Source organism: Microbacterium terregens, from assembly GCF_039534975.1.
Lineage (GTDB): Bacteria > Actinomycetota > Actinomycetes > Actinomycetales > Microbacteriaceae > Microbacterium > Microbacterium terregens.
The window spans coordinates 3186233-3242213 of sequence record NZ_BAAAWH010000001.1 but is presented as its reverse complement, the minus strand read 5'-3'; the positions used below and the strand labels follow the sequence as shown (position 1 = coordinate 3242213).

The window sequence follows — 55981 nt, the reverse complement described above, 5'->3', positions numbered from 1 at the left end:
GCCGAACGGGTGCTCGGAGTCTGCTGCTCGGCGGGCGCGGCGCCCGCCGAGCAGCAGGAGCAGCTGGTTGCCGGAGTCGGCGACCGAGTGGATCGCCTCGGCGAGCATCGACGCGGATCCGGAGATCAGCCAGGCGGCGAACTTCGCGATCGCGATGCCCATGTTCGCCAGGAACGCCGCAATGATCGCCTTGCTGCCACCGGATGCACTCATGCAGTCGAGTGTAGGGTCGACGACGCGCGGATCAAGGTGGCAGACGTGGGGTGCCTCAGTCCTCGGACTTCAGGATGATCGTCTCCGTGGGCGGCGCCGGATCGACCGGGGTTCCGACGTAGCCGATGACCGACAGCAGTGCGTGTCGGAACTCTGCCGGCGACTCCAGGTTGGCCGTGTGGCCGACGCCCTCCAAGCTGACCTCCGTGACGTCTCCGCCGGCCGCCGCGTAGGCGTCGAGGACGTCGCGGGTCTGCGAGACGATCTCCTGCGGCGGGGCGATCTCCTCGCCCGGCCAGCCGGGGACGATGCCCAGCTTGCCGAGCTGGTTCAGGTCGTAGAAGGAAGTGTCCGAGACGATCACGTCCAGTGCGCCGTGCACCCACGCGATCGGCGGCTTCGGGTCGAGGTCGACGATGCCGGAGACGTTGAAGTACTTCGGCGCCATCGTGTTGAGAACACCGGTCGCGCCCGGGGCGAACCCCGGCCAGTTCTCGCTGGGGACCGCCTCGCCGGGGTAGTTTCCCGTGGCCGTCGAGGTCGTCAGCATCGACTCGATCCACACGTCCTCGTGCGGGCTGCTGTACCCGGGGGCGACGTAGCTGGCGCGGAAGACGCTGCGCGGGGATGTCGGAGCGTCGGTTGTCATGTCGTGGTCGATGAGCCGCTGGATGAAGTCCGGATTCACACCGCCGGCGCCGGTGCCGGCATCGTCCTCGGTCAGGCGGGAGCCGTCGCGCCGCGTACCGCCGAAGCCGAAGGGCGAGATGGGCGAGAGCAGCGTGAGGCTGAGGACCGGGTGATCGAGCGCATACTGCATCACCACGCCGCCGCCCATCGACCAGCCCACCAGGTGCGCGGTGGGAATGCCGAGTTCTTCGAGGGTCGCCGCGACGTCGTCGCTGAAGTCGCGTACCCCGCGAGTCGCGTCGACGGGAGCGTGCTCCGTGCCTCCGAAACCGCGCAGGTCGATGCCGAGGACGCGCAGGTCGTGCGGCAGGTCGAGCATGGTCTCCTGCCAGAACAGGGACGATGACAGGTTCCCGTGGATGAGGACCACGGTCCGCTCGGGGGGAGTGTCCGGATCGTCGCCCTCGCGCTCGAGGATGTTGACGTTCAATCCGGGCGTCTCGATGAGGCGGGCCGTGATGCCGTCGAAGAGGGTCATGTCGGGTCCTTCGCTGTCGAATCGGGGGCGCCGGCGCCCGCGATTCCTCGACTATAGTCCCGCCGCCCGGAGACATGAACGGGCTTTCAGGTCAGGCGCGGCCGTAGGATATTCGCCATGCCCACCGACGCCGTCACGCTCCCGCCCATCGCGATCCTCGGAGCGGGATCGATGGGTGGCGCGATCCTGCAGGGGCTGGTGCGCTCCGGCATCGCGACCGGTGGTGTCACGGTGACCAACCGCACCCCCGGCAAGGCCGCTGCGCTGGCTGATCTCGAGGGAGTCACCAGCGTCGCGCTCGAAGACCGGCCGAACGCCAACGCCGAGGCCGCGGCATCCGCTCGGATCGTGCTGGTGGGTGTCAAGCCGGCGATGGTGCCCGACCTGCTGCGTGAGATCGCGCCGCACCTCGCGTCCGGAACCATCGTGGTCAGTCTCGCGGCCGGCGTTCCGATCGCGACGTTCGAGTCGATCCTCGGGAGCGATGTCGCGGTCCTGCGGTCCATGCCGAACACTCCCGCGGTGGTGCGCGCGGCCGTCACCGGGCTGGCGGCCGGCGCCGGCGCGTCGACTGATGACGTCGCGGTCACGCGCGCGCTGTTCGAGACGGTCGGAACCGTGATCGAGGTGCCCGAGTCCCAGATCGACGCGCTCTCGACGATCTCGGGGTCGGGTCCGGCCTACTTCTTCCTGCTGGTCGAGGAGTTCACGAAAGCGGCCGTCGGCAAGGGCTTCGCCGAGGCGGAGGCACGCGTGATGGCCGAGCAGACCTTCATCGGCGCGGCCGCCCTTCTGCAGGCCTCCGACACGGACCCGGCGGAGCTGCGGCGGCGCGTCACAAGCCCGAAGGGCACCACCGAGCGCGCGATCGCGGTGCTGCAGAGTGCACGCCTCGACGAGGTGTTCGCCGCGGCGACGGACGCGGCGCTCGTCCGTGCCAAGGAGCTCGCCGCGGGGGAGTAGCACGCTCGGTGTCGAAGGACACCGCGGTCTCGGTACGCGGCTGCGCCGCGACTCAACGGTCGAGGGAGGCGAAGCGCTCGATGTCGCTGTTGGTGCCGGAGACGATGATCAGGTCGTGGTTGGTGACGACCGTGTTCGCCTCCGCGTAGCGGAAGGGCTTGCCGGGACTCTTCACGCCGACGACCGTCACGTTGTACTTCGTCCGGACACCGGACTCGTTCAGGCCCACGCCGCGGATGAACTTCGGCGGATACATCTTGGCGATCGCGAAGTCGTCGTCGAAGCGGATGAAGTCCAGCATCCGTCCGCTCACGAGGTGCGCGACGCGTTCGCCGGCCTCTCGCTCGGGGTAGATGACGTGGTTGGCGCCGACCCGGGCGAGGATCTTGCCGTGCGACTGGGTGACGGCCTTGGCCCAGATCTGCGGGACCTTGAGGTCGACGAGGTTCGCCGTGATGAGAACGGATGCCTCGATCGAGGAGCCGACGGCGACCACCGCGACCTGGAAGTCCTGTGCGCCCACCTGTTTGAGGGCGTCGATGTTGCGGCCGTCGGCCTGCACGGTATGCGTCACCCGCTCCGACCACTTCTGCACGAGGTCGAGGCTCTCGTCGATGGCCAGCACCTCGCGTTCGAGCCGGTCCAGCTCGCCCGCGCAAGCCGCGCCGAACCTGCCGAGTCCGATCACCAGGACAGGGGCGTCGCCCCTGATGCGCTCAACCAACGATCGGCCTTTCCACTGGCAGCGAGTAGAGCTGCGAACGGGATGTCGCAGCCACGGCCGCGGCGAGTGTCACTGTACCAATGCGGCCCATGAAGATGGTCACGGCCATGACGTAGATGGCGGGGTCGGTCAGCTCGGCCGTCAGCCCGGTCGACAGGCCGACGGTGCCGAACGCGGAGATCACGTCGAAGAGGACATCCGAGACGTCTGCCTGGCTGATCTGCGCGATCGTGATCGTCGCGAGTGCGCAGATCGTGGCACCCCAGGCGACGACCGAGAGGGCGACGCGCTGGACGTCGCTGGGGATGCGGCGCCCGAACGACTCGACGGACTGGCGGCCCTTCGCTTCGGAGATGACGGCGAGGGCGAGGACGGCCAGGGTCGTCACCTTGATGCCTCCGGCCGTCGAGGCCGAGCCGCCGCCCACGAACATGAGCATCGAACCGACCACGAGGGAGGAGCCGTGCAGTTCGCCGATCGGGACGACGGAGAACCCCCCGGAACGGGTCATCGCGGAGAGGAAGAAGGCCTGGAACGTGGTGTCCCACGCGCTGAGCGATCCGAAGGTCTTCGGGTTGTTGTACTCCAGGATGAGGAACGCGGCCGCTCCGGCGAAGAACAGCATGACGGTCGTGATGAGCGTGAGCTTGGCGTGCAGCGACCAGCGGCGCACGTGCCAGACGTGCTTCCACAGCGTGTAGATCACCGGGAACCCGATGGAGCCGAGGAAGACGCCCACCATCAGCACGGTCAGCAGAAGGTAATCGTCGGCGAACGGCTGCAGCCCCCCGACGTTCGGGGTGAAGCCGGTGTTGGTGAAGGCCATCGCCGCGTAGAACGGGGCCTCCCACAGGGCCTCGAGGGGGCCGACACCGGCGATCACGAGTGACGGATAGAGCAGAACCGCGAGCGCGCCCTCGATCACCAGGGTCGACAGCGCCACCGTGCGCAACAGCTGACCCACCTCGCCGAGGCGGACGGTCTGTCCTTCGTTGACCGGCCCCCCGTGCGAGCGGAGCGGGTTCGAGTCGCTGGCCGCGATCAGCTTGGCCCGCAGCCCGAGGCGCTTGGAGATCACCAGCCCGAGGATCGAGGCCAGCGTGAGCACGCCCATCCCGCCGATGTTGACGCCGATGAAGATGAGGAACTTGCCGAACGGCGAGAAATGCGTGGCGACGTCGACGGTCGACAGCCCGGTGACGCAGATCGTGGACACGGCGGTGAAGAGGGCGTCGGCGAGCTCGGTGCGCTTGCCGTCGGCGGCCGACGCGGGCAGTGACAGCAGGGCCGTGAAGAGCAGCACCAGCGCCGCGAACACGACGACCGCGAAGCGCGCCGGCGATGAGGTGGTGCGCGTGCGGATGTAGTCGAAGGCGCGCCGCGGCGCACTTCGCGTCACGAACGGAGACCGGTCCTCTTCCCCGGAATCACGCCGACCGCGACCGGTGACGCGCCTGCCCTGCGACATGCACGTCCTCCCTGCTGCGGCCCTCTGGCGGAACGTCCATCATGGTACTCCGGCGGGTGCGCGGCTAACCTATCCACATGGCGGACATCTTCGACGTGATCGCGGACGGCACCCGTCGCGACATCCTGCAACTCCTCCTCGATCGTTCGTCCGCCGGCGAGCGCGGGACGAGTGTGTCGCATATCGTGCAGCAGCTCGGCGTGTCCCAGCCGACGGTTTCCAAGCACCTGAAGGTCCTGCGTGAGGCCCATCTGGTGTCGGTCCGCGAAGAGGGCCAGCACCGTTACTACAGCCTGTCCTCGTCGCCGTTGGACGAGATCGATGACTGGCTGATCCCGTTCTTGGACGATGGGGCGGATGCCGAGTCAGAACTGGCCGGAGCAACCACCCTCACCGATTCCGCGGCGCACGCCGCCGAGGTGGTCGGCCGCGCCGCGGCATCCGCCAAACACGCCGTGGCGTCTGCGTTGAAGAAGCTTCCCGGACGCTGAGCGGACCTGTGCCGAGAAGCGACTTCCCGGCACAGCGGACAGCCGTCCGTGGGGCGCGAGAGCGCGTCGCACGTCATCCCGGCGCCTGATCTCGGCGTCTTCGTGTGCCGCCGGCATCCATTCCCAGTGGCCACATGGGTTTACACGTGTCGCAGCCACCCCATAGAGTGATGGCAGACCATCTCGGAAGGGGAGATCATGGCCGAGCTGCCTGATGTGCGCTTTCTGACGGTCGCCGAGGTCGCCGACATCATGCGGGTGTCGAAGATGACCGTGTACCGTCTGGTCCATGCCGGCGAACTTCCCGCGGTGCGCTTCGGTCGCAGCTATCGTGTCCCCGAGTCGGCTGTCACCGAGGCGCTGCAGCGCCCGATCGCCGACGTCGGCTGACCAGGAATCCGCCCCTCCGTGCAAGGCCGTGGGCAGCGCCTGATAGACTGACGACAGGCTTTCAGATTCTTGCCCGTTCCCGGGCGGTTGTCGCATGCCTGCGTCGGTCGTCCAGACCCCGATCTAGTGAGGTTTTCCGTGGGTTCAGTCATCAAGAAGCGCCGCAAGCGCATGGCGAAGAAGAAGCACCGCAAGCTGCTTCGCAAGACTCGCCACCAGCGCCGCAACAAGAAGTAGCGGCAACCACACCAAGCGCCTGTCCGGTGGACGGGCGCTTCGTGCATCCCGCACGCTGTCCTGCGTGGCCGGCACCGGCGCGCAGAGAGGTCCGACATGAAATCCATCACCACTGCTCAGCTCCGCGAGCGATCCGGCACACCGCTCATCGACGTGCGTGAACCCGATGAGTTCGCGACCGGTCATGTGCCGGGCGCCGTGAACCTGCCCATGTCGACGCTGGGCGAGCACCTCGACCAGCTTCCCGCCGAACCGTTCGACGTGATCTGCCAGGTCGGCGGGCGTTCGGGACGAGTCGTCGAGGCGCTCTCCGGTCGGGGCTACGACGCCACCAACGTCGACGGCGGTACCGCCGAGTGGGTCTCGTCCGGCTACCCCGTCGAGCGCTGACGACGACGCGAACGCGTCCGCCCCCTCCATCCGCTGCTTAGGATGAGACGATGACCACCGTCACCGTGATCGGCAAGCCCGGGTGCCACCTCTGCGCCGTGGCGCGCGAAATCGTCGACGTCGTGGTCTCGGAGGCTCCGGAGGACCGGATCGTCGTCGAGGAGCTGTCGATCGCGGACGATCCCGCCCTCTACGAGCTCTGGTGGGAGAAGATCCCGGTGGTGCTCATCGACGGTGAGCTGCACGCGCACTGGCGGGTGTCCGCGGACCGCCTGCGGGCCGCGCTGAACGTCCCGGACGACAGGGCCGTCCGCGCGTAGTCCCGCCTTACGGCGAGAGGCGCGTAGGACCGCGGAAGAGGTACGTGACCTCGCGGATCGAGGACTCGCCGAGCAGCAGCATCAGCACGCGCGCCAGCCCCATGCCGAAGCCTCCGTGCGGCGGCACGCCGTACCGGAAGAAGTCGAAGTAGAAGTCGAGGTGTTCCGGCTCGAGGCCCTTCTGCTTGGCCTGTTCGATGAGGATGTCGACGCGGTGCTCGCGCTGGGCGCCGGTCGTGATCTCGACGCCGTTGTAAAGCAGGTCGTAGCTCTTCGTGAGGCCGGTCTCGGCATCCCGCATGTGGTAGAAAGCGCGGATCTCGTGCGGGTAGTCCGTGATGAACACGAAGTCGTGCCCATAGGTCTCCTTGACATGCGCCGAGATCTGGCGCTCGCCCTCGGGGTCGAGGTCACCATCGGTGCGAGGGATCTCGTAGCCGCGTGCCGCAACGATCTCGCGGGCCTCGGCGAGCGGAATGCGGGGGAACGGGATGGTCGGGGTGGTCGGCGTGACGCCGAACAGCTCCTCGATCTCGGCGCCGTGCTTTTCCAGGACAGCGCCGATCGCGAAGGCGAGAAGCTCCTCCTGCATGCGGGCGACGTCCTCGTGCGAGTCGATCCACGAGATCTCGGCGTCGACGCTGGTGAACTCCGTGGCGTGCCGCGAGGTGAACGACGGGTCGGCGCGGTAGACGTCGCCGATCTCGAAGATCTTGCCGAAGCCGGCCGACTGCGCCATCTGCTTGAAGAACTGGGGGCTCTGCGCCAGGTAGGCAGTCTGCTCCCCGAAGTACTCCAGGGCGAACAGCTCCGCGTTGGACTCCGAGGCGGAGCTCATCAGCTTGGGGGAGTGGATCTCGATGAAGTCGCGCTCGATCCACCACGTGCGCATCGCGTGCTCGAGGGTGGTCTGCACGCGGAAGATGAGGTTGTTGCGACGCTGCCGCAGGTCGAGGAAGCGCCAGTCCATCCGCTTGTCCTGCGCGCTGTCGGCGGCGATGGGCGTCTCGGGGAGCGCCGCCGCGGCGATCTCGAGCCCGCTGAGTTTGATCTCGACGCCGCCGAGCTTGACGCGCTCGTCGTGCTTGAGCTCGCCCTGTGCGGTGAGGAACGTCCCGGTAGTCAGCGCCGAGATGGTGTCGGTGAGCGCGAGCGCCTCGGCGTTCTGCGGTTCAGCCGCGTCCGGGTCGAACCGGGTCGCGGGGTTCACCAACTGCACGGCGCCGGTCTCGTCGCGAAGGATGACGAACTGCACCTTCTTCTGATCACGGACGGTTTCGACCCATCCGGACACCGAAACGGGTCCATCGGATCGGGCCTGCAGCTGCTTGACGAGAACGCGTTCACTCACGAGGGGACAGTCTAGTTGAGCCCTTGCGGGTCAATGTGGCGCAGCAGCGCTGACGCGCGGGGGCTCACGGTCGCGGCGCCGTCGTCGACGGTGTCCGCAGACCCGGTCGGGCGTCTCCCGGCAGCGAGCCTCCCTAAGCTGAACGCGTGACCACGCCTCCTCCTGTTCCGCCCGCCGGACCGCCCGCCGCCGCATCCTACGGTCAGCCGCCCGCCACCGTGTCGATGGCGGCTCCCGCCCCGGCTCCGCAACGACCGGCGATCGTGTGGGACATCGTTCTCACGCTCATCCTGCTCGTGGGGGTCGGCATCCTGGCGCTGATGACCTCGTACTTCGGGCTGTTCCTGGTCATGGCCTCGGATCCGTGCGGCGGCACCATGCAGTGCAACACCGACCTCATCGGACTCGGCGTTCTGGCCGCTGTCGGCCTGCCCTGGGTGGTCCTTCTCATCGCGGCCGTGGTCGCGATCGTTCTGCTGGTCAAGCGACGGATCGCCTTCTGGGTGCCGCTGGTTGCCGCGCCGCTGGTGATCGCCTGCTGGTTCGTCGGCGCGGCGATGGCCTCCGCGGGCGTTCCCTGACGCCGACAGGGTCAAGAACGTTCAATCCGCGGAGCAGCCCGCGCACTAGCGTGCGGTCATGGACGTGGACGCTGCAACGCAGACGATGATCGACAACCTGCCCGCCAAGACCGGCCGAGGACTGGATGAATGGTTCGCGGTGGTCGATGCGTCCGGGTTCGACAAGCACGGGCAGATCCTCTCGCACCTGAAGAGCGAGTACGGCGTCTCGCACGGTTTCGCCAACCTGATCGCCGCCCGATCGCTTGCGCGTGGTCAGGCGACGACCGCCGGCGACCTGGTCGAGGCGCAGTACGCGGGCCGCAAGGCCGCGTTGCGACCGCTGTACGATCGCCTGATCTCGGAAGTGGGCGGTTTCGGCGACGATGTCGAGATCGCGCCGAAGAAGACCAGCGTGTCGTTGCGGCGCAGCAAGCAGTTCGCGCTGATCGAGGCGGCGAGCGCGACGCGACTGCAGATCGGTCTGAACCTGCGCGGCACCGAGCCGACCCGGCGGCTGCGTGCGGCCGGCGGTATGTGCACGCACCGGGTCGACGTCGGGTCGGCCGACGAGATCGACGCCGAGCTGGTCCGGTGGCTGCGCGAGGCGTACGAGGTGGCGTGACGGTGCTCAGCGTCGGGGTGCCGCCCGGGGCGCGGCCTCCCCGCCTGAGCAGGGCCACCTCAGTCCCGCGTGATCGGCACGTCCTCGAGCGGGACGAAGCTCGCGGCATCCGGTCCGAACTCGACGACGCGCCGGTAGTAGTCCGCGGGCGTCCAGCCGCTGAACCGTCGGAACGCGCGAATCACGTGCGGCTGGTCGGAGAAACCGGATGCCGCGGCCAGCGCCGCCCAGTCCGGCGATCGTGCCCTATCCGGCGCGCCCGGCTGCTCGTGCACCGTTTGCACGAACGTGTGGAAGCGCCAGATCTGTGCGTACGCCTTCGGCGTGAGACCGGTCGCAGCGCGGAATCGAGCGATGAGCGTGCGATGCGACACACCGCCGCGGGCCGCAAGGTCGGCGATCGGACCGGAGGGTTCGGCATGGATCGCCGCAACCGCGCCGGCGACCAGAGGATCGGTCACGCGGCCGGTGCGATGCGCGAGGAGGAAGCGTGCGAGCACATCGATCGCGGCAGCGGGCGTCGGCGCCGAGCGTACGTCCGAGACGAGGCGGTCCACTCCGGTCCACAGCGTCCCGGCATCCCGCACGCGACCGACCACGTCCGGGGGAGCGGCATCCGTCACCGCCGGGAGCGCTGCGGGAAGCAGTTCGGCTCCCACGTGGCGGATCCGTGGCGGCGACTCGATGACGAGGTATTCCGACTGGATGCCGGACACGAACGCGTCGGAGACGAGCGTCGCCACACCGGAGCGGTCGAAGAGCCGGTAGGGGGTCGAGAGGTTCACGATGACATGCACGGAGGGCAGCGGAAGGATCTTCTCGAACCGACGCAGCGGATGCGCCTCGAGCATCCACAGCCGCGCCACGACCTGCCCGAGCCCGGCGGGCACGGGCAGCTCCTGGTACATCCCGTGCTCCCCAGGCGCCCCGTCCTCGCGCCCGCCGTCGATGGCACGGTCACCGGGCGCGCGGTCGCCAGGCGCACCGTCGTCGATCACACCGTCACGCTAGCGCGGGCGGACGCGGAAAGCGCCCGCCTCAGCGAGCACACAACGGCGTCACCGTAGACTGGATCCGTGCCCGCAGACCGCCTTCATCTCGTGCGCCACGGAGAGGTCCACAACCCTCGCCGGGTGCTGTACGGGCGGCTTCCCGGCTTCGGCCTGAGCGCTGACGGCCGACGGATGGCCCGCCAGGCGGCCGAGTACGTCCAGGGGCTCGAGCGCGCTGTCGGCGCCCTCATCGCTTCGCCGCTGCAGCGCACGCGCGAATCCGCGGAGCCTTTCACCGAGCTGTTCGGGATGGACCCCGTGATCGACGAGCGCGTCATCGAGCCGACCAACGTGTTCGAGGGCAAGCGGATGAGCAGGGCACTGGCCAACCCGGCGAGCTGGCGCTACCTCGCCCGACCCGAGATCCCCAGCTGGGGCGAGCCCTACGCGCAGGTCGTCACGCGCATGCAGGACGCGATGAGCGAGGCGTGGCACCGCACCGATTCGGGTGACGTGGTCATTGTCAGTCACCAGCTTCCGATCTGGGTGACGCACCTCGCCGTGGCGGGATTGCCGGCGCGGCACGACCCCCGCCGACGCCGGTGCGCGCTTTCGAGCGTGACCAGCTTCGAACTCGTGGGCGACGTGTGGCGCGAGACCGACTATGCCGAGCCGGCGTCGACCGAGGGTGCCGTCGATGTGGGGGCCGTCTGATGAGATCTCCCCAAGCCATCGGTGCACGGCGTGCCGCCGTCGCGCTGCTCACGGCTGCCCTGGCGCTCTCGCTCGCCGCGTGCGCGAACGACCCGTTGGCCGAGCAGTACCGGGCCGGTGAGAACAAGGGATACATCGCGGGCGACTTCCGCGTCGTGGAGATCCCCGCCGACCAGCGCACCGAACCGGTGGTGTTCGAGGCGACCACCGAGACCGGGGCGACTGTCGAGAGCGACGACTACCTCGGCGGCGTGCTGGTCGTGAACTTCTGGTACGCCGCGTGCGGTCCGTGCCGCGCCGAGGCGGGCGACCTCGAGAAGGCGTACGGCGCCTTCGAGGGTGAGAACGTCGCGTTCCTCGGCATCAACACCATCGATTCCGCCGAGGGGGCCGCGGCGTTCGCCGAGACCTACGGTGTGACGTACCCGAGCGCCATCGCATCCGAAACGCCGGCGATCAAACTGGCCTTCGCCGAGAAGACCCCGATCCAAGCGACGCCGACGACCCTGGTCCTGGACGCCGGCGGCCGCGTCGCCGCCCGGATCATCGGCCAGCTTCCGGATGCCTCGATCCTGACCGCCCTCGTGCGCGACGCGCTCGCGGAGTCGTCGTGAACCCCGGCGCGGTCATCACGGACGGCGCGCTCTGGCTCGCCTTGCCGATCGCTCTGCTCGCCGGGCTCGTGTCGTTCCTGTCGCCCTGCGTGCTGCCCCTCGTTCCCGGGTACCTCGGATTCATCGGCGGTTCCGTCGCGCCGCGGCCGGAACCGGTCGTCGCGGGCTCTCGCGCGTCGCTGCGCACGACCGGCGCCCCAGCCGACACGACCCTGCTCGCGGAGACTCCCAGTCGCGGCCGGCTTCTGGTCGGCGTGCTGCTGTTCATCGCCGGATTCACCGTGGTCTTCATGACCGTCAACATCCTGGGCGGTACGGTCGGTCGCTTCTTCCTCGAATACGCCGACCCCATCACGCGAGTCATGGGCGTGATCGTGATCCTCCTCGGGCTCGTGTTCATCGGGCTCTTCGGGTTCGCGCAGCGCACGTTCAAGCCGCAGGTGCGCGGGAACGTCGGCCTGATCGGGGCTCCCCTGCTCGGGCTGGCTCTCGGCATCGGCTGGGCGCCCTGCATCGGACCCACCCTCGGCGCGATCCTCGCCATGTCGTGGAACTTCGGCGACCCGGTTCGGGCGGGGCTGCTCGGGCTGGCCTATTCGCTGGGTCTCGGCATCCCGTTCATCCTCCTCACCTTGGGCTTCGGGTGGGCGACGCGTTCGGTCGGGTTCCTGCGCCGCCACATCCGCACGGTCAACATCGTCGGCGGCGTGCTGCTCGTCGTCCTCGGCATCCTGATGGTCTCCGGTGTCTGGACCCTCCTCATGGCTCAGCTGCAGGGGGTGTTCCTCAGTGTCCCGCTCCCGCTCTGAGGCTGCCGGCACCCCGGAGCCCACCGAGGGGACGCTGCGACCCGCGGATCACGCCGATTCGGTCGCGGCATCCTCCGATATCGCCCAGCCCGCGCTCGGCCCGGTCGGCTGGCTGCGCTGGGGATGGCGCCAGCTCACGAGCATGCGGACGGCGCTGGTCCTGCTCCTGCTGCTGGCGATCGCCGCCGTGCCGGGGTCCATCGTGCCGCAGCGCAGCGCGGACCCCAACGGTGTGACGCAGTACTTCGCCGACAACCCCGATCTCGCGCCGATTCTGGACAACCTCCAGCTGTTCGACGTCTACTCGTCCATCTGGTTCTCGTCGATCTACATCCTGCTGTTCGTCTCGCTGATCGGATGCGTGATTCCGCGCTCGCGCCACCACTGGAAGGCGCTGCGGGCGCGTCCGCCCCGAACGCCCGCCCGCCTGGAGCGGCTCGCCGACCACCGTGCGGCGACCGTGGAGCTCGCGCCCGGAGCGGATGCCGCGGCCGCCGCCGCGACGGCGGTCGATGTCGCCGCCGCGCAGCTGCGCAGCGGGGGATACCGGGTCGAGCGCTACGACGCACGCGGGACGCTGTCGGTCTCCGCCGAGCGCGGCTACGCGCGCGAGACCGGGAACCTGGTCTTCCACACCGCCCTGATCGGCGTCCTGGTCGCGGTCGGGCTCGGGGGCGGCTACACCTACACGGGCCAGGGCGTCATCGTCGAGGGGGGCACCTTCGTCAACACGATGCTCGATTACACCTCGTTCAACCCGGGCCGCTTCGTGGACGAGGAGCAGCTCGCACCGTACTCGATGACCCTCGACGAGTTCAGTGTCACCTACCAGCCCTCGGGCACGCAGGGTGCGGGTCAGGCGGGCGACTTCATCGCGCATCTGACGACGCAGCTCGCGGGCCAGGAGCCGGTGCAGGGTGAGGTGCGCGTCAACCATCCGCTCGAGATCGAGGGCGACCGGGTCTACCTGATGGGCAACGGATACGCGCCGACGATCACGATCAGGGATGCCGCGGGCACGACCGTGTTCTCGGAGTCGGTGCCCTTCCTGCCGCAGGACACGAACATGACATCCCTCGGGGTCATCAAGGTGCCCGACGGCATGCCCGAACAACTGGGGCTCGTCGGCTTCTTCTACCCGACACAGGCGCCGTTGACCACCGGTGCGTTCACGTCCGCGTATCCCGCACTCGTCAACCCGGTCGTCACTCTCGACGTCTACGCCGGCGACCTCGGCATCGACGATGGCACGCCCCGCTCGGTGTACACCCTCGACCCGACCGGCATGACCCAGCTCACCGGGCGGGCCGTCGACGTCGGGTCGATCGAACTCGCACCCGGCCAGACGGCCGAGCTGCCGGACGGCCTGGGCACGATCACGTTCGAGAACGAGGCGCCCGCGGGCGCCGAGGGCTACGACCAGTCCGTCAAGCGATTCGTGTCGTTGTCGGTCCATCGGGATGCCGCGGCCACGTGGGTCCTCGCCTTCGCCGTGCTCGCGGTACTGGGGCTGCTCGCCGCCCTGTTCATCCCGCGCCGCCGGATCTGGGTCAAGGCCACCGCCGACGGGCACACGCTGCGGCTCGAGTACGCCGGACTCGCACGCGGCGAGGACCCGACCATCGCCGCGGCGCTGGACCAGATCGTCGTGAAGCACACCACCTCGCTGGAGCCGCTGCTGCGCGAGCAGGTGTCCGCGCCGGCGGGCGAGCCGAGCCCTGCGGCCGGGCGCGGCGGGGGTTCCGCGGGCGAGCGAGGTTCCGGCTCCGGAGCCGCTTCCAGTTTCGCTTCGGGCTCCGGCGCCGCCTCAGGTTCCGGTTCCGGCTCCGGCTCCGGTTCCGCCTCCGCAGGGGCGCAGTCCGCCCAGGGATCCGACGATCCGCCCCGCGTAGACTGAATCCATGCCTGGCACACCCCTCTCGCTCGACACGGTCTCCGTGCTGCTCGTGTGGACCGCGATCGCGATCTACGCGCTCGCGTTCATCACTTATGCCGTCGACCTGGCGCGCCGCGGCGCGAGCGCCGTCGACGCGCAGGACGAGGCGACCCGCGAGCGCGAGCTCGTGTCCGTCGGGGCATCGGCCGCGGCATCCGTCGCCGCACCCGCCGGCCGGGCAGCCGGTGCACGGATGCGCGATCAGGAACGTGCCGCGGAGCGGGCGTTCACCGCGCGTCCGAGCCAGCGCCCGCGGCTGATCTGGGCGCGCATCGGCACTGCGCTGACGGTGCTCGGCTTCCTCTTCCACGTCGCCGGAGACGTCACCCGCGGCATCGCGGCATCGCGCGTTCCGTGGTCGAACATGTACGAGTTCGCCCTGACGGGCACCATGCTCATCGTCGCGGTGTACCTCGTCTCGCTCCTGCGCTACGACCTGCGGTTCCTCGGCTCGTTCATCACCGGCATGGTGGTGCTGTTGCTGGGCGGCGCGGCGCTGGCGTTCTATGTCGAGATCTCGCCGCTGATGGACCCGCTCAAGAGCATCTGGCTGGTGATCCACGTCTTCGTGGCCTCGCTGGCGACGGCGCTGTTCGCGCTGGCCTTCGGGCTCTCGGTGCTGCAGCTGATGCAGGCGCGTCGCGAGCGCAAGATCGGCATGGCGGATGCCGCGACCGGCGACGCCGCCGTACCGAAGACGGGGCCGCGGTTCCTTCGCACGCTGCCCGGCAGCGACGCCCTCGAGTCGATCGCGTACCGGTTCGCGATCATCGGCTTCATCTTCTGGACCTTCACGCTCATCGCCGGGTCGATCTGGGCCAACGACGCCTGGGGTCGGTACTGGGGCTTCGACACGAAGGAAGTGTGGACCTTCGTCATCTGGGTGCTCTACGCCGGATACATCCACGCCCGCGCGACGCGCGGCTGGCGCGGGTCGCGGTCGGCGTGGCTGTCGATCATCGGCTTCGCCGCCGTGATGTTCAACTTCACGATCGTGAACATGTTCTTCAAGGGCCTGCACGCGTACTCCGGCCTGAGCTGAGTCGCGCGGTCGTTCATGTGGCGCGGTGAGTCGCGCGGTGCTGAGTCGCGCGGTCGTTGGTGTGGCGTGCTGAGTCGCGCGGTCGTTCGTCCCGGTTGCCGCGGTCTCGGCATCCCTCGCCCGTCGCTCTCAGAGCTCGCCTGTCGCAACACGCCCGCGCGGGTCGCAGCTTGCGACAGGGGAGCCCCCGCGGTGAAGGTCTGGGTGAGTGGCGCGGGGTTCGGCCTATCGGTTGGCCTGTCGCAATGTGCCGGTGTGGGTCGCAGGTTGTGACAGTGGAGCCCCCAGGGTCCGGGAAAGGGGAGCCCCCGGGGTAGGGCGCGGGGTGAGCGGCGCGGGGTGCGGCCCATCGGTTCGCCTGTCGCAATGTGCCGGTGCGGGTTGCAGGTTGTGACAGGGGAGCCCCAACCCCCGGAACAGGGAGCCCGCACGACAGGGAACTCCCCCAACCCCCGGGCCGGGGTCAACGGGAGCCCCGGAGGCTCGGGGCCGCTACGCGGGGGCGGGGGATGCCGCGAGCAGGTCTCGCGCGTTCGCCACGCGTCGCCGCGCCACGGCGAGGGTCGTCGCGATGAACGCGAGCAGTGACCAGATCAGAAGCCCCGCGATGCCGGCGCCGAGGCCCGCGGCATCCGTCAATGCGGCCAGCATCCCGTTGTACGCCGGGGCGGTCGGCAGCAGTGCTGCGGTATCCGCCAGTACGCCCGGCACCGTCGAGACCACTCCGGTCGCGACCGCCAGCACGCCGACGAGGGCGGCCAGCCACCGCCCTGCGCCACCGAACACGGCGACCAGAGCCTGGTTGACCGCGGCGAAGGCGATGCCGGCGATCACGCAGAGCGCGGCGAACATCGACCACTGTCCCCAGTCATACGACGCCGCCAGTTGCACGACGCCCGCGACGAGGAGTCCCTGCACGGCACCGAGCACCGCGGCCGGCGCGAGCCCGCGCAGCGCGAGCAGGCCGGACGGCGACCGCGAGGTGAGAGCGCGTCGCGATGCCGCCTGCAGGGCCACGAACGTGCCGAGGCCGCCGAACCAGAGCGCGAGTGTCGACAGCAGAGGCACCGCCGACGCGCCGAACAGCGACGAGCCGACGCCATCGGTCGTCACTGGATCCGAGACGACCGTCGCGAGGCTGGTCGCATCCGCGTCGGTGTACGAGGGAACGGCGGCGGATGCCTGATCCAGGCCATCCGCGAGGGTCGCCGTCCCGCTGGCCAGCTGGGCGACGCCATCCGCGAGCGAGGTCGCTCCCGTCCCTGCCTCGTCGATGCCTCCCGCGAGCTGCGTCGCACCCGAGCTCAGTTGCCGTGCCCCCGCAGCCGACTGGTCGGTGCCGCCCGCGAGCTGCTCGAGCCCGCCCGAGAGCGCGCCGACGTTGGACCCGATCGTGCGGAACTGCGACGCGAACTGCGCGCTGGCCGCGGTGTCGAACTGTCCCAGCGCGTACGACGTTCCACCGGCGGCCTGCGCGGCGCCGCCCGCGGTCTGCGCCGCCGCGGTCGCATCGGCCGCCGCGGTCGCAAGGCTCTCGCAGAACGCGGTGTCCGTGCTGACGGTCGCGCATTGCGCGGCAAGCGCGCCGACCGAGGCGGCGACGCCGCCCGCGAGGTTCGCTGCGCCCGAGGTGGCGCCCGCCGACTGGGCGGCCAGGTCGCTGAGCTGCTGCGGGACGATGCCGTCGGCTTCGATCGTCGCCGCGCCGGAGTTCACCCCGTCGGCGAGCTGCGTCGCGCCGGATGACGCCGAGCGGATGCCGCCGGCGATCGTGTCGAGTCCGGCCCCCAGCTCGTTCGCGCCGGATGCGAGGGCGGACGCGCCGCTGCTCAGCTGCGCCGTGCCGCCCGCGAGGGCGGTGGCGCCGGACGCCGCCTGGGTGGCTCCGTCCGCGAGCTGGGTGGCCCCGTCGGCCGCTTCGCCGAGCTGGTCGCCGAGAGTCGTGAAGCCGAGGAACACGTTCTCGAGGTACACCTGCGACAGCTGCTGGCCCATGATGGATGCCGCGGCCGAGGTCACCTGGGCAGTGATGGCGTCGTCGACGACCTTGGAGTCGGGGGGCGTGGCCACCTCGATGGTGGCCTGCTCGGGGGTGCCGCCGGGAGCGGTGGAGGTCGCGGCCGCCGAGAAGTTCTGCGGGATCGTCACCACCGCCTGGTACGTGCCGTCGGCGAGGCCCGCGGCCGCGTCCTCGGAGTTGGAGATCGACCAGTCGAGGTTGCTGGCGATCTCGTCGGAACCCTCGACCAGGCCCGCGGTCAGCTGGCGCCCGAGCGGGATGTACTGGTCATCGATCGTGACGGGCTCGTCCTCGTTCACGATCGCGGCGCTCATGCTGTCGAGCCGCTCAGCCGGGTTGTACAGGGCGGCGACGAGGATGCCGCCGATCAGCACCGGCAGCAGCAGGACGCCGACGAGCGTCAGCCAGGTGATCGGGCGGCGCGAACGCGCCCGTTCGATGTGGAGGGTCATGCGTGCACCTCTGTCGTGGGAACGGCCGTCGGCCGCGGGGGGATCGAATCGAGGGAGCTCGCCGGGTGAGCCCGCGTGGTCACCGTGACGTCGAGGACCGGCGCGTCCGGCCAGCCCGCGTCCGCGAGCAGCGCGCGAGCGGCGTCGGGGTGGGCGCACGCGACGACAAGGCTCATTCCCGGGGTGGCGGATGCGGCATCCCTCAGCGCTGCGGCGGCCTGATCGTGCACGGCAGCCGGAGTCAGGGCGTCGAGGCCGTCGATCACCAGGATGCGGGGTGCGCCGGCGAGGGCGCGGCGCAGGTCGCGCACCGGCTGCGCGGAGCCGTCCAGCAGCGCGACGGCGACGTGTGCCCGCACCCACGCCTCGCGGCCGGGCAGCAGGTGCCCGCCGACGCGGGCGCGTCCTACGAGCGGGGCGCGGCCCGCCAGGGCGAGCAGCAGCGCACGAGGTCCGCGCGCGTCCTTCGCGGTCACGATCAGGGCGCCGCCCTTCTCGACGCGAAGTCCGACGCCGTCGACGAGGTGGACATCGCCGGCACTCACGGACAGGTCGGCCGCGACGACCGCCGCCGTAGAGCCCGGTTCGGGCCAGTCGGTGAGCGCGAGTTCGCGCTGGACGGCCTCGCCCTCGATGTCGAAGTGGGGAACGACCCGGTCCAGCCACTTCGGCAGCCACCACGCGCGATCCCCGAGCAGCGCCATCACGGCAGGGGTGAGCGTCATGCGGACCAGGAACGCGTCGATGACGATGCCGACGGCCAGACCGAGTGCGATCGGCTTGAGCGAGGCATCTCCCTCGGGCACGAAGGCGACGAAGACGGCGAACATGATCAGCGCCGCCGCGGTGACGACGCGCGCGGAGGAGGTGAAGCCGGACTTCACCGCGCCGAGCGCGATCGCGCGCGATTCAGCGCGTGTCGCACCGGTGCGGCGGGCGTGCACGTAGTCCTCGCGCATGCGCGAGACCAGGAACACCTCGTAGTCCATGGCGAGGCCGAAGAGCACACCCATCAGCACGATCGGCATGAAGCTGATGATCGGACCGGTCCGCGTCACGTGCAGGAGGTCGGCGAGCCAGCCCAACTCGAACACCGCCGCGACGACGCCGAACGCGGCCGCGACGGACAGGAGGTAGCCGAGGGCGGCCTTGATCGGCACGGCGATCGAGCGGAACACGATCGTCAGGAGCACGAGCGAGAGACCGACGACGAAGATGCCGAAAGGCAGGAGGGCGGCGCCCAGCTGATCGGAGATGTCGATCGCGACCGCCGTGAACCCGGTGACCGTGACGTCGATGCCGAAATCGTCCAGCCAGCGGTCGTGCTGGTCGCGGAGCTCCCGCACGAGTTCCGCCGTGGCGGGGTCATCGGGCGCGGTCGTGGGGACCAGCTGCACGATGCCGGTGTCCGCGGTCTCGTTGGGCGTCGCGAGGGCGACCGTCTCGACGCCGGGCAGGCTCTCCACGTCGTCGGCGAGGTCGCTCATCAGACCCACCGGATCGGTGGAGGTCACGATCGTCCCGGTGAGGATGATCGGCCCGTTGAAGCCGGGTCCGAACTCCTCGGCCACCAGGTCGTAGCTCTGGCGGGCTTCGTTGTCCTGCGGCAGCATTCCGGCGTTGGGCAGGGCGAGGGCCAGGCTTGCCGCGGGGATCGCCATGATCCCGAGGGTGAGTACGACGGAGACGGTCGTCACGACCGGATGCTTCGTGATGAGTCCGACCCACCGCTCGGCGAATCCGCGCCGAGGAGTGGTCTGGGCCTTCTTCTTGCGCGGGCGCTTCGGCCAGCCCGCGACGCGGCCCTTCAGGAACCCCAGCATCGCGGGGGTGAGGGTGAGCGCCACGAGAACGGCGATCGCGACGGCGGCGGCGGCGGCGATGCCCATCGTCGTCAGGAACGGGATGCCGGCGAACGACAGTCCGATCAGCGCGATGAGCACGGTGACGCCGGCGAAGACGACGGCGGAGCCGGCCGTCCCCGTCGCCCGCGCGGCGGACTCCTCGGGGTCCATCCCGTCACGCACCTGATCCTGATGTCGGGCGACGATGAACAGGGCGTAGTCGATCCCGACGGCGAGCCCGAGCATGAGTGCCAGCAGCGGGGTGGTGGAGGAGATGCTCGCGAACGCCGTGGAGAGGAAGATCAGCGCGATCGAGAGCCCGACGCCGATGATCGCCGTCAGCAGGGGCAGGCCTGCGACGACGAACGAACGGAAGGTCACGATCAGCACGAGAAGGGCGATCAGCAGGCCGACGGCTTCGGTGATCGTCACGCCCGGCACGGAGATCGCGAACAGGTCCCCGCCGAGCTCGACGACGGAACCGGTGGGAAGCGCTTCGCGCAGTTCGGCCGCGGCATCCTGAAGGGCGGTCTTCGTGGCCGGAGGCACGTCCGTCGACTGGCCGTCGAACTGCATGCGCACGATCGCCGCGTCGCCGCCCTTGGACACCTGTCCGTTGACAATCTCGCTGAACGGGTCGGTGACGGCGAGGATACCGTCGAGGTCCTCGAGGTCGGCGATGCTGTCCGCGATCGCCGAATCGTACGGGCTCTGCCCGATCGGCGCGTCATCGGCCGTCACCACGATCATCTGGGCACTGGTGCCGCTGGCCTGGGGGAACGTGCGCGCCAGCTGTTCGATGCCGGCCTGCGACTCGGTGCCGGGGATGGAGAAGGAGTTGTCGGTGCCTTGACCGAGTGTCACCGCCCCGGCGCCCGCGATGCCGAGCAGCAGCAGCCAGGCGACCAGCACCCGCCACGAGTGCCGGTACGACCAACGGCCGAGGGCGTAGAGAAGAGTGGACACAGCGCCTCCGGGCTACCAGGTTTCAGACAGGTTGGATACAGTGCTGTATCGGATACATGAGTGTATCGTAGGTCGCGTTGTGGCCCTCAACCTGAGTGCTGCGTGTGTATTTCGAACACGGTCGAGAAGCGACCACCTGAGGAGGACTGATGACCGACGCCGTCGTCGTGACGTCACGCCGCCGCGAGGCCACCGTTCAGAAGCTCCTGGACGCGGCGGCCCAGGTGTTCGCCGAAGAGGGATTGGACGCGGCATCCGTCGAGGCGATCTGCGACCGTGCCGGCTTCACGCGCGGTGCGTTCTACTCGAACTTCGAGTCGAAGGACGAGTTGTTCCTCGAGCTCGCCGGCCGCGTGGCCCGGGCTCGTGTCGACGGCGTGCGGGAGCGCGTGGCCCAGCTCGAGCGCGGGGGACAGCTGCACGACGTCGCGACCGACGCGCTGTCGCTGGTCCAGCAGGTGCTCGACGTCTCGGGGGACGACCGCCTCGCGATCCTGCTCATGAGCGAGATCCGCATCCACGCCCTGCGCGACCCGCAGCTCGGCGCGGCCTATCTCGCGCAGGACGCGCAGATGCGCGCGAGCGTCGCTCAGATTATCAGCGACATCGCTCAGGCCAAGACGCTGAGGTTCCGCGTGCCCGCCGATGAGGTCGCCCGGCTGATGCTCACGGTGTGGGAGAGCGAGTCCGTGCGCGCAACGATGGCCGGGCTGGACTACGCGGCGGTGTGCCGTCGCACGAGCGAGGAGATCGCCCGCGTGGCGCAGCTGGTCATCGAGCCGCCTCCCGCCTGAGCGGGAGCGCCGCCTCAGGCGTGCGCACGAGCGCTCGCGCGCACGAGTTCGGAATGGCACCGCGCGATGCGCGCACGCCACCACTCCTGGCGATCCTCGGATGCCGTGTATCGGTCCATCAGTGCGGCATCGGCAGCCACCCGACCCGCGGGCAGCACTCCGTTGTGGGGCACGAGAGCGGGGGAGGCGGCATCCGCCGTCAGCAGTGCGGCCGTTCCCAGCCCGCAGTCGTAGTCCAGCTGGGGGAGGGCGGCGGCCAGCGCGACCCCCATCGCCAGCCCGACCGAGGTCTCCAGGGCGCTGGAGACGACGGCGGGCAGACCCGACTCGGCCACGATCTCGAGCGCGCGGCGGACCCCGCCGAGCGGCTGCGCCTTGACCACGATGATGTCGGCTGCCCCGGCACGGGCGACCGCGAGCGGGTCGGCGGCCTTGCGGACGCTCTCGTCCGCCGCGATCGGGATGCCGAGATACTTCACGCGACGCCGCAGCTCGGCGAGCTCGTCGATGGTGGCGCACGGCTGCTCGACGTACTCGAGGTCGAACTCGGCCAGCGCGTGGATGGCGTGTTCGGCTTCGTCCAGGTTCCAGGCGCCATTGGCGTCGACGCGGATGCGGCCCTCCGGACCCATCGCCTCGCGGACCGCGCGCACCCGGGCCACGTCGTCCGCCAGCCGTTGTCCGGCTTCGGCGACCTTGACCTTCGCGGTGCGGCATCCGTCGTAACGCGCGAGCACGTCGGCAACGGCTGCCGCCTCCACCGCCGGCACGGTGGCGTTGACGGGGATCAGGTCGCGGTGAGCAGTCGGCAGGGGCGTCCATCCGAAGTCGATGGCACCGGCGAGCCAGACCGAGGCCTCGGCGTCTTCGTACTCGAGGAAGGGGGAGAACTCCGTCCATCCCTCGGGTCCTTGCAGGAGGGCCGCCTCGCGGACCTCGATCCCGCGGAACCGCGTGACAAGGGGGAGGGCGACCACCCGCACCGAGTCCAGCAGATCGGCGAGGGAGGGGAAGGATGCTGCGGCGTCGTTGCTCACGCCTCCATCATGGTCCCTCAGGCCCGGCAGGTCGTCGACTGAACCCCAGGCGGGGGAAGCCCGTTGCGTGCACATCGTCGCTGATCCGGCCGTGCACGGCGCGGCGGCCGGCTGCATCTCGACGGTCGGTGCCCGCGGCATGGCGCGATGAGCGACGTTGTGCACGGTCGGACTCCGCGGGGCGAGGAAGCAACGCACACTGCGATGTGTGCTTGACGATAGTGTGTGAAACACAGTAACGTGTGAGCCATGAGCGAGACGGAAGCACTCGACACCCACCTGCAGGAGCTGAGGCGGGGTACAGCGGTCCTCGCCTGCCTGCGGCTGCTGAAGAGCCCGGGCTACGGCTACGGGCTGCTCGAGGAACTCAGCGCACGGGGATTCGAGACCGACGCCAACACGCTCTACCCGCTGCTGCGCCGTCTGGAGAAGCAGGGACATCTCACGAGCGAGTGGAACACCGACGAGGCCCGGCCGCGCAAGTTCTACCGCACCAGCCCCGCGGGGTCACGACTGGCCGCCGCTCTCACCGATGACTTCCATGCGATCGCCGCGGCGATCGATGCACTTCCTCAGGAGGATTGACATGACCGCTACGACTCTCACCGAACGCTATGTCGCCGCCGCGATGCGCACGGTGCCCGAGAAGCAGCGCGCCGACCTGCGCGCCGAGCTGCGCGCGTCCATCGAGGATCAGGTCGACGCCCGCGTGGGCGACGGCGAGCCGCAGGGCGCCGCCGAGATCGCCGTGCTCACCGAACTCGGCGATCCCGACAAGCTGGCCGCGGGCTACACCGATCGGTCGCTGTACCTCATCGGTCCCCGCCACTACCTCGACTGGTGGCGGCTGCTCAAGCTGCTGCTGGCGATCGTGCTCCCGGTCGCCGCGGTGGGCGTGGCGCTCGGCCAGATCCTGAGCGGCGCCGGCGTCGGCGAGGTCATCGGCAGTGTCATCGCGACGCTCATCTCGGTGGCGGTCAACCTCGCCTTCTGGACCACCCTGGTCTTCGTGATCGTCGAGCGCACGGGTGCGGACTCCGGCAAGGAGTTCACCGTGTGGACCGTAGACCAGCTGCCCGAGCCCGGGCCGCGCGGCGTCGGCTTCGGCGACATGCTCGCCACGCTCGTGTTCCTGGCCATCGCCGCGGGGGCGATCATCTGGGACCTCACGATCGGCTTCGTTCCTCCGTCGGTCACGGCAACCGACGCCCCGCTGTCCTTCCTCAACCCGGGCCTGTGGCCGTGGTGGATCGCCGGGCTCTTCGTCCTGATGGGGTTGGAGGCCGCACTCGCCGTCGTGGTCTACCTCGTCGGGCGGTGGACCCCGCCGTTCGCGATCGTGAACGCGGTGCTCGCGCTCGCCGTCGCGATCCCGGCGCTGGTGCTCCTCGCTCAGGGACAGCTGCTGAACCCGGACTACTTCCCGACTCTCGTGCCCGACGACGGCGCGACCGTCACCGCGATCGTCAGCGTGGTCACCGGTTTCATCTTCGCGGGCGTCGCGCTGTGGGACATCGTCGACGTGACGATCAAGACCGTGCGCGCTCGCCGCTGACACGGTGACGGATGCCGGGGCCGGGGTCTTCCCGGTCCCGGCATCGCTGCGCGATCCGCCCGCGCGTAGTGCCCATGGCGCGCCGCCGGTCCGTCGCCTCGTCGTGCCGACCACCATGACGGTCCGCGGCATCCGCACGGCAATAGGCTGGGTGGATGCTCACCGATACCCCCGTACGGCTGGGCGTCCAGATCCAGCCGCAGCACGTCACCTACTCCGAAATGCGTGATGCCGTTCGCAGGCTCGAAGACATGGGCGTCGACATCCTGTTCAATTGGGACCACTTCTTCCCGCTCACCGGCGACCCCGACGGCAGTCATTTCGAGTCGTGGACCATGCTCGGCGCGTGGGCCGAGCAGACCGAGCGAGTCGAGTTCGGTGCGCTCGTGAACTGCAACAGCTACCGCAACCCCGACCTGCAGGCCGACATGGCTCGCACGATCGACCACATGAGCGCAAAGGGCGGCGAGGGCCGGTTCATCCTGGGCACCGGCGCGGGGTGGTTCCAGAAGGACTACGACGAGTACGGCTACGAGTTCGGCACGCCGGGCACCCGGCTGGACGACCTCGCTGAGGGACTGGCCCGCATCCACGCTCGCTGGGATGCCCTCAAGCCGCCGCCGACCCGCAAGATCCCGGTGATGATCGGCGGCAAGGGCGAGCAGAAGACGCTTCGACTCGTGGCGCGGTACGCCGACTACTGGCACAGCTTCGTTCACCCGGAGGAATTGCCGCACAAGCTCTCCGTCATCGAGAAGTGGGCCCAGCGCGAAGGGCGCGACACCTCCACGCTCATCCTGTCCAACGAACTGGCGCGACGCACGGAGGAAGGGGCAGACCAGCTCTTCGACGGCGGCGTCCGCCTCTTCACCCTCGCCTTCCGCGGCCCGGACTACGACTACGACCTCGTGCGCTCCTGGCTGGCGTGGCGGGACGCCAAGAACGGCGGCCGCCCATGATCGTGTCCGAGCTGTTCGATCCCGCCGCGTGGGTCGACGCCCCCGGCTCCGACTCGTACACCGACGTCACCGCGCACGTATCGCCCGACGGTCGTATCGCCCGCATCGCGTTCAACCGCCCCGAGGTGCGCAACGCCTTCCGGCCGCACACGGTCGACGAGCTGCATCGGGCGCTCGACATCGCGCGACAGGATCCGCGCATCGGCGTCGTACTGCTCACCGGCAACGGCCCGAGCGCGAAGGACGGTGGCTGGGCCTTCTGCTCCGGCGGAGACCAGCGCATCCGCGGTCGTGACGGCTACCAGTACGCGGATGCCGGAGGTGAGGCCGCCGGGGCTCCACCCCAGACCCCCGGCTCGCCGGCGCACGCGCCTACCGGGGCTCCGCCCCAGACCCCCGGCTCGCTGGCGCACGCGCCTACCGGGGCTCCGCCCCAGACCCCCGGCTCGCTGGCGCACGCCACCGGCCGCCTGCACATCCTCGAGGTGCAGCGGCTGATCCGCTTCATGCCGAAGGTCGTGGTCGCGGTCGTCCCGGGCTGGGCGGCCGGCGGCGGCCACTCGCTGCACGTGGTCTGCGACCTCACGATCGCCAGCGCCGAGCACGGCCGGTTCAAGCAGACCGATGCGGACGTCGGCTCCTTCGATGCGGGCTACGGCTCGGCGTACTTCGCCCGCCAGATCGGCCAGAAGTTCGCGCGTGAAGTGTTCTTCCTCGCGGAGGAGTACTCGGCGCAGCGCGCGTACGAGATGGGCGCCGTCAACCGCGTGGTTGCGCACGCCGAACTCGAGCGCGAGGCGATCGCCATGGCGCGCACGATCCTGACGAAATCGCCCACCGCCATCCGCATGCTGAAGTTCGCCTTCAACGCGGTCGATGACGGTATGGTCGGGCAGCAGGTGTTCGCGGGCGAGGCCACGCGCCTCGCCTACGGCACCGACGAGGCCGTCGAAGGCCGCGACTCGTTCCTCGAGAAGCGCGACCCCGACTGGTCGCCGTACCCCTGGCATTTCTGAGGAAGCAATGAGGCTCGAACCCGTCCTCGGCGACGACCCGCGCGAGATCCTGCGCGCGCTGCGGGGTGCCCTCCACGGGGCCGGTCCCGCGCTCGGGCTCGGAATGCTGAGCGGCCTGCCGACGGAGGTGCGCGCCGGCACCGCCGTGGTGGTGACGACCTCGGGGTCCACGGGCATTCCCAAGAGTGTCGTGCTCAGCCGCGACGCCCTCACCGCCAGTGCGCTGGCGACCGCCGATCGTGTCGGCGACGGCGCGTGGCTGCTCGCCCTGCCGGCGAGCTACGTCGCAGGGCTCCAAGTGCTCGTCCGCTCGATCGTCGCCGACCGCGAGCCGGCGTGGCTCACCGGCGCGTTCACGCCGCAAGCGTTCACCGCTGCGGCGCTCATGATGGTCTCGACCGACCGCGGCGAACGTGTCCGCACGTACACCTCGCTCGTGCCCGCACAGCTGACCACGCTGCTGGATGCGGGTCGGAACGACGACACGGTACTGGCTGGGCTGCGTTCCTTCGAACAGATCCTGGTGGGCGGTCAGGCGATCGCGCCGGCGACGCTCGAACGGGCTCAGGATGCCGGTGTGCGAGTGGTCCGCACCTATGGCTCGACCGAAACCAGTGGGGGATGCGTGTACGACGGCCGCCCCCTGCGCGGCGTCTCGCTGCGAATCGTCGACGGCGAGGTGCAGATCGCGGGCCCGACCCTGGCCGAGGGCTACCTCGGGGAACCGACGGCGACGGATGCCGCGTTCCCCCGCGATGCGGACGGCACCCGCTGGTACCGCACCGGGGACGCGGGCATCTTCGAGGACGACCTCCTGCGCGTGCGCGGCCGGATCGACAACGTGATCGTATCGGGAGGGATCAACGTGTCCCTCGACCGGGTCGAACGCGTGGTGCAGTCGATCGCCGGACTCGAGTCGGCCGTCGTGGTCGGGGTCGCCGACGCGCGATGGGGCGAAGCCTCCGTCGTCGTGGTGCCGCGTGGTGAAGCGCTCCGGCGAAGCGAGTCGGTTCAGCTGGAGGAGGCCCGTGCCGCGGTCGCCGAGGACGTGGGCCCGCATGCGCGACCCACGCGCCTCGTGCTCGTGGACGAGATCGCCACGCTGCCGAGCGGCAAGCCGGACCGCGAAGCGATCCGCGGGGCCGTCGCCGCGCTGCACTGAGCCGCGCGCGACTGCTCAGGCGGCCGCGGACGGCGCTGCTCAGCCCGTAGGATGGCACCTCGTGACAGGCACCCCCAGTAAGAAGCGCAAGCGTCCCGGTCCTCGCAAGCAACCGCACCGCGGCAACCCGCAGCGGGTGCACGAGGCGCGCGACCCGCGGCACGTCGAGAAGGCGACCGTCGGGGACTGGATCGGTGGAGCGCGCCTGCGCACGCTGCCGCTGGCGATCACCCCGGTCCTGATCGGGACCGGAGCCGCGATCCTCGTGGACGGGCTGTTCCACTGGGTCATCGCGCTGCTGTGCCTCGTGGTGTCGGTGAGCCTGCAGATCGCCGTCAACTTCGCCAACGACTACAGCGACGGCATCCGCGGCACGGATGAGCACCGGGTCGGTCCCGCTCGCCTGACAGCATCCCGCAAGGCATCGCCGCGAGCGGTCCTCATCGCCGCGCTGATCTTCTTCGCGATCGCCGCGGTGGCCGGGCTCGCGCTGGTGATCCGCAGTCAGCAGTGGTGGCTGCTGCTGGTCGGGGCGGTATGTCTCGTCGCCGCGTGGTTCTACACCGGCGGAAAGCGCCCCTACGGGTACTACGGCCTCGGCGAGCTGTTCGTGTTCGTGTTCTTCGGGCTCGTCGCCACTGCCGGAACGACATTCGTGCAGGTGCTCACGGTGCCGCAGGAGGCGTGGTTCGGCGCGGTCGGCGCGGGCCTTCTGGCGTGCGCGGTCCTGCTCGCCAACAATCTCCGCGACATCGACCAGGACCGCGCCGCCAAGAAGCGCACGCTCACCGTGCTGATCGGCCGTCGCTGGACCCGTGCGCTGTTCACGCTCTTCGTCCTGGCGCCGTTCGTCATCGCCGGCTTCCTGGCCCTGTTCTACCCGATCGCGTGGCTCACGCTGCTCGCGCTCCTGGCAGCGCTGCCGGCGATCCTGATCGTCTGGACCTACCGTGTGCCACGGGAGCTCGTGGTGGCGCTCACGCTGGTGTCGTTGACCTCAGTCGCCTACGGTGCGTTCCTGCTGTGGGCCTTCGTCGGCTGAGGCCTGCGGAGCGCCCTCCGCGAGCGCGTCCTCGACGTCTTCGTCCGTGGTCGTGGCCTTCGCGTTCGCGCGGCGCTGCGCCAGTTCGGTCGTCACCTCGGTGAGCGGGCGTCGCAGGAACAGCAGCGACAGGCTCAGTCCGATGAGTGCGGCGAAGATCGCGGCAAGCCAGTAGAGCTCGCGGAAGATCGGGAAGATCATCAGGATGCCGAACGGCACGAGGAATGCGAGCAGCCTCAGCGCCGTATAGACGAGGGCGGAGCGGGCGTTCATCCGTCCATCCTAAGTCGACCCCGTTGAGCGCATTCCCAGGTGGGAGGAGTCTCGGTCCGGTCACAGGCGGACCGCGGAGCCCCGTGCGCGCCTAGGATGGAGGGGTGCCGAGAGTCCTGCTTATTCTGGCGCTGGTGGCCACGGCGTTCTGGGTTTACACCATCGTCGACTGCAGTGTGCAGCCTGCCACCCGGCATCGCGGTGTGAGCAAGCCGATCTGGATCCTCATCGTCGTTCTGATGCCCGTCCTGGGTGGCCTTCTCTGGCTGACCGTCGGACGCGTCCGCCGCTCCACCGTGGCGGCCCGGCGCGCTCCCGATGACGACCCCGAGTTCCTCGAGAAGATCGGCACGCTGAGCGATCAGGACGAGCGCATCCGCCGCCTCGAAGAAGAGCTCGCGCTGCTCGACGCCGAAGACGACGACCCCCGTTGGGCCACACCCGGCGGCGCGGCCACCGCCGGCAGCCCCGCGACACCGGCGACCGGAGCCCCCGCGTCGGGCGCACCCGCTCCCGACGCACCCAAGCGCGGGACGGATCGCCCCACGGACGGCGACGAAGACACACGCGGCCAGCGCGGCGCCGTCGGCTAGTGGTGGACGACCGGGGAGCCGCGTTCGGCGCGCTCGGGGACGACCCCGCTTCGGTCCCGGCCATCGACGATGACCGGCCCTTCCCCTCTCCGGCGATGGATGCCGCAGCGGCACTGCTGGGTGCGCTCGTGGATCTCGGCATCCGCCATATCGTGCTGAGCCCGGGCTCGCGCTCGCAGGCGCTCGCTCTCGTCGCGGCCGAGCTGGAGCGACGTGGCGCGGTGCGTCTGCACGTGCGCATCGATGAGCGGGTCGCCGGGTTCACCGCGCTCGGCATCGGGCGCGAGACGCGCATGCCGGCGGTGGTGATCTGCACGTCGGGAACCGCGGCGGCCAACCTGGTGCCGGCCGCCCTCGAAGCCCACCACGCCGGAGTGCCGCTGCTCCTCCTCACCGCGGACCGACCCCCGGAGCTGCGTGGCGTCGGTGCGAACCAGACGACACGGCAGCTGGGGCTGTTCTCGCCGAATGCTCGCCTCGAGGCCGATCTTCCGGTGCCGGAGGAGACCGATCCCAAAGGGGACGGCGAGCAGAGCCTCATGCTGCGCCAGGTCGCCGCGGATGCGGTCGAGGCGGCGCTGGGTGCCGGGACGCGGGCGCCTGGTCCGGTGCACCTGAACGTCCCGTTCCGCGAGCCGCTGGGCGGGGACGCGCCCCGCTGGCTGGGCGCCCCCACGGCCGAGCTGACGACGAACGCGGAGGCGGACCCGGATGCCGCTCCGGTCGTCGACGAGCCGCTTGAGGACGAAGCATCCGGCGCCCTCTATCAAGGTGGCGGGGGCATCGGCGAGGCGGATCAGCCGGCGGAGCCCGATCACCTTCCGCACGTGCTCGAGCGCGGGCCGCGCACGGTCGTGCTCGCCGGGGCTGACGCGGGGCCGGGTGCGGAAGCCCTCGCCCACGCCGGCGGCTGGCCGCTCATCGCCGAGATCGTCAGCGGGGCGCGGTATGGCCGCAACCTCGTGCACGGCTACCGCCGGCTGCTGTCCGATCCGCAGCTCGGCGGGCGCGTCGAGCGGGTCGTCGTGCTCGGACACCCCACGCTCAGCCGCGAGAGCGCCGTGCTGCTGTCGGATCCGGATGTCGCGGTGCTCGCCGTGCGCGGACCCGGCGAGCCGCTCAACCTCAACGGCGTGACGACCGCCGTCGATGCGGTCGCGGTCGCATCCGGCGAGCCGGACCGACAGTGGCTGGGCGAGTGGCTTCAGGCTTCGCGCGAAGCATCCGTCGATCTGAGTCCGCCCGCACCGGACGCCGAGGGGCTGTCCTCGGCCGTTCCGGCGGAGCGTCTCGAAGCGATCAAGGCGGAACTGGCCGCCGTGCGTGCACCGCTCGATCGGGCCGCGGTCGTCGACGCGGTCTGGCGGGCGACCTGGCCGCACGACCGGCTGGTCTTCGGCTCGTCCCGGCTCGTCCGCGTCGCCGACGATCTTCTCGGGGGCAAGAAGGTTCCGGTCCACGCCAACCGGGGCCTGGCCGGCATCGACGGAACGGTCGCCACCGCGACCGGCATCGCGATCGGCTCCCAGGCCGGCGGCCGACCCGGCGTCACGCGCGTGCTGCTCGGCGACCTGGCGCTGCTTCACGACGTCGGCGCGCTGCTGCTGCCGCCCGTCGAGGACGAGCCGCGCATCCAGGTCGTCGTGGGCAACGACGGCGGTGGCACGATCTTCGACGACCTCGAAGTAGCGGCGGTCGCCTCTGCGGAGGCGATGGATCGCGTCCTGTACACGCCCCACACCACCCGGTTCGAGCATCTCGCCCTCGCTTACGGCTGGGAGTATCAGCACGTGACGACGCGGGCAGCACTCGACCAGGCGCTCACTTCGCCGGTCGGCGGACGCCAGCTGATCGAGGTTCCCCTGTCGCGCTGAGCACGCGGTCGGCCATGATGGGCCCGTGACGCAGAACAGCGAGAAGCACTGGTCCGAAGAGATCTCCGCGCTGTTGCGCGCACGCGAGGGCTTCGCGCTCGCGGATGTCGACCCGGACTCGACCCCCGGGTACGGAGGCGACAAGGACACCGCCGCGGAGGACCTCGCGGCGGGCGCCGGCGATCTGGACGAACTGCAGGAGCGCCTCTACGCGCAGAGCCGCGGAGATGGCCCCGCGGCATCCGTTCTGCTCCTTCTGCAGGCCATGGACACCGCGGGCAAGGGCGGTGTCATCCGCCACGTGGTCGGATCGGTCGACCCGCAGGGGGTCATGCTCACGGCCTTCAAGAAGCCGACCGCCGAAGAGCTCGCGCATGACTTCCTGTGGCGCGTCGAGCGGCGCGCGCCGCAGCCGGGATTCATCGGCGTGTTCGACCGCTCGCAATACGAGGACGTCCTGATCGGCAAGGTCCGGTCGCTGGCGTCCGCAGACGAGATCGAGCGTCGCTACGGCGCGATCAACGACTTCGAAAAGCGTGTGACGGATGCCGGAACACGCATCGTCAAGGTCATGCTGCACATCTCGCCCGATGAGCAGCGCGAACGGCTGATGGAACGCCTCGACCGCCCCGACAAGCACTGGAAGTACAACCCGGGGGACATCGACGAGCGTGTCCGGTGGCCGCAGTACATGGACGCGTATCAGACGGTGTTCGAGCGCACCTCGACCGAGAACGCGCCCTGGTTCGTGGTTCCCGCGAACCGCAAATGGTACGCGCGCCTGGCGGTGCAGCATCTCCTGCTGGGCGCGCTGCGCGAGATCGACCCGCAGTGGCCGGCGGCGACCTTCGATGTCGCGGTCGAGAAGGCGCGGCTCGCGGCGACCTGAATCGGGCCGGTCCCGCGCTCGCCGCTCGCCGCTTGCCGCTCGCCGCCGCCGCTTGCCGCCGCCGCCGCCGGCCGACTCATCCCGTGTTCACTTGCCCTGTTTGTACGCGAACACGTGGATTCGGCGTACAAACAGGGCAAGTGAACACGGGATGACCCGGGCCACCTCCACCGGGCCGGGGTCCGGGCGGGAGCCGGGGCCGGGACGCGTGCGTAGGCTGGGTCGGTGAACCCCGCCGCTGACCCCGTCCACCGCATCGCCGACGCCTATGTCGCGGAGCTCGCGCTCCACGAGCCGGATGCCGCCCAGGCCGCGGGACTCCCGTCGCCCGGCCCTCTCGCCGACATCGGCCCCGGGTGGCTCCAGCGGAGGTACGCACTGCAGGGTGAGGTGCTCGCTGCCCTCCACGCGCTGCCCGCCGGCGCCGGTGACCCCACGCTCCGCGCGGCGCTCGCCGAACGGCTCGAACGCGAACGACTCCTCTTCGACACCGGCTTCACACCGCGGCTCGTGGCCGGGCTCGCGAGCCCGGTGCACCTCATCCGCTACGCGATCGAGGGGCTGAGGGTCACGCCGGATGCCGCGGGCGACGAGCTCGTCGCCCGTCTCGAGGCCGTGCCGCACGGCGTCGCCCAATACATCGACACGCTCCGCTGGGCGCGCGACAACGCCGAGCGGTTCTCGGGCACGGGCGTCGCCCCGGTCCGCCAGCTCGATACGCTCGCCGGGCAGGTAGAGCTGTGGGTGAGTGCCGACTGGTTCGGCTCGGTCCCGATCGACGAGGCGGTGGATGCCGCGACCCGCGCCCGTGTCCGCACTGCGGCGGACCGGGCCGGTGCCGCGCTCACGCAGCTGGTCTCCGTGCTCCGCGACGAGCTGCGCCCGATCGCGCCCACGACGGACGGCGTCGGCGCCGCCGTGTACGCCGACCTCGCCGCGTCGATGCTCGGGGCGCGCATCGACCTCGCCGAGACGTACGCGTACGGATGGGCGGAGCTGGAGCGGCTCACCGCCGAGGCGCGCGCGCTCGCCGCACAGCTGGGCGGGAGCGGTCCGGATCCGGTGCGCGCGGCGGCGGAGATCCTCGACGCCGATCCCGGCTACCGGCTCGAGGGCGTGGACGCGATCCGAGCGTGGCTGGAGCGCCGCGTCGACGAGACCATCGTCGCTCTCGCGCCCGCCTTCGACCTGCCCAGCGGCATCCGGAATGTCGACTGCGTCGTCGCGGAGGCCTCCGCCGGCGTCGTCTACTACACGCCCGCACCGCCGGATGGGTCGGTCCCGAGCCGGATCGTGTGGACGATTCCGAGCGGGGTGCCCGTCGCGGCGACCTGGCAGGAGGTGACGAGCGTGCACCACGAGGGGCTGCCCGGGCACCACCTCCAGTTCGTCGTCACCGCCTCGTATCCCGACCTGCACCCGTGGCAGCGACACCTGTGTCACATCCACGGCTACGCCGAGGGCTGGGCGCACTACGCCGAGCAGCTCGCCGACGAGCTCGGGCTCATCCGCGACCCCGCGGAACGGCTGGGGCTGCTGCTCGGTCAGATCTGGCGTTCCGTGCGCATCGTGGCCGACATCGGCCTGCACACCGGGTGGGCGATTCCTTCGAACGGGCTCGTCCCCGAGACGGATTGGTCGCCCGAACGGGCCCAGCGGATGCTGATCGACTTCGCGCTCATGGAGCCGCACCTGGCCGGTTTCGAGGTCGACCGCTATCTCGGCTGGCCCGGGCAGGCGCTCGCCTTCAAGGTCGGGGCGCGGCTGTGGCATGACGCTCGTGCCGGCAAAGCGGCCGCGGAGGGCGACGCGTTCTCGCTGCGCACGTTCCACCGCGATGCGCTCGCGCTCGGCCCGATGGGGCTGGAGCCGCTGCGCGCGCGGCTGCTCGACGGCTGATCCCGCCCGGAGGGGGCCTCAGCGTTCCAGCTGCGGAAGCACTTCGCGACCGAGCAGCGTGATGCCCTCGGCCGAGTCGATCCCATGCGGGGTGCCGAACTCGATGCGGTCGACGCCCGCATCGATGAGCCGCCACGCCTGCGCGGCGACGTCGTCCGGGGTGCCCGAGAATGCGAACAGCTCCAGCACGTCCCTCGGCACGAGCCGGCCGGCGCCGTCATCGTCGCCTTCGGCGAGGCGGGCACGGATGCCGGGGAGCAGGTCGTCCGGCAGCTCCACGGTCGGATCCAGCGCGGCGATCACGTCGAGGTACATCGCCACCTGACGCCGCGCGTGACGCCGAGCGGCATCGCCGTCGCGATCGACGACGGTGACGGCCCCGAGCACGATGCCGACAGCATCCGTCGGCCGGTTCGCGCGCGCCGACCCGCGCCGCACCCTCTGCCGCACCACGTCGATCATCGCCGGATTGGCGCTGCCGCCCACCTTGATCTCGTCGGCGATCTCTCCCGCGAGCGCCATGCCGCGCGGACCCCACGAGCCCAGGAGGATCGGCGCCCGGGTGCGCAGCACGGGGTACCGCAGCCGCACGCCCGGTTCGACACGGAAGACCGTGCCGTCGTACCCGGCGCCGTCCCCGCTCAGCAGCGCCTGGATGACCCCGACGGAGTCGCGCAGAGCCGGGATCGGCGTGCGGGCTTCGACACCGATCGCTTCGAGCCACGATCCCTTCGCCAGTCCGAGGTAGGCGCGACCGGCGGACGCGGCATCCACCGCGGCGAACTGGCCCGCGATCTCGTAGGGGTGCAGCGTGAACGGGTTCCAGCAGGCGCAGCCGATCCGGATGCGCGTCGTGGCCCCTGCCATCTCCAGCAACGCCGCGATCGGCGGTTGATAGAGCAGGTCGGAGAAGACGCTGACGCCGTCGAACCCGGCATCCTCGGCGAGGATCGCGAGCGCCGCGTACGCGCCGGGTGCCTTGTCGGTCTGCAGCCCGAGCGAGACCTGGACGGGGCGAGAGGAACCGGCGGTCACGTCAGCTCGTCGGTGGCGATGGAGCGGATGCCGGTGCGCACGATGCGCATGATCAGGCGCTCGTCGGGGTCGGGGCAGGCGACCAGGTCGTCGCGCTCCAGCCAGTCGCCCTGCGGCAGCTGTCGTTGCTTCGCCGGCAGCAGCGGCATCACGGCCTGGAGCGCGTACATGCAGAAGTGCCCGCCCTCCGGCAGGCGGAGCCGGCTGCTCTGAACGAGGTCGATGCGGTCGCCCACCTTCATGCCGCACACCGATCGACCCTCTATGCGCTCGACCACCACGCTCAGGTCGTAGAGCTCCGTGCGCGGATGCTCGTCGGGATTCCGCCGCTCACTCATCGCATCCGCCCCTCGTCGTCGCGGACCACGACCCCGCCCTTCATCACGAAGTCGATCCCACGCAGGGCGCTCGCGGACACGGTCGGGTCCTCCGGCATCGCGATGAGATCCGCGAACCTGCCGGGTGCGAGCGTGCCGATCGCGCCCGAAGCGTCGAGCCATCCGGCCGGTCCCGCGGTTGCTGCGCGGATCACATCGGGTGCGGACAGGCCGCCGGCCTGCATGTGCTCCATCTCGCGCACCACGGCGCTGGTCCCCTCGAAGTCCCAGAACGGCGGCATGTCGCTGCCCAGCAGCACCTCGACGCCGGCCTCCAGCGCATACCGGTAGGACTGCAGGTGCCGCGGCCCGGCGTTCAGCGAGCGCTCCTGCATCCACGGCGGCACACCGAGGTCGTCGAAGAACGCCCCGGCGCGGGTGACCACGAGCGTCGGGACGAGGGCCGCCCCGCGCTCGGCCATCAGTCTCGCGACCTCGGGTGTGAGTTCGTAGCCGTGCTCCACGCAGTCCAGGCCCAGCTCGACGGCTTCGGCGATGATGGCCGCCGGTCCGGCGTGCGCCGTGACCTTGCGGCCCCAGGCGTGCGCCGTCGTGATCGCGGCCGCCATCTCTTCGCGGGTGAGTTGCGGGGTCGTGATCTGCTCGTGCTCGCCGGCGATGCCTCCGGAGATCATGATCTTGATCAGATCCGCACCCTGCTTGACCTGGCTGCGGACGCCGCGCGTGAACGCATCCGGCCCGTCGCATTCGAGGGTGTCGTCGGTGTCGTGCCCGTGGCCGCCGGTGCAGCAGAGACTTCGGCCGGCGGTGTAGATGCGTGGGCCGGGCACGTGGCCCTGCTCGATCGCGCGGCGCAGTGCGAAGTCCGCGCCGTCCTTCTCTGCGACGCAGCGCACCGTGGTCACGCCGGAGAGGAGTGTGCGGCGTGCGCCGTCGGCCATGTACAGGGCGAGGTCGTGCTCGGACAGTGCGCTGACCGCATCGCCGCCGGCGCCGGGCAGCGAGAGCGAGAAGTGCGTGTGCATGTTGATCAGGCCCGGCATCACGAACGCGCCACCAAGATCGATCGTCGACGCGGGTGCCTCATTCGCCGGCAGGATCGCCGCGATCAGGCCGTCGCGGACGACGATCGCCAGATCGGCCCGTGGCACGAGATCGATGCCGTCGACCAGCCGCAGACCGGTGAGCACCGCGTCGCCGTGCGTCGACAGGGGAGCCACGGGGCCGCTCATGGGTGTCTCGATTCGCGTGCTGGGGGATTCTGGCGGACGACGGTCATGCCAGCGCGTCCACGATGGGGCGGAACTTGACCCGCGTCTCGAGCAGCTCGGCCTCGGGGTTGCTGCCGGCGACGATCCCCGCACCGGCGTGCGCGCGCAGCGGAATGTCGTCCCGGCCGCCGGGTGGGACGGTGTCCAGCTCGAACTGCGCGCATCTCAGTGCGATCGCCCACTCGCCGTCGCCGCGCGCGTCGACCCAGCCGACCGGACCGGCGTATCGGCCGCGGTCGAAGGGCTCGAGCCGGCGGATCACGCCGAGGGCGGCATCCGTCGGCGTTCCCGCCACGGCAGCGGTCGGGTGCAGCGCGGCCACCAGGTCGAGGGCGGACGCGCCGCCGCTCAGCTCGCCTTCGACGTCGGTCGCCAGGTGGAAGACGTTGGGCAGCTTGAGCGCGAACGGCTGCTCGCTCGCCGCGAGCACGCTCGTGTGCGGGCGCAGCGAGGCCAGCACGCTCTGCACGGCGTAGAGGTGCTCGTCCTGGTCCTTCGCGCTCGTGGCCAGGGCGAGGGATGCCGCGGTGTCGGCATCCGCGTCCGCGCCGCGCGGCGCGGTGCCGGCGAGCACCCGGGCGGTGACGGAGCCACCCGAGACGGTCACGAGCGTCTCGGGGCTTGCGCCGATGAGGCCGTCGACCGCGTACGCCCAGCAGTCCGGGTAGCCGGATGCCAGGGCCCGCACGAGCCGGCGCAGGTCGGAGCCGGGCGGGATCGAGCCGACCAGGTCGCGCGCGAGGACGACCTTGCTGACCTCGCCCGCCGCGATCGCCTCGAGGCCACCGCGCACGGCCGCCTGGTACCCGCTCGGGTCGAGCGCGCCCGGTCCGAGGGTCGCGGCCCAGTAGGGCCCGTAAACGTGGGCCTCCGGCAGCGCGGCCGCGTCGTCCTGCTCGGCGGAGCCGGCAAGGGTGATCCGCGTGACCCAGGAACGGTCGCCGCGACGGCCGACGACGACGGACGGCACGCTGAGCGTGCTCGGCGTCTCGGAGAGAGGGTCGAACGCGAACGACCCGAACGCGATCAGCCCGGTGCCCGGCAGGTTCACGGCGTCGTCGACGTCGGCTGCCGCGGCCAGCGCCCGCCACTGCTCGCCGAGGTCGAAGCCCGTCACCGAGCCGATCCGCGTGAACCCCATCGTCTCGCCGTAGGCCGCCATGGCGTCGCCGCGCCGGCTCCAGTACGTGGGATTCGACAGCTCGGCGTATGCCAGCACATCGTCGATCGCCGCGACCTCGCGCGTCACGACCCGCAGCCGCGGCACGGGCAGCTCGTCGGGATCGGTCACAGCTCCAGACTAGAGTCGACCCGCCTCGACGGGGGCCACGACCGCAGGCGAGCGTGAACCGAGTCTGGGTCGCGTCGGTGTCGGCGCCGCTAAGCTGTGCCGTCATGAGCGCCCACCATCAGATGACGCCCGGCCGCCCCGAGCCGGGAACGCGCACCGTCTTCCGGTGGCGCAAGTGGGATGGCTCACCGCACTGGGTGCACGAGTGCGTCTACCTCGGCTCCGACCAATGGGGGGACTGGTTCGGCCAGCTCGCCGGGTGGCGCAGCAGCCGTCCGGAGCGCGACTTCCAGGTCAACGCACCGAGCGTGACCCTTCTCCCGCCCAGCGGTCTGTATGCCATGACGGTGAACGTCGCGCCCCCTGCCACGTATCGGATCTACATCGACCTGGGCTGGGACATCCGGTGGCACGAGGAGGACGGCATCCTGGAGCCGACCGGCATCGACATGGACCTGGACGTCGTCAAGGCCGTCGACGGCCGCGGCATCTGGATCGACGACCGGGACGAATGGGACGAGCATCGGGTGGCGTACGGGTATCCGCTCGACATCGTGGACCGACTCGAGTCGCTCGCGGTCGACCTCGAAGCGTATGTGCGGGCGGAGGTCGCCCCCTTCGACGACGCGACACCCGATGCCTGGCTGGCACGGCTCGCGGGCCTGCACCTGTCCCCTGGTGCGGAATAGCCGGACCGGGCGCCGCGCAGGCGGCGCGAATAGACTCATCCGGTGACCTCCCGTCCGAACGACCCACGTGCCGACGACGCACAGCAGAACCGCGCCGACCTGCACAAGGACCCGGCGCGGGTGAGTGGCATGTTCGATCAGGTCGCCAAGAACTACGACCGCACGAACACCGTCCTGAGCATGGGCAACGACCGGATGTGGCGTGCCGCCACGACCCGTGCGGTGGCGCCACGAGCCGGACAACGGATCCTCGATCTGGCCGCCGGCACCGGCGCGAGCTCGGTGGCGCTGGCCAGGAGCGGAGCTCAGGTCGTGGCGGCCGACTTCTCGCCCGGCATGATCGCAGAGGGCGAGCGCCGCCACCGCGGCATCCGAAACCTGACCTTCGTTCAGGCCGACGCCACGGCCCTTCCGTTCGATGCGGACGAGTTCGACACGGTCACGATGTCGTTCGGGCTGCGCAACGTGAACGACCCGCAGAAGGCGCTTCGCGAACTGCTGCGGGTGACCAGACCGGGCGGACGCCTGATCGTCTGCGAGTTCTCGCACCCGCCGTCGCGTTCGTTTCAGGGTCTGTACCGCTTCTACAACGACCGCATCCTCCCGGTGGTCGCCAAGACCGTCAGCTCGAACGCCGACGCCTACGACTACCTCAACGAGTCGATCCGCGAGTGGCCCGACCAGCGCGCGCTCTCTGCGTGGATCCGCGAAGCCGGATGGACCGACGTGGCATACCGGAACCTGTCGCTGGGGATCGTGGCGTTGCACCGTGCGACCAAGCCCGCGGCGGACCGCGCGCCGAGTTAGGGGCGGATGCCGCGGCACGAGCGACGCGTCCAGACCCCGGTAGGCTGAGGGGGTGATTCCCTCAGCATCCGGCTCGCGGGTTGCGGGCAAGCTGGGCCTCACAGACCGCACACTCGCCGGGCCGCGCTCCCGCAAGCTCGCGTCGGCTGTGAAGGCCGGCCTCGTGCGCGTCGACCGCGCCCTCGAGCAGGAGCTGCGTGTCGCGGACCGCATCGCCGACGCGGCGAGCCGCTACCTCTACGAAGCGGGCGGCAAGCGCATCCGCCCGATGCTCGCGATCATCACCGCTCAGCTGGGCGACGGTGCGAACGACGACGTGATCGAGGGCGCGACAGCGCTCGAGATGACCCATCTCGGCTCGCTCTACCACGATGACGTCATGGATGCCGCGGACAAGCGTCGAGGTGTGCCCAGCGCCCACGCGGTCTGGGGCAACAACGTCGCGATCCTCACCGGAGACCTGCTGTTCTCGCGCGCGAGTCAGATCATGGCCCGCCAGGGCGAGCGCGCCATCCGGCTGCAGGCCGACACGTTCGAGCGACTCGTGCTCGGACAGATGCATGAGACGGTCGGTCCGCAGGACGACGAGGACCGCGTGGAGTTCTACCTCCAGGTGCTCGCCGACAAGACCGGTTCGCTGATCGCCGCCGCGGCCCAGACCGGGCTCATCTTCGCCAACGGCCCGGCGGAGTTCGAGCAGCCCCTGATCTCGTTCGGCGAGAAGGTCGGCGTCGCGTTCCAGCTCCTCGATGACGTGATCGACCTGTCCGAAGACCCCGACGAGACCGGCAAGGTTCCGGGCACCGACCTCCGCGCCGGCGTACCCACCATGCCCTACCTGGTGCTCGGGCAGCGCACCGATGCCGCCTCCGTGGCGCTCCTCGCGCGCATCGATGACGGCGTCGAGCGCATCGCCGACGGGCATGATCCGGCCATCCTGGATCGCGAACTCGCCGAGCTGCGCGAGCACGACGCCACACAAGCCACACTCGATCTCGCCCACGCCTGGTCGAACGAGGCCGTCGCCTCGCTCGGACCCCTTCCCGCGGGTGCGGTGCGCGAGGCGCTGACGCGTTTCGCCCAGGCCGTCGCCGACCGTTCCAGCTGACCCATCCCGTCGCCGTGGCGGGCGTCGTCGTTCGCCAAGCCCGCGACTTCAGAAAGGACCACATGACCAAGCTCAGGCTGGCCATCGTCGGGGCAGGACCGGCGGGCATCTACGCCGCAGACATCCTGCTCAAGGCAGAACGCAAGTTCGACGTCTCCATCGACCTGTTCGAGCAGCTCCCGGCGCCGTACGGCCTCGTCCGCTATGGCGTCGCCCCCGACCACCCGCGCATCAAGGGCATCGTCACGGCTCTGCGAGAGGTGCTCGACCGCGGTGACATCCGGCTCTTCGGCAACGTGCGCTTCGGCGAGGACATCACCCTCGACGACCTGAAGCGCCACTACAACGCGGTCATCTTCGCGACCGGAGCCATCCGCGACGCGAGCCTGGACATCCCTGGAACGGACGCGATCGGTTCCTACGGCGCCGCGGACTTCGTGAGCTGGTACGACGGTCACCCGGACGTGCCGCGCGAGTGGCCCCTGGATGCGGCATCCGTGGCCGTGGTCGGAAACGGCAACGTCGCGCTCGATGTCGCCCGCATGCTCGCCAAGCACGCGGAGGACCTGCTTCCGACCGAGGTGCCCGACAACGTCTACGCCGGCCTGCGCGAGAGTGCTGTCACCGATGTGCACGTCTTCGGACGTCGAGGCCCCGCACAGGTGAAGTTCACGCCCCTCGAACTGCGCGAGCTCGGCGAACTGCGCGACGTCGACATGGTCGTCTACGACGAGGATTTCGACTACGACGAGGCCTCCCGGGCCGCGATCGCGAGCAACAAGCAGGTCATGGTCATCGACCGCGTGCTCCAGTCGTGGCGCAAACGGCCGTCGGTGAACAACGCCGGAGGAGAGGCATCCCGCCGCCTCCACCTGCACTTCTACGCCAAGCCGCTCGAGGTGCTCACCGACGCGGACGGCCGCGCCTCGGGTTTCCGCTGGGAGCGCACGCGACCGGACGGTGAAGGCGGTGTCACCGGCACCGGCGAGATCCGCGAGGTGGCCATCCAGGCGCTCTACCGCGCGGTCGGGTACTTCGGCTCGCCGCTGCCCGGCGTGCCCTTCGACAAGCGCCATGGCGTGATCCCCAACCACGAGGGACAGGCGCTGCGCAAGGATTCCAATGACCGTGTGCCCGGTGTGTATGCGACCGGCTGGATCAAGCGCGGGCCGGTCGGCCTGATCGGCCACACGAAGTCCGACGCGATGGAGACCATCCGTCACCTCATCAACGACCAGGGTTCCTGGTGGCAGCCGGTCGACCCGTCGGAGGAGGCGGTGCCGCGGCTGCTGGCCGAGCGCGGTGTGCGCTGGACCGACCTGGACGGCTGGCACCGTCTCGACGAGCACGAGATCGGGCTGGGCGCTCCCCACGGGCGCGCGCGCGTCAAGGTCGTGCCTCGTCCGGACATGATCGACATCTCGCGCGGCGAGTAGTCACTCCGTCCCGCCGACCTCGTCCACGCGCTGCGCAGTGTCGGCGGGGGAGCGCTGGGCGCGGCTCAGCAGCACGAACGGCACCGCGACAGCCGAGATGACCCCGCTCCAGATCAAGGACGCGCCGTAGCCTCCGACATCGGCTGCCCGCCCGAGCGCCGGCTGGAACACCACCCCACCGGCGGAACCCATCAGTGAGTCGAACGAGAGCACCGTCGCGCGCTGCTTGGACGGGATCATGTCGTTGAGGTAGGCGCGGTGCACCGGGTCGTCGATGGCGGAGGCGATGCCCCACACGGCGACGAGCGCGATCGCGACCCAGAAGTTGTGGACGAGCCCGAGACCCAGCAGCACCACCGCGCTGGCCACCGTGGCCAGCAGGATCGATGACGTGCGGCGGTGGAACAGCCTGCGCACCCAGGGAGCGAGCGCCCCGCCGACGATCGCCGCGCCGGATAGCAGCGCCGCCGCGAGGCCCGCGATCGTGTACGCCTCGTCGTCTCCCCACAGTTCGAGCAGATAGGGCTGCAGAGCGTAGAACACGTAGATTCCCACGCCCGCCGTGAAGGGGCTCGCCAGCATGAGCCAACGGACTGGACGATTGCCCAGTCCGTACTTCACCGACGCGCGGAACACCGTGCGCGTAGCCCGCAGCGGATTCTGACCGCGCTCGGGCGCGAAGCCGATGTCGTGCATCAGGAGCGCGGCGACGACGAACATCACGACGAGCACGAGAGCACGAACCAGGAACGGCACGCCGAGATCGGTGATCTGCGCGATCACACCGCCGAGCACCGAGCCCGAGAGCATGGCGATGCCTCCGACGATCTGCGCACGGCCGAAGACGGTCTCGAGGCTGCCGCGGTAGCCGGTGGCTTTCAGCGCGTCGACGAGCCACGCGTCGACCGCACCCGAGAAGAACGTGAACCCCAGCCCGATCAGGACCGACACGATCGCCCACGCCCAGAAGGGCGATTCCCACACCCACAGCATCCAGTACAGCGTCGTCGTGGTCGCGAGCGTGATCGTGCCGATCAGGTAGGACGCGCGTCGCCCGACCGTGTCGGCGACGACGCCCGTGGGGATCTCGAAGATCAGCATCCCCGCGGTGAAGAACGCGTTCGCGGCGAACGCCTCGAGGTTCGAAAGGCCGGCATCGAGCAGGAAGAGGGTGTTGATGCCCCAGATGAACGATGCCGCGAGCGTGTTGCCCAGCAGCAGCGTGTAGTACGTGCCTTGAATCCTGCGTGGACTCGGCAGCGTCGTCGCGGCGTCCATCGAGGCGACAGTAACCCCACCCGCCGACGTGGTCTACGGGGTGTCGCTCCCCCCGACCGAGCCGGTCCGTTCCCACCCGGCTGGTTAGGCTGTGCGCATGGCACAGGAGTGGGATGCCGATGTCCTGGGGGAGCCGTTCCGGCAACTGACCCTGCCCCTCGGCGAGGACGACGAAGGTCCCGTGGTCGCGACCCTCGTGCGCGCGCTCGCGCGCCGTCCCGTGCTCGGCGGGATCTTCGGAGACCGCCGGCCACTGCACGACGTGGACGTGCTGTACGTGCACGGCTGGTCCGACTACTTCTTCCAGCGCAGCCTGGCCGCGTACTGGACCGACCGCGGTGCCGACTTCTACGCGCTGGATCTGCGCAAGTACGGTCGCAGCATCCGCCCCGGCCAGACGCCGGGGTACGTCACCGACCTCGCAACCTACGACGAGGACATCTCGGCCGCCCTCGCGGCAATGGGTCGTGACCTGGACGGACCGGCGCCCGCGCGCAGGCTCGTGCTCGTGGGCCACTCCACCGGCGGACTCACGCTGAGCCTGTGGGCGGATCGGCATCCGGGAGCGGCCAGTGCGCTCATCCTGAACAGCCCGTGGCTGGAGTTCCAGTTGAGCGCGATGACCCGCGTCGCCGTCGCCCCGATGATCGGGCTGCAGGCCCGCCTGCGACCGTTCGAGGCGCTGCCGCAGGTGGATACGGGCTTCTATTCGCGTGCGCAGCGCGAGGTGCGCGACACGCCTTTGGACATCAACCCGGCGTGGCGTCCCGAGGTCTCCATGACGGTGCACACGGCGTGGCTGCACGCGATTCTGGCCGGTCATTCGCGGGTGGCAGCAGGACTTCACATCGATGCTCCGATCTGCGTGCTCCTCTCGGCCAAGTCGGAGGCTCCGACGCGCTGGTCGGAGGAGTTGACGCGGGCCGACACCGTCCTCGTGGTCGACGAGATCGCCCGCGCTTCGCTGCGCCTGGGCCCGTCGGTGACCGTCGAGCGCATCGACGGCGCCCTGCACGATGTCTTTCTGTCACGCGCTGACGCACGCGACGAGGCGTACGAGCGGCTCGATCGGTGGGTGATGGGATGCCTCGGCACCAGGCGCCTGCCGCTGTCGCCTGGTGCGTACCACTGAGCTCAGGGTCTCCAGAACCGCGGCGGGCCGGTCGACGGGCGTCGGGGGATGTACCGCCCCCACGAGCTGCGGAAGGTCCACCACCCGTACCTGAGGAACCCCGCCACGTAGAGGATTCCCACCGTGATGCCGCCCCCGACGGCCCAGCCCACCCCGCCGCCACTCGAGACGATGATGGCGGCGACCAGCAGTCCGCTCACGCACGCGTTGACCACGATCAGCAGCACCGCGGAACTGCCCACGAGGACGCTCACATTCCTCGGGCGCAGGAACGAGTACGTATGCTTCATGCCCTCTTCGTCGTCGTGGACGGATGAGAGGAAGTAGGACTCGACGGCCGGATCCAGGTCGACGTACGCGCCGCGGAGCCGGTTCATCGCGACGACGTACATCATGTCCTCCTCCGCCACGTTCGCCACCCGGGTCTGTGTCATCAGGCCGATCAGCACGAGGAAGCCCAGGATCGCGAGCGACGCACCGCCGAACCACCCCTCGAACCGGGATGCTTGACCCAGCAGTCCGATCGTCACCAGGCCGGCCGAGACGAGAGTGAGGAAGATCGTGATGCGCGTGAGCACTTCGCTCTGCGCGGTGCTGCGCGCGGCGAGCAGACCCCAGTGCTCGGTCGCGAGGATCTGCGCACGCCGACCGAGCGCCGCATCGGATTCCCCTGCCGCGTCGACGCTCGTGTGCTCCTCAGCCGGTCGTCGACCCGGGCGCGGGCCGGGGACGCCGGACGCGTCGGCAGGCGAGGCCTCGCTCATGCGTGACATTGTGCACCGGGTGCGTCCAGAACGACAGGGGCCCCGCGGGTCGCCGCCGCGGATAACGATCGCATGAGAATCCCGGTGACCTCGGACCGAGAACCCCTAGGGTGCAGTGAGACCGGCACCTTTCGTCACCCGAGCGCATCCACCTGCGCGACGAAGCGGACCAGTGGTGACACGGTCGGGTTCCCTCGGAGACCAGCCTCGCACCCTTGCCGATCGATCTCCGAGGGGACCGCACGCACAGCCTCGCGCTCGCCGTCCACGGGGAAACAGAGAACCCCGGTGCTGGGGGACGCCGGGGTTCTCTCTTCCGCTTCTTCGGGAGGAACCAGACCAGGAACCCGAATCCCGTCTGCTCCCGCATCGGCGGGTGGTGCTTTCCTGTCCAGCCTAGGTAGTTCTGCGCAATCCGTATGTCGGCTCTTCGGTGGACACGATCGCAGGCGTGACGGGGGTCGCGCCGCTCACACCATCGCGGGCACGGGGCGGTCGGGGTAGAGCTCGCGCATTGCGCGGTCGTACCTTCGCTTCATCAGCAGCAGATAGAGCAGCCTGATCGGTGCCGGAACGTTCGCGCGGAACCACTCGTCGCGCTCGGCCTCGGGAACGCTCGCGAGCAGCAGGCCGAGTTGCAACGACATCACATCCTTGGGAAGTTCCTTACGATGCGCGATCAACTCGGCGCGTGTGTGCTCCTCCATCTCGTCCCACTCCTGCTGCGAGAGAACCGCACCGGCGACCGGCATGATCTCGTCCTCCTCCTGGCCGAGATGCGCGAAGAGCGTGTCTCGGAGCGCCTCGATATCGGCGGCGAAACTCTCGCGCAGTGTCGCATCCGCCGAGGCGACCCACGGGGCCAGCTGTGGTTCGATGCTGGCCAGCTGTGCCCCGACCGCGGCATGCTGCGCCCGCATCTGATCGACGTGCTCGACGCAGGCGGGGTCGCGCGTCGTCAGACGATCCCACAGCACGGTGTCCTCGGTCTCGTGATGCATATGAAGCGCAAAGAAGTCGAGCTTCGCGTAGTCCCCGACGACAGCGGCACGGTCGAGGTCGCCGGCATCCACCTCGCGAACGAGCACCGGCAGCTCGCGGTACAGCCAGCGGAAGATGCGATGCACGAGGATCAGGCCAGACGTGTCGCAACCGGGAACCTGCCCGTCGGGCAGTGCCCCGGACGACGGTAGCTTCGTGGCCATATCCGAACCCCCGATCTCGCCGGGGATCGTCGACGAACGACGCTCCAGGCGGCGAACAGCGGAATGCTACACCCGTAGCACCGTCGTCCACATCACCCGGGAGCGCGGCCGGCGGCATCGCCCTTGTCCGCCGGGCAAGCGGCGCCGTACGATCTCGACCGTGGAGAACGACGCTCCTGGGGGGCGAGACCTCGATCGAAGACCGACGACCGCCGCATCGCGCATAAGCGTGAGCGACCGTCGCTGGGAGCGCCGCGTCGTCGTCGACACGATCCTCAACCACGCGACCGAGGTGGTGTTTCCGTACCTTTCGGACCCGACTCACTGGCATGACTTCGCGCCGGCGGTCGTGTTCCGAAAGCAGATCGACGACGGACCGCCCCGCGTCGGGACGAGGTGGATGGCCACCGACCGCATCGGTCCGTTCCGGATTCATTTCGTCGACCAGCTCGAGCACTTCGACGAGAACCGAAGCGTGGTGTGGCTCTCGTCGGCACCATGGAACTCGCGCGTCGAATACGCCTGCACGGCGTCCGGTGAGGGGACGCGCATCCGGGCGGACTACGAGGGTGTGCTGAGCGACTCGCTGCGCTGGCAGCTCGGGTGGCTCCCCGGGTGGGCGACCCACTGGATCCTCGCACAGGACTTCCGCCGACTGGATCGGCTGCTGACGCTTCAGGTGCGCGCTTCCGGGCGGTGGCAGCTGCATCACGTGCCGAACGAAAACGCCCCGATCAGTTGACGACGAGCGTCACCGAACTGCTCGTGCCGCGTGAGAGCTTCTGACCGGCGCGAATCAGCTTGTATCTGACGCCGTACTTCCTGGACAGAGCGCGCTCAACGCGATCCCTCGTCGCTGCATCGGAGCGGACGGTCGCGGTCGCCTCGACTGCTTCAGCTCCCTCGAGGACCCGACCGCGCATGTCACATGGCGCCAGGGTGACTCGCGGGGTGTGACCGAGACGTTTGACCTTCCCGGACGTCGCGCCCGTGGTGACCAGAAGGTCGTCTCCATCACGCACGACCCAGACCGGGGTGCCTACGGATGCGCCCGTACGGCGGAACGTCGTCAGGAGTACGTACTCGCGGTCGGCGATGTCATTGAGCGCGGAATGCATGTTCCCATTCTCGACGGTGCGGACACCGCCCGAGACCGTGGCGTGCGAGGAGCGCGAGTACGCGCGGGCGGGTGCTGCTCCCGCCTACTCTCGAGCGACCCGGCGAACTATGTTGGATCTGTGAAGCGAACCTGGCCGCTCCTGGTGCTCGGCGTGGTCTTGAGCGCTGTCGGGCTGGTGTGGACTCTGCAGGGGTTCGACGTGCTCCGCGGTTCGGCGATGAGCGGTTCCTCCCTGTGGGCGATCGTCGGCCCGATCGTCCTGCTGGTGGGCCTGGTGTCGATCGGGACTGCGATCGCGGTCACGCGTCGTCGCCGCAGGCGCGGTGACGACGTCGTCTGACCGCTACCAGCTGAACGGGCGAGCTCTACCGGTAGTTGATGAACTGCAGGTCCACGTCGAGGTCAGCCGCCTTGAGCACGCGGATGACTTCCTGGAGGTCGTCGCGACTCTTGGACTGAACGCGCAGCTCGTCGCCCTGGATCTGCGACTTGACGCCCTTGGGCGCCTCGTCGCGGATGATCTTGCCGATCTTCTTCGCATTCTCCTGCGAGATGCCGTCCTTGATCGTGGACGAGATGCGGTACTCCTTGCCGCTGGCGAACGGCTCGCCGGACTCGAGGCTCTTCAGCGAGATGCCGCGCTTGATCAGCTTGGACTGGAAGACGTCGAGCACGGCCTTGGCGCGCTCCTCGGAGTTCGCCTTGATCAAGACAGACTCGCCGCTCCACTCGACCGACGCACCGGTGCCCTTGAAGTCGTAGCGTTGCTCGATCTCCTTGCGGGCCTGATTGAGGGCGTTCTCCGCCTCCTGATGGTCGACCTTGCTCACGATGTCGAAAGATGAATCTGCCATGCGCGGAAGTCTAGCCGCGTGGCGGCAGGGCGACCGGGACTGACGACCGCAAGCGCTTGCAACGAACCGGTATCGTTCGGCGTCCGCGGGTTGCGGACCTGCGCCGGCGGAGCAACAATGTAAGCGCTTGCATTTGCGAGCTGAAGAACGGTCTTCGACGGCGCACAGTGCCGGCTCGGGCCGGACACATCCCTGATGCACGTTAGAGAGGCACACCGATGAAGGTGAACAAGAAGGGCGCGCTCGCAGTCGGCGCACTCATCACAGCAAGCATGTTGGCGCTCGCCGGCTGCGCCGGAGGCGGCGGAGGAACCACCTCGTCTGCGCCGGCCATGTCGGGAGAACTGACCGTCTGGGTCGACCAGAACCGCGCCGACGCGCTGAAGGACATCGTCAAGACATTCCAGGACGAGACGGGCGTGAAGGTGACCCTCGTGGTCAAGGACAACGCCAAGATCGCCGCTGACTTCACCGCGCAGGTGCCGACGGGCAAGGGTCCCGACATCACCATCGCCGCACACGACGCGTTGGGTCAGTTCGTCCAGGACGGTCTGGTCGCCCCGATCGAGATCGGCGACAAGGCCGGCGACTTCCTCGATGTCGCGATCTCAGCCTTCACCAACGACGGCAAGGTCTACGGCCTGCCCTACGCCATCGAGAACATCGCGCTGATGCGCAACACGGACCTCGTCGCCGAGGCCCCCGAGACCTTCGACGACATGATCGCGGCGGGAACGGCGGCAGGCACGACCTACCCGTTCGTCGTGGGACTGGACCCGGCGAATGCCGACCCCTACCACCTGTACGGCTTCCAGACGTCGTTCGGCAACTCGGTGTTCGCCCAGAACGAGGACGGGTCGTACGACGGGTCCCAGCTGACCATCGGCGACGACGCCGGTCTGGCGTACGCGAGCTGGCTCGGAGCGCAGGGCGCCGCGGGAACCGTCAACCTGAACCTGACGCAGGACCTCTCGAAGGAGGCCTTCAACTCGGGCGAGACACCCTTCATCATCACCGGTCCGTGGAACGTCGCCGACGCCGAGGCCAAGGGCATCAACATCGCGATCGACCCCATCCCCACCGCCGGTGGCGAGACCGCGCGACCGTTCGTGGGTGTGCAGGGCTTCTATCTCAGCGCCAAGTCCGAGAACACCCTCGCCGCCAACGAGTTCCTCGTGAACTACATGGCGCGCGAAGAGGTGCAGACGGCGCTCTACGAGGCGGGCGACCGCCCGCCGGCTCTGAAGGCCGCTTACGACAAGGCGCAGTCCGACCCGATCACCAAGGGTTTCGGTGACGTCGGTGCGAGCGGAGCGCCGCAGCCGAGCATCCCTGAGATGGGTGCCGTCTGGGATGCCTGGGGTGTCGCGGAAGCCGCGATCATCAAGGGCGCCGACCCGGCGGCCACCTGGACCAAGATGACCGAGGACATCCAGGCCAAGATCGACGGCTAGTCGGATCCTGGTGGGGCGGTGCCCGTTCAGGTACCGCCCCACCGCTACTCTCACGACCACGAGGGCACAGCCCGAGACAGGAGCCGGCAATGACGAGGCCCACAGTCGACGAAGAGCGCCCGGCGGGTGGCGCGGCAGACAAGGCGATCCTCCGCCGGCAACGGCGTGCGGAGGCCTACTCGGAGGCCGCGGGCGTCGGATGGAAGGTCTGGCTGGTGAAGATCGCGTCTCTCGCGGTCATCGATGCCCTGGCCGTGTACGGCATATTCGTCCTGATCGCGCAGGAGAACTGGCTCATCCCGCTGATCCTCGCGATGGTGGTCGTCGCGGTGAATCTGGTCTACCTGACACCGGGGCTCCTGCCTGCGAAATACCTCACCCCCGGCATCCTGTTCCTGCTGGTCTTCCAGGTCTTCCTGATCGTGTACACGATCTACGTCTCGCTGACCAACTTCGGTTCGGGGCACAACTCGTCCAAGGACGACGCCGTCAACGCGCTCCTACTGCAATCGCAGACGCGCGTCGAGGATTCGGTCGCCTACCCGGTGAAGGTGCTCGAGCAGGGCGGAGAGTTCTTCTTCCTCGTCACCGACCCGGACGGCGAGGCACTGCTCGGCGGCGCCGAAGAACCCCTGGGTGAGGTCGACGCCCAGATGGGCGGCGGGCAGGCGGTCGGCGTCGAGGGCTACTCGACTCTCGACTTCGGCTCGATCCTCGCCAACCAGGACGCGGTCGCCGCCCTGGCCGTGCCGCTGTCCGACGATCCCAACGACGGCTTCCTGCGCACGACCGACGGGTCGACCGCATACATCTTCATCTCGACGCTCGAGTGGGATCCCGCCGCCGACACGATGACGAATACGTCAACGGGCGTGGTGTACAGCGATATCGGCACCGGGGCGTTCACGGCTGAGGACGGGACGGAACTGCTTCCTGGTTGGCAGGTCAACGTCGGACTCGACAACTATGTGGCGGCGTTCACCGAGCAGTCGATCCGCGGCCCATTCCTCTACGTTCTGATCTGGACGTTCGTCTTCGCGATTCTCTCCGTCGCCACGACCTTCGCGCTCGGCCTCTTCCTCGCGATCGTGTTCAACGATCCGCGGATGAAGAGCAAGCGGTTCTACCGGGTGATCGTGATCCTTCCGTACGCCTTCCCGGGCTTCCTCACGGCGCTGGTCTGGGCCGGGATGTTCAACCAGGACTTCGGCATCATCAACCAGTGGTTCTTCGGGGGGGCCGCCATACCCTGGCTGCAGGACCCCTGGCTCGCGAAGATCGCGATCCTGACCGTCAACCTGTGGTTGGGCTTCCCCTACATGTTCCTGGTGTGCACCGGAGCGATTCAGTCGATCCCCGACGACATCCTGGAAGCGGCGAAAGCCGACGGCGCCGGAGCGTGGGGAATCTTCCGGTTGATCAAGTTCCCGTTGCTTCTGGTCTCGGTGGCGCCGCTGCTGATCTCGTCCTTCGCGTTCAACTTCAACAACTTCGTCCTGGTCTATTTCCTCACCCAGGGCGGCCCGCGCTTCCCCGACGCGTCGATCAACGTCGGCCAGACCGACATCCTCATCTCGATGGTGTACAAAGTCGCCTTCGTCGGCTCCGAGCGCGACTACGGGCTGGCGAGCGCCTTCTCGGTCATCATCTTCATCGTCGTCGGAACCATCTCGTGGATCGCGTTCCGACAGACCAAGGCCCTCGAGGAGCTGAACTGACATGAGCGTCGAGCAATCCGCCGGCACTGTGCCGGAAATGACCGCGATCGACTACGCGGCCGTCCTCGAGCGTGACCGGAAGGGCGCCAAGCTGCCGCGTCGGCCGTTTCCCAAATGGTTCCGTGAGACAGGATGGCGGCACCTCATCGGCATCGCGGTGCTGCTGTTCGCAATCTTCCCGTTGGTCTACGTCTTCTCGGCGTCGCTGAATCCGGGCGGTACGCTCCTCACCGCGAACGCGCTGTTCTCCAACGTGAGCTTCGAGAGCTACTTCGCTCTGTTCCAGGATCCCAACTACCCCTACGCGGCGTGGTGGACCAACACCCTCATCGTCGGGCTCGCCACCTCGGTCGGGACCGTGTTCCTGTGCGCCCTCGCGGCGTATGCCTTCTCGCGTATGCGCTTCACGGGGCGGCGTTTCGGACTGCTGACGCTGCTGCTGGTGCAGATGTTCCCGCAGCTGCTCGCCTTCGTCGCCATCTTCCTTCTGATGTCGGCGATCTCGGACGTGTTCCCCGCCCTCGGCCTCAACTCCCTCATCGGATTGATCATGGTGTATCTGGGTGGGGCCCTGGGCGTGAACACCTATCTGATGTACGGGTTCTTCAACACCGTCCCCAAGGAGATCGACGAGGCCGCGAAGATCGACGGCGCCGGGCACGCGCGCATCTTCTTCACGATCATCCTCCGGCTGGTGGCTCCGATCCTCGCGGTGATCGGGCTCCTCTCGTTCATCGGAACCTTCGGCGAGTTCGTGATCGCCTCGGTGATCCTGATCGACCCCGAGAAACAGACCCTCGCAGTCGGCCTCTTCCAGTTCGTCTCCAACGCGCAGTCGAAGAACTGGAGTGTGTTCGCGGCGGGCGCGGTGCTGGCGGCGATCCTTCCGATGGCTCTCTTCCTCTCGCTCCAGCGGTTCATCGTCGGTGGTCTGACCGCCGGTTCGGTCAAGTAGCGCCGTGCGGCCGACGCCGATGCCGCCGTCCGGCGCGAACGGGGCGCGGCAGGGGGTGGTGTCGGCATCCGCTCTTCGTAGACTGGCGGAGACAGCGGCGAGGAGGTCCGATGCGCCAGTTGACCGAAGATGACATCCGGGGGGCGCTCGCGAACGCGGGCGACGACGAGCTGCGGCTCCTGACGCTTCCCCCTGATTTCGTGCTCACCGACTGGGACCACCTCGACTTCCTCGCGTGGCGCGACCCGCGCACCAAGGGCCGCGGCTACTTGATCGCAGAGGTCGGCGACGAGCCGATCGGCGTCGTCCTGCGGGCCGCCGAGGGCACGTCCCGGGTGAGCTCCGCACTGTGCAACCTCTGCCACACCATGCAGCCCGCCGACCAGGTCTCGCTCTTCTCGGCGCGCAAGGCCGGTCGCGCAGGGCAGAACGGCGACACCGTGGGCACCTACATCTGCACCGATCTGTCGTGCCACGAGAATGTGCGCCTCGCCGCGCCGCTCGCGCCCAACGAGGTGCGGGCGAGCGTCGACGCCCGGATCGACGGCACACGCCGGCGTGCGCAGTCGTTCGTCGAACGCATCCTCGAGTCCGCGCGGGCGGAAGCATGAGCGCACGTGTGGTCGTGATCGGGGACGCACTCATCGACGAGCTGCGCGACGACCGCGGCGTTCGCGAGTTCGTCGGCGGCGCCGCGCTCAACGTGGCGGTGGGACTCACTCGGCTCAGCGTCCCGACCACCCTGATCGCGATGGTCGGGGACGATGAAGCCGGCGCACACATCCGCACTTACCTGGCCGACTACGGCGTCGAGTTGATCGCGTCCCCATCGGCGCACGGGTCGTCTCGGGCGGTCAGCATGCGCAACGCGACGGGGGAGCCGGTCTACGAGTTCAACGACGCGGCTCAGGCGCGGTCGATCACGTTCGGCGACGCCGAGCGGGCAGCCATCCGCGACGCGGTCGTCGTCGCCGTCAGCTGCTTTCCCCTCGACGACTCGGCGCAGACGACTCGCCTCGCCGAGGCGCTGGACGCTTCTTCGGCCATGCTGGCCATCGACCCGAACCCGCGGACAGGAATGCTCTCCGACCGCGACGAGTTCGTCCGCGGTTTCGAGCGCCTCGCCCCCCGAGCGGGCCTGGTCAAGGTGGGCGAAGACGACGCCGCGCTCCTGTACGACCAGCCCCTCGATGCACTGCGCGCGCGCCTGGTGGACCTGGGCGCGGCCGCCGTCCTGGCGACCGAGGGCGCCTCGGGCGCCACGATCGAGGCAGGTGATGTCGTGGTGACGCGGCCGGTGTCCGATCTGCCGGGGCGAATCGTGGACACGATGGGGGCGGGGGATGCCGCGTTCGCCGCGGCCCTCGCGGCGCTCCTCGACGGGACCCCTGAGGACGAGGATGAGTGGGCCGCGACCCTGGAGCGGGCGATGGACGTCGCCGCGGCGACGTGTCGGTTCGAGGGTGCGCTGCTGAGGCTCCCCGAGTCGCTGTCGGGTGTGGACATGGACAGGATCGGCACCTGAGGCCTCCGCGGTGAGAGACACGGATCGACGGCCGGATGCTGTCACCGCAGTCTGCGCAACGGGCATGGTCACCGGTGCGTCGATCGCGGGCGCATCCCGTCGTGCCTGGATTTTTGTGGTGCGCGCCTGACGCGTAAGATGAGTGATCGCGCCTTCGGTCGACTGCACAAGCCGGACGGATGCGCGCCTGGCGAGTTACCCAAGCGGCCAAAGGGATCTGACTGTAAATCAGCCGGCGTAGCCTTCGGGGGTTCGAATCCCTCACTCGCCACGAAACGAAGAAAGCGCCCCCTCGTGGGGCGCTTTCTTGTTCCAGGGCGACCCGCAGCGGTGCAGCCGTTGGACCCTCGTCACCGGTGTGGGGGATTCGAGCAGGGCTTTTAGCACGCGCGCGGGGCGCTGGCAACCCCGTCCCTCGGCCCGGCGTGCCCGACGCCTTGCGAAGTACGATGGGCGACCTCACCGATCAAGGGAGCTCGAAGATGACCGATACGAACGGGAACATCGACGCCGCAACGCAGGCTGCACGTGACGCCGCCGACAAGGTGAGCGATGCCGCCGCCGACACCGACACTTCGCTCGGTGCCACCGCTGCCGAGATCGCGGACGATCTGGCGACGCCGGTGCCGGCATCGGAAGCCGATCTGTCCCGCGCGGGCAAGGATGCCGCGGGTGGGGCGGCCGCGGTGTCGGACATCGTGACCGACAAGCTCGGTGATGTCGTGGAGGGTGCGAAGAATGCGGCCTCCGACGCGAAGGCGGCCGCGGGCAAGGCAGCCGACGCTGCCACCGACGCCGTGAAGAGCGCGGGAGCGAAGCTGAAGGGGGCCGCGGACGACGTGGATTTCGACGAGCTCGTCGCTCAGAGTCGCGCGCTTGCCGGGGGCTGGGGCGACCGGATCAAGCAGGCGTACCGGGAACGTCCCGGCGTCGTGGTCGGCGCGGCCGTGGGTGCCGTCGTCATCGTCGGGGCGATCATCCGCTCCATCGGTCGCCGCTGAACCGGAGGACGCGCCCGACAGGGCACGAGACGGTCCGTCCTCCCCACCTCGACCGTCGTGCGCGCCGTCCACAGGCGCGGGTCCCTATCCCGGCGGGCAGGACCCGCGTGTCAGGATGGGGCTTGTGCGGGCAACGTCCGCCGACGAGAGGACTGCCATGACCGTGCCCGACTCCCACGCCGAACCGGCGACGACCGACGCGCAGAACTCCTCGCTCGTGCGCGCTGCGATCTGGGTCGCGATCGGATCCCTGATCGCGGCAGCCATCGTGTGCGTCGTGTGGGTGCTGATCGGCACACAGAACGGCATCGTCGGGCGCGCTTTCCTCACGATCCTGCTCCTGGCAGGTTTCGCGGGGGTGACGATCATCGATGCGCACCTGGCGCCTCGCCGGCCGGCCTGGTTCGCGCTGGCGAGCATGGCCACATGGGTAGCGAGCCTCCTGATCGGCGCGGTCCTGATCTGGCTGCCCGAGCGGTACACCTGGGGCGGGTTCAACCGGTTCGTCCAATTCCTGCTGATCGTTCTGATCCTCCAGCTGGCGCTGCTGCACATCCGTCTTTACACCAAGGCCTTCCTGCGCCACGTCACGGGATTCACCAAGGCCGTCGCCGTCACGACCATCGCACTGGTCGTCGGTCTCGCGGTGCTGCTGGTCATTCCGCTGGTGCTGAGCGAGTGGGTTGATTTCAAGGACTTCTACTGGCGCATCGTCGTCGCGGTCACGATCCTCGCCGCAGTCGGAACGGCCCTCATCCCGCTGGTCAACGTGCTGTTCGCCCCGAAGAAGCCGCGCCCCGACTATCTGAACCCACCGCCGGTCGCACCGGTGCCGCAAGCGTGGCCGACGTATGCCGACGGTGTGACTCCGCTCCCGGTGATGCACGATGGCACACCCGACTGGAACGCGTATTACACGGGCTACCCGAGCAGCATCTCGCAGGCCATCGCACCGGTTGCACCCATCGCCGCGCCTGCGCCCGAGTGGCACGAGGCGCCCGACTCGGCGGAGCCCGCGCTGCAGGGTTACGAGTCGCATCCTTCCGCAGAGCCGACGACAGAGCACGCACCGCCTCCGGGATACGAGGGCTTCCCGCCGCCCCCGCCGCTGCCTCCGCGACCGTAGCGCGGTACCGACCGCCGCGCCGGCGACGATCGGGAGCACCCCGGGTCAGTCGCGGAGCAGCTCGAGCGCCGCCATCGCAGCGTTGTGGCCGCCGATGCCGCTGACCGCGCCGCCTCGGCGCGCCCCCGAGCCGCACAGCAGCACCCGAGTGTGGGCCGTTGCGACGCCCCAACGCGCGGCGGGCGAGTCGATCGGCTCGTCTTCCTCCGCCCACGGCCACGAGAGGGCGCCGTGGAAGATGTCGCCGCCGACCATCCCGAGCGAATCCTCGAGGTCGGCCGTCGTGCGGGCTTCGATGCACGGTGATCCGTCCGGCGCCAGGTAGACGCAGTCCGCGATCGGCTCGGCCAGCACCGCGTCGAGCGAGCGTTGCGCGGCATCCAGCAGCGTGGCGCGGACGGCATCCCGATCCCGCCCGACCACCAGGCGGTGGGGGACCTGCAGTCCGAACAGGGTCAACGTCTGCGCGCCCTCCGCCTGCAGCTCCGGCCC

Annotated in this window: 58 protein-coding genes and 1 tRNA gene (2 of these 59 cut by a window edge); 39 read left to right on the top strand and 20 right to left on the bottom strand. The window is 69.5% G+C overall.

The features are described 5' to 3' along the window. On the bottom strand, window positions 1-213 hold the start of the coding sequence (locus ABD655_RS15160; RefSeq protein ID WP_344715192.1) for a cation diffusion facilitator family transporter. 753 nt of this gene lie to the left of the window's left edge; only the first 213 of its 966 coding nucleotides appear in the window; the start codon lies at window positions 211-213; the stop codon falls past the left edge of the window. A gap of 55 nt (window positions 214-268) precedes the next feature. Further along, on the bottom strand, window positions 269-1381 hold the full coding sequence (locus ABD655_RS15155) for an alpha/beta fold hydrolase (RefSeq protein ID WP_344715191.1): 1113 nt from the start codon (window positions 1379-1381) through the stop codon (window positions 269-271). Window positions 1382-1498: 117 nt separating this feature from the next. Between ABD655_RS15155 and proC the strand changes: the two genes are divergently transcribed. Further along, window positions 1499-2344 carry a pyrroline-5-carboxylate reductase gene (gene proC, locus ABD655_RS15150; RefSeq protein ID WP_344715189.1) on the top strand — a complete coding sequence of 282 codons (846 nt, stop codon included), beginning with the start codon at window positions 1499-1501 and terminating at the stop codon, window positions 2342-2344. Window positions 2345-2396: 52 nt separating this feature from the next. Here proC and ABD655_RS15145 read toward each other — a convergent pair whose 3' ends face one another. Beyond that, the gene (locus ABD655_RS15145) at window positions 2397-3068 is read right to left on the bottom strand and encodes a potassium channel family protein (protein WP_344715187.1); all 672 of its coding nucleotides are present in this window, start codon (window positions 3066-3068) and stop codon (window positions 2397-2399) included. After that, complete coding sequence (locus ABD655_RS15140) at window positions 3061-4467, bottom strand: TrkH family potassium uptake protein (RefSeq protein WP_344715186.1); 1407 nt, start codon at window positions 4465-4467, stop codon at window positions 3061-3063. Before ABD655_RS15140 ends, ABD655_RS15145 begins: the two co-directional genes overlap by 8 nt. Window positions 4468-4613: 146 nt before the next feature. Here ABD655_RS15140 and ABD655_RS15135 point away from each other — a divergent pair, with 146 nt between their 5' ends. The 5 genes from ABD655_RS15135 (at window position 4614) to ABD655_RS15115 (ending at window position 6364) form a co-directional block, all read left to right on the top strand. Beyond that, a complete protein-coding gene (locus ABD655_RS15135; RefSeq protein ID WP_344715184.1) occupies window positions 4614-5027 on the top strand; it encodes an ArsR/SmtB family transcription factor in 414 nt (137 codons plus the stop codon). A 198-nt stretch (window positions 5028-5225) separates the two neighbouring features. After that, on the top strand, window positions 5226-5417 hold the full coding sequence (locus ABD655_RS15130) for a helix-turn-helix domain-containing protein (protein ID WP_091707949.1): 192 nt from the start codon (window positions 5226-5228) through the stop codon (window positions 5415-5417). Window positions 5418-5555: 138 nt separating this feature from the next. Beyond that, window positions 5556-5654: a 30S ribosomal protein bS22 gene (locus ABD655_RS15125; RefSeq protein WP_003792170.1), complete on the top strand. Its 99-nt coding sequence runs from the start codon at window positions 5556-5558 to the stop codon at window positions 5652-5654. Window positions 5655-5750: 96 nt separating this feature from the next. Next, complete coding sequence (locus tag ABD655_RS15120) at window positions 5751-6044, top strand: rhodanese-like domain-containing protein (protein ID WP_344715178.1); 294 nt, start codon at window positions 5751-5753, stop codon at window positions 6042-6044. A gap of 50 nt (window positions 6045-6094) precedes the next feature. Continuing rightward, on the top strand, window positions 6095-6364 hold the full coding sequence (locus ABD655_RS15115; protein WP_344715177.1) for a glutaredoxin family protein: 270 nt from the start codon (window positions 6095-6097) through the stop codon (window positions 6362-6364). Between the two features lie 7 nt (window positions 6365-6371). On the opposite strand, the gene aspS is transcribed toward ABD655_RS15115, so the two are convergent. After that, the gene (gene aspS / locus ABD655_RS15110; protein ID WP_344715175.1) at window positions 6372-7715 is read right to left on the bottom strand and encodes an aspartate--tRNA(Asn) ligase; all 1344 of its coding nucleotides are present in this window, start codon (window positions 7713-7715) and stop codon (window positions 6372-6374) included. A 146-nt stretch (window positions 7716-7861) separates the two neighbouring features. On the opposite strand from aspS, the gene ABD655_RS15105 reads away from it, so the two are divergent. Then, window positions 7862-8296: a DUF6264 family protein gene (locus ABD655_RS15105; protein WP_344715173.1), complete on the top strand. Its 435-nt coding sequence runs from the start codon at window positions 7862-7864 to the stop codon at window positions 8294-8296. Window positions 8297-8354: 58 nt separating this feature from the next. After that, window positions 8355-8900, top strand: coding sequence for a DUF4287 domain-containing protein (locus ABD655_RS15100; protein WP_344715171.1), 546 nt, complete (start codon window positions 8355-8357; stop codon window positions 8898-8900). 59 nt (window positions 8901-8959) lie between these two features. On the opposite strand, the gene ABD655_RS15095 is transcribed toward ABD655_RS15100, so the two are convergent. Beyond that, window positions 8960-9898, bottom strand: coding sequence for a helix-turn-helix domain-containing protein (locus ABD655_RS15095; RefSeq protein ID WP_344715169.1), 939 nt, complete (start codon window positions 9896-9898; stop codon window positions 8960-8962). Between the two features lie 78 nt (window positions 9899-9976). On the opposite strand from ABD655_RS15095, the gene ABD655_RS15090 reads away from it, so the two are divergent. From ABD655_RS15090 to ccsB, 5 genes are read left to right on the top strand one after another with little or no spacing between them, the layout of a single operon-like run. Next, window positions 9977-10606 (top strand): histidine phosphatase family protein, encoded by a 630-nt coding sequence (locus ABD655_RS15090; protein ID WP_344715168.1) that lies wholly within the window; start codon window positions 9977-9979, stop codon window positions 10604-10606. Beyond that, window positions 10606-11220, top strand: a complete 615-nt coding sequence (locus ABD655_RS15085) for a TlpA family protein disulfide reductase (RefSeq protein WP_344715166.1) — start codon at window positions 10606-10608, stop codon at window positions 11218-11220. Before ABD655_RS15090 ends, ABD655_RS15085 begins: the two co-directional genes overlap by 1 nt. Then, complete coding sequence (locus ABD655_RS15080) at window positions 11217-12029, top strand: cytochrome c biogenesis CcdA family protein (protein WP_344715164.1); 813 nt, start codon at window positions 11217-11219, stop codon at window positions 12027-12029. The genes ABD655_RS15085 and ABD655_RS15080 overlap by 4 nt, the downstream gene beginning before the upstream one ends. Further along, window positions 12010-13926, top strand: a complete 1917-nt coding sequence (gene resB, locus ABD655_RS15075) for a cytochrome c biogenesis protein ResB (protein WP_344715162.1) — start codon at window positions 12010-12012, stop codon at window positions 13924-13926. Before ABD655_RS15080 ends, resB begins: the two co-directional genes overlap by 20 nt. A 4-nt stretch (window positions 13927-13930) precedes the next feature. Further along, window positions 13931-15007: a c-type cytochrome biogenesis protein CcsB gene (ccsB, locus tag ABD655_RS15070; protein WP_344715160.1), complete on the top strand. Its 1077-nt coding sequence runs from the start codon at window positions 13931-13933 to the stop codon at window positions 15005-15007. Window positions 15008-15499: 492 nt separating this feature from the next. Here the strand turns inward: ccsB and ABD655_RS15065 are convergent, their stop codons facing one another. After that, window positions 15500-17479 carry a YhgE/Pip domain-containing protein gene (locus tag ABD655_RS15065; RefSeq protein ID WP_344715158.1) on the bottom strand — a complete coding sequence of 660 codons (1980 nt, stop codon included), beginning with the start codon at window positions 17477-17479 and terminating at the stop codon, window positions 15500-15502. Further along, on the bottom strand, window positions 17476-20289 hold the full coding sequence (locus tag ABD655_RS15060; protein ID WP_344715156.1) for an MMPL family transporter: 2814 nt from the start codon (window positions 20287-20289) through the stop codon (window positions 17476-17478). The genes ABD655_RS15065 and ABD655_RS15060 overlap by 4 nt, the downstream gene beginning before the upstream one ends. A gap of 149 nt (window positions 20290-20438) precedes the next feature. Between ABD655_RS15060 and ABD655_RS15055 the strand changes: the two genes are divergently transcribed. After that, window positions 20439-21083, top strand: coding sequence for a TetR/AcrR family transcriptional regulator (locus ABD655_RS15055; RefSeq protein ID WP_344715155.1), 645 nt, complete (start codon window positions 20439-20441; stop codon window positions 21081-21083). A gap of 14 nt (window positions 21084-21097) precedes the next feature. Here ABD655_RS15055 and ABD655_RS15050 read toward each other — a convergent pair whose 3' ends face one another. Further along, a complete protein-coding gene (locus ABD655_RS15050) occupies window positions 21098-22120 on the bottom strand; it encodes an o-succinylbenzoate synthase (protein WP_344715153.1) in 1023 nt (340 codons plus the stop codon). Between the two features lie 249 nt (window positions 22121-22369). Here ABD655_RS15050 and ABD655_RS15045 point away from each other — a divergent pair, with 249 nt between their 5' ends. The 6 genes from ABD655_RS15045 to ABD655_RS15020 all read left to right on the top strand — a co-directional run bounded on the left by ABD655_RS15045 (window position 22370) and on the right by ABD655_RS15020 (window position 27854). Next, a complete protein-coding gene (locus ABD655_RS15045) occupies window positions 22370-22705 on the top strand; it encodes a PadR family transcriptional regulator (protein ID WP_344715151.1) in 336 nt (111 codons plus the stop codon). Window position 22706: 1 nt separating this feature from the next. Beyond that, window positions 22707-23675 (top strand): permease prefix domain 1-containing protein, encoded by a 969-nt coding sequence (locus tag ABD655_RS15040; protein WP_344715150.1) that lies wholly within the window; start codon window positions 22707-22709, stop codon window positions 23673-23675. Window positions 23676-23830: 155 nt separating this feature from the next. Next, complete coding sequence (locus ABD655_RS15035; protein ID WP_344715149.1) at window positions 23831-24634, top strand: LLM class F420-dependent oxidoreductase; 804 nt, start codon at window positions 23831-23833, stop codon at window positions 24632-24634. Then, complete coding sequence (locus tag ABD655_RS15030; RefSeq protein WP_344715148.1) at window positions 24631-25650, top strand: 1,4-dihydroxy-2-naphthoyl-CoA synthase; 1020 nt, start codon at window positions 24631-24633, stop codon at window positions 25648-25650. The genes ABD655_RS15035 and ABD655_RS15030 overlap by 4 nt, the downstream gene beginning before the upstream one ends. Window positions 25651-25657: 7 nt before the next feature. Continuing rightward, window positions 25658-26812 (top strand): AMP-binding protein, encoded by a 1155-nt coding sequence (locus ABD655_RS15025; protein WP_344715147.1) that lies wholly within the window; start codon window positions 25658-25660, stop codon window positions 26810-26812. Window positions 26813-26873: 61 nt separating this feature from the next. Further along, window positions 26874-27854 (top strand): 1,4-dihydroxy-2-naphthoate polyprenyltransferase, encoded by a 981-nt coding sequence (locus ABD655_RS15020; protein ID WP_344715146.1) that lies wholly within the window; start codon window positions 26874-26876, stop codon window positions 27852-27854. Here ABD655_RS15020 and ABD655_RS15015 read toward each other — a convergent pair. After that, window positions 27810-28127, bottom strand: a complete 318-nt coding sequence (locus ABD655_RS15015) for a DUF4229 domain-containing protein (RefSeq protein ID WP_344715145.1) — start codon at window positions 28125-28127, stop codon at window positions 27810-27812. The genes ABD655_RS15020 and ABD655_RS15015 overlap by 45 nt on opposite strands. 104 nt (window positions 28128-28231) lie before the next feature. On the opposite strand from ABD655_RS15015, the gene ABD655_RS15010 reads away from it, so the two are divergent. The 4 genes from ABD655_RS15010 (at window position 28232) to ABD655_RS14995 (ending at window position 33382) form a co-directional block, all read left to right on the top strand. Next, window positions 28232-28720 carry a PLDc N-terminal domain-containing protein gene (locus tag ABD655_RS15010; RefSeq protein WP_344715144.1) on the top strand — a complete coding sequence of 163 codons (489 nt, stop codon included), beginning with the start codon at window positions 28232-28234 and terminating at the stop codon, window positions 28718-28720. A 95-nt stretch (window positions 28721-28815) separates the two neighbouring features. Then, window positions 28816-30594, top strand: a complete 1779-nt coding sequence (gene menD, locus ABD655_RS15005; protein ID WP_344715884.1) for a 2-succinyl-5-enolpyruvyl-6-hydroxy-3-cyclohexene-1-carboxylic-acid synthase — start codon at window positions 28816-28818, stop codon at window positions 30592-30594. Between the two features lie 25 nt (window positions 30595-30619). Next, on the top strand, window positions 30620-31483 hold the full coding sequence (locus ABD655_RS15000) for a PPK2 family polyphosphate kinase (protein ID WP_344715142.1): 864 nt from the start codon (window positions 30620-30622) through the stop codon (window positions 31481-31483). A gap of 225 nt (window positions 31484-31708) precedes the next feature. Then, on the top strand, window positions 31709-33382 hold the full coding sequence (locus tag ABD655_RS14995; RefSeq protein ID WP_344715140.1) for a DUF885 domain-containing protein: 1674 nt from the start codon (window positions 31709-31711) through the stop codon (window positions 33380-33382). An 18-nt stretch (window positions 33383-33400) separates the two neighbouring features. Here the strand turns inward: ABD655_RS14995 and ABD655_RS14990 are convergent, their stop codons facing one another. From ABD655_RS14990 to ABD655_RS14975, 4 genes are read right to left on the bottom strand one after another with little or no spacing between them, the layout of a single operon-like run. Then, window positions 33401-34417 (bottom strand): LLM class flavin-dependent oxidoreductase, encoded by a 1017-nt coding sequence (locus ABD655_RS14990; protein WP_344715138.1) that lies wholly within the window; start codon window positions 34415-34417, stop codon window positions 33401-33403. Beyond that, the gene (locus ABD655_RS14985) at window positions 34414-34755 is read right to left on the bottom strand and encodes a TIGR04076 family protein (RefSeq protein ID WP_344715136.1); all 342 of its coding nucleotides are present in this window, start codon (window positions 34753-34755) and stop codon (window positions 34414-34416) included. The genes ABD655_RS14990 and ABD655_RS14985 overlap by 4 nt, the downstream gene beginning before the upstream one ends. Next, window positions 34752-35987, bottom strand: a complete 1236-nt coding sequence (locus tag ABD655_RS14980; protein WP_344715134.1) for an amidohydrolase family protein — start codon at window positions 35985-35987, stop codon at window positions 34752-34754. The genes ABD655_RS14985 and ABD655_RS14980 overlap by 4 nt, the downstream gene beginning before the upstream one ends. Before the next feature lie 43 nt (window positions 35988-36030). Beyond that, complete coding sequence (locus ABD655_RS14975; protein ID WP_344715132.1) at window positions 36031-37317, bottom strand: isochorismate synthase; 1287 nt, start codon at window positions 37315-37317, stop codon at window positions 36031-36033. A gap of 104 nt (window positions 37318-37421) precedes the next feature. Between ABD655_RS14975 and ABD655_RS14970 the strand changes: the two genes are divergently transcribed. The 4 genes from ABD655_RS14970 to ABD655_RS14955 all read left to right on the top strand — a co-directional run bounded on the left by ABD655_RS14970 (window position 37422) and on the right by ABD655_RS14955 (window position 41357). After that, window positions 37422-38006 carry a DUF402 domain-containing protein gene (locus ABD655_RS14970; protein WP_344715130.1) on the top strand — a complete coding sequence of 195 codons (585 nt, stop codon included), beginning with the start codon at window positions 37422-37424 and terminating at the stop codon, window positions 38004-38006. 42 nt (window positions 38007-38048) lie between these two features. Further along, entirely contained in the window at window positions 38049-38813 is a 765-nt protein-coding gene (locus ABD655_RS14965; RefSeq protein WP_344715128.1) for a demethylmenaquinone methyltransferase, read from the top strand. Window positions 38814-38865: 52 nt separating this feature from the next. Continuing rightward, a complete protein-coding gene (locus ABD655_RS14960; RefSeq protein WP_344715126.1) occupies window positions 38866-39921 on the top strand; it encodes a polyprenyl synthetase family protein in 1056 nt (351 codons plus the stop codon). A gap of 62 nt (window positions 39922-39983) precedes the next feature. Beyond that, window positions 39984-41357, top strand: a complete 1374-nt coding sequence (locus ABD655_RS14955; RefSeq protein ID WP_344715124.1) for an FAD-dependent oxidoreductase — start codon at window positions 39984-39986, stop codon at window positions 41355-41357. On the opposite strand, the gene ABD655_RS14950 is transcribed toward ABD655_RS14955, so the two are convergent. Then, window positions 41358-42635: an MFS transporter gene (locus tag ABD655_RS14950; protein WP_344715122.1), complete on the bottom strand. Its 1278-nt coding sequence runs from the start codon at window positions 42633-42635 to the stop codon at window positions 41358-41360. A 97-nt stretch (window positions 42636-42732) separates the two neighbouring features. Between ABD655_RS14950 and ABD655_RS14945 the strand changes: the two genes are divergently transcribed. Beyond that, window positions 42733-43767 carry an alpha/beta hydrolase gene (locus ABD655_RS14945; RefSeq protein WP_344715120.1) on the top strand — a complete coding sequence of 345 codons (1035 nt, stop codon included), beginning with the start codon at window positions 42733-42735 and terminating at the stop codon, window positions 43765-43767. A gap of 2 nt (window positions 43768-43769) precedes the next feature. Here the strand turns inward: ABD655_RS14945 and ABD655_RS14940 are convergent, their stop codons facing one another. Further along, a complete protein-coding gene (locus ABD655_RS14940) occupies window positions 43770-44531 on the bottom strand; it encodes a hypothetical protein (protein ID WP_344715118.1) in 762 nt (253 codons plus the stop codon). Window positions 44532-45001: 470 nt separating this feature from the next. Then, window positions 45002-45736 (bottom strand): hemerythrin domain-containing protein, encoded by a 735-nt coding sequence (locus ABD655_RS14935; RefSeq protein WP_344715116.1) that lies wholly within the window; start codon window positions 45734-45736, stop codon window positions 45002-45004. A 229-nt stretch (window positions 45737-45965) separates the two neighbouring features. On the opposite strand from ABD655_RS14935, the gene ABD655_RS14930 reads away from it, so the two are divergent. After that, a complete protein-coding gene (locus tag ABD655_RS14930) occupies window positions 45966-46478 on the top strand; it encodes an SRPBCC family protein (RefSeq protein ID WP_344715114.1) in 513 nt (170 codons plus the stop codon). On the opposite strand, the gene ABD655_RS14925 is transcribed toward ABD655_RS14930, so the two are convergent. After that, window positions 46471-46854: a PPOX class F420-dependent oxidoreductase gene (locus ABD655_RS14925; protein ID WP_344715112.1), complete on the bottom strand. Its 384-nt coding sequence runs from the start codon at window positions 46852-46854 to the stop codon at window positions 46471-46473. The genes ABD655_RS14930 and ABD655_RS14925 overlap by 8 nt on opposite strands. A gap of 120 nt (window positions 46855-46974) precedes the next feature. Here ABD655_RS14925 and ABD655_RS14920 point away from each other — a divergent pair, with 120 nt between their 5' ends. Then, on the top strand, window positions 46975-47196 hold the full coding sequence (locus tag ABD655_RS14920; protein ID WP_344715110.1) for a hypothetical protein: 222 nt from the start codon (window positions 46975-46977) through the stop codon (window positions 47194-47196). Window positions 47197-47221: 25 nt separating this feature from the next. Here ABD655_RS14920 and ABD655_RS14915 read toward each other — a convergent pair whose 3' ends face one another. Further along, a complete protein-coding gene (locus ABD655_RS14915) occupies window positions 47222-47710 on the bottom strand; it encodes a YajQ family cyclic di-GMP-binding protein (RefSeq protein ID WP_344715108.1) in 489 nt (162 codons plus the stop codon). Window positions 47711-47928: 218 nt separating this feature from the next. Between ABD655_RS14915 and ABD655_RS14910 the strand changes: the two genes are divergently transcribed. The 8 genes from ABD655_RS14910 to ABD655_RS14875 all read left to right on the top strand — a co-directional run bounded on the left by ABD655_RS14910 (window position 47929) and on the right by ABD655_RS14875 (window position 55489). Beyond that, a complete protein-coding gene (locus ABD655_RS14910; RefSeq protein ID WP_344715106.1) occupies window positions 47929-49164 on the top strand; it encodes a sugar ABC transporter substrate-binding protein in 1236 nt (411 codons plus the stop codon). 89 nt (window positions 49165-49253) lie between these two features. Continuing rightward, a complete protein-coding gene (locus ABD655_RS14905) occupies window positions 49254-50882 on the top strand; it encodes an ABC transporter permease subunit (RefSeq protein ID WP_344715104.1) in 1629 nt (542 codons plus the stop codon). Between the two features lie 37 nt (window positions 50883-50919). Then, window positions 50920-51837 carry a sugar ABC transporter permease gene (locus tag ABD655_RS14900; protein ID WP_344715881.1) on the top strand — a complete coding sequence of 306 codons (918 nt, stop codon included), beginning with the start codon at window positions 50920-50922 and terminating at the stop codon, window positions 51835-51837. 110 nt (window positions 51838-51947) lie between these two features. Next, window positions 51948-52448, top strand: a complete 501-nt coding sequence (locus ABD655_RS14895; protein WP_344715101.1) for an FBP domain-containing protein — start codon at window positions 51948-51950, stop codon at window positions 52446-52448. Then, window positions 52445-53362: a PfkB family carbohydrate kinase gene (locus tag ABD655_RS14890; protein ID WP_344715099.1), complete on the top strand. Its 918-nt coding sequence runs from the start codon at window positions 52445-52447 to the stop codon at window positions 53360-53362. Before ABD655_RS14895 ends, ABD655_RS14890 begins: the two co-directional genes overlap by 4 nt. A 189-nt stretch (window positions 53363-53551) precedes the next feature. Then, window positions 53552-53633 (top strand) — tRNA-Tyr (locus ABD655_RS14885). Window positions 53634-53844: 211 nt separating this feature from the next. Next, on the top strand, window positions 53845-54363 hold the full coding sequence (locus ABD655_RS14880) for a hypothetical protein (RefSeq protein WP_344715098.1): 519 nt from the start codon (window positions 53845-53847) through the stop codon (window positions 54361-54363). A gap of 157 nt (window positions 54364-54520) precedes the next feature. Then, window positions 54521-55489: a hypothetical protein gene (locus ABD655_RS14875; RefSeq protein WP_344715097.1), complete on the top strand. Its 969-nt coding sequence runs from the start codon at window positions 54521-54523 to the stop codon at window positions 55487-55489. 45 nt (window positions 55490-55534) lie between these two features. Here the strand turns inward: ABD655_RS14875 and ABD655_RS14870 are convergent, their stop codons facing one another. Continuing rightward, on the bottom strand, window positions 55535-55981 hold the 3' end of the coding sequence (locus tag ABD655_RS14870) for a phytoene desaturase family protein (RefSeq protein WP_344715095.1). Its footprint extends 1140 nt past the window's final position; 447 of the gene's 1587 nt are visible here — the last part of the coding sequence; its start codon lies off the right edge, out of view — the gene reads right to left on this strand; its stop codon occupies window positions 55535-55537.

Excerpts from the sequence above, each read along its gene's own strand:
- ABD655_RS15155 (WP_344715191.1), bottom strand. The coding sequence starts at position 1,381 with ATGACCCTCTTCGACGGCATCACGGCCCGCCTCATCGAGACGCCCGGA.
- proC (WP_344715189.1), top strand. The coding sequence starts at position 1,499 with ATGCCCACCGACGCCGTCACGCTCCCGCCCATCGCGATCCTCGGAGCG.
- ABD655_RS15135 (WP_344715184.1), top strand. The coding sequence starts at position 4,614 with ATGGCGGACATCTTCGACGTGATCGCGGACGGCACCCGTCGCGACATC.
- ABD655_RS15130 (WP_091707949.1), top strand. The coding sequence starts at position 5,226 with ATGGCCGAGCTGCCTGATGTGCGCTTTCTGACGGTCGCCGAGGTCGCC.
- ABD655_RS15120 (WP_344715178.1), top strand. The coding sequence starts at position 5,751 with ATGAAATCCATCACCACTGCTCAGCTCCGCGAGCGATCCGGCACACCG.
- ABD655_RS15115 (WP_344715177.1), top strand. The coding sequence starts at position 6,095 with ATGACCACCGTCACCGTGATCGGCAAGCCCGGGTGCCACCTCTGCGCC.
- ABD655_RS15100 (WP_344715171.1), top strand. The coding sequence starts at position 8,355 with ATGGACGTGGACGCTGCAACGCAGACGATGATCGACAACCTGCCCGCC.
- ABD655_RS15085 (WP_344715166.1), top strand. The coding sequence starts at position 10,606 with ATGAGATCTCCCCAAGCCATCGGTGCACGGCGTGCCGCCGTCGCGCTG.
- ccsB (WP_344715160.1), top strand. The coding sequence starts at position 13,931 with ATGCCTGGCACACCCCTCTCGCTCGACACGGTCTCCGTGCTGCTCGTG.
- ABD655_RS15065 (WP_344715158.1), bottom strand. The coding sequence starts at position 17,479 with ATGACCCTCCACATCGAACGGGCGCGTTCGCGCCGCCCGATCACCTGG.
- ABD655_RS15055 (WP_344715155.1), top strand. The coding sequence starts at position 20,439 with ATGACCGACGCCGTCGTCGTGACGTCACGCCGCCGCGAGGCCACCGTT.
- ABD655_RS15045 (WP_344715151.1), top strand. The coding sequence starts at position 22,370 with ATGAGCGAGACGGAAGCACTCGACACCCACCTGCAGGAGCTGAGGCGG.
- ABD655_RS15040 (WP_344715150.1), top strand. The coding sequence starts at position 22,707 with ATGACCGCTACGACTCTCACCGAACGCTATGTCGCCGCCGCGATGCGC.
- ABD655_RS15035 (WP_344715149.1), top strand. The coding sequence starts at position 23,831 with ATGCTCACCGATACCCCCGTACGGCTGGGCGTCCAGATCCAGCCGCAG.
- ABD655_RS15030 (WP_344715148.1), top strand. The coding sequence starts at position 24,631 with ATGATCGTGTCCGAGCTGTTCGATCCCGCCGCGTGGGTCGACGCCCCC.
- ABD655_RS15025 (WP_344715147.1), top strand. The coding sequence starts at position 25,658 with ATGAGGCTCGAACCCGTCCTCGGCGACGACCCGCGCGAGATCCTGCGC.
- ABD655_RS15015 (WP_344715145.1), bottom strand. The coding sequence starts at position 28,127 with ATGAACGCCCGCTCCGCCCTCGTCTATACGGCGCTGAGGCTGCTCGCA.
- menD (WP_344715884.1), top strand. The coding sequence starts at position 28,816 with ATGGATGCCGCAGCGGCACTGCTGGGTGCGCTCGTGGATCTCGGCATC.
- ABD655_RS14985 (WP_344715136.1), bottom strand. The coding sequence starts at position 34,755 with ATGAGTGAGCGGCGGAATCCCGACGAGCATCCGCGCACGGAGCTCTAC.
- ABD655_RS14980 (WP_344715134.1), bottom strand. The coding sequence starts at position 35,987 with ATGAGCGGCCCCGTGGCTCCCCTGTCGACGCACGGCGACGCGGTGCTC.
- ABD655_RS14970 (WP_344715130.1), top strand. The coding sequence starts at position 37,422 with ATGAGCGCCCACCATCAGATGACGCCCGGCCGCCCCGAGCCGGGAACG.
- ABD655_RS14955 (WP_344715124.1), top strand. The coding sequence starts at position 39,984 with ATGACCAAGCTCAGGCTGGCCATCGTCGGGGCAGGACCGGCGGGCATC.
- ABD655_RS14950 (WP_344715122.1), bottom strand. The coding sequence starts at position 42,635 with ATGGACGCCGCGACGACGCTGCCGAGTCCACGCAGGATTCAAGGCACG.
- ABD655_RS14945 (WP_344715120.1), top strand. The coding sequence starts at position 42,733 with ATGGCACAGGAGTGGGATGCCGATGTCCTGGGGGAGCCGTTCCGGCAA.
- ABD655_RS14940 (WP_344715118.1), bottom strand. The coding sequence starts at position 44,531 with ATGAGCGAGGCCTCGCCTGCCGACGCGTCCGGCGTCCCCGGCCCGCGC.
- ABD655_RS14935 (WP_344715116.1), bottom strand. The coding sequence starts at position 45,736 with ATGGCCACGAAGCTACCGTCGTCCGGGGCACTGCCCGACGGGCAGGTT.
- ABD655_RS14925 (WP_344715112.1), bottom strand. The coding sequence starts at position 46,854 with ATGCATTCCGCGCTCAATGACATCGCCGACCGCGAGTACGTACTCCTG.
- ABD655_RS14915 (WP_344715108.1), bottom strand. The coding sequence starts at position 47,710 with ATGGCAGATTCATCTTTCGACATCGTGAGCAAGGTCGACCATCAGGAG.
- ABD655_RS14910 (WP_344715106.1), top strand. The coding sequence starts at position 47,929 with ATGAAGGTGAACAAGAAGGGCGCGCTCGCAGTCGGCGCACTCATCACA.
- ABD655_RS14905 (WP_344715104.1), top strand. The coding sequence starts at position 49,254 with ATGACGAGGCCCACAGTCGACGAAGAGCGCCCGGCGGGTGGCGCGGCA.
- ABD655_RS14900 (WP_344715881.1), top strand. The coding sequence starts at position 50,920 with ATGACCGCGATCGACTACGCGGCCGTCCTCGAGCGTGACCGGAAGGGC.
- ABD655_RS14895 (WP_344715101.1), top strand. The coding sequence starts at position 51,948 with ATGCGCCAGTTGACCGAAGATGACATCCGGGGGGCGCTCGCGAACGCG.
- ABD655_RS14890 (WP_344715099.1), top strand. The coding sequence starts at position 52,445 with ATGAGCGCACGTGTGGTCGTGATCGGGGACGCACTCATCGACGAGCTG.
- ABD655_RS14880 (WP_344715098.1), top strand. The coding sequence starts at position 53,845 with ATGACCGATACGAACGGGAACATCGACGCCGCAACGCAGGCTGCACGT.
- ABD655_RS14875 (WP_344715097.1), top strand. The coding sequence starts at position 54,521 with ATGACCGTGCCCGACTCCCACGCCGAACCGGCGACGACCGACGCGCAG.